Below are 54,295 nucleotides of genomic sequence, written 5' to 3'. Positions count from 1 at the left end.
CCGAGACCACGAGGCGTCCCGATGATCGCTGAACGGTCAATGTGCTTATGCCTGAGTGCTCGAGATGCTGCTTGAGCTGGCAGCACGACCGCCAAGGAGGCGCTCAGGCAAGCGCTGGTCAATCTCGAGGCGATCCCGGCGCCTGCCGGCACCTTCGATATCGTGCTGTCCAGCGGCTGGCCGGGCGTCATGCTGCACGAAGCCGTCGGCCATGGACTGGAAGGCGATTTCAACCGCAAGAAGACCTCGGCCTTCGCCGGCCTGCTGGGCCAGCAGGTCGCCGCCAAGGGGGTAACCGTCGTCGACGACGGCACCATGCCGGAGCGACGCGGCTCGCTCACCGTCGATGACGAAGGCACGCCTTCCGCCCGCAACGTGCTGATCGAGGATGGCAAACTGGTCGGCTACATGCAGGATCGCCAGAACGCCCGGCTGATGGGCATGAAGGCCACCGGCAACGGCCGGCGCGAAGGCTATGCGCACCAGCCGATGCCGCGCATGACCAATACCTTCATGACGGCGGGCGACATGGAGCCGGAGGAAATCATCGCCTCGGTCAAGAACGGCATCTATGCCGTGTCCTTCGGCGGCGGCCAGGTCGATATCACCTCGGGCAAATTCGTGTTCGGCTGCACCGAGGCCTACATGATCGAGAACGGCAAGGTGACGCAACCGATCAAGGGCGCGATGCTGATCGGCAACGGACCTGACGCCATGCACCGCGTTTCAATGGTCGGCAACGACATGAAGCTCGACACCGGCATCGGCATGTGCGGCAAGGCCGGACAGGGCGTGCCGGTCGGCGTCGGCCAACCGCATTTGCGCATGAACCAGATGACGGTGGGTGGCACCAGGGTTTGATTGATCGGCCGCGCCGGTTGTTGTGGTCGCGAAAGCGTCCCTTCAGCCGCCGCCGAGGTAATGCATACCAGTTCCAACCTTGTCATCCTCACCAGCGCCGGCATTTCGGCGGCGTCGGGCGTCGCGACGTTCCGTGACCTCGACCGGGCCTGGGCCAAAGCCGGCGTTTTCCAGCTGAAGCCTGTCGGCACCTTGAAGTGAACACAATCCACATTAGGAAAGCGCGACCTGGACAATGAAAGGCCATACCATCCTGACGGTGAAAACCGACAAGGGCGATCTTGTCCTGGACAATCTGGTCAATGAGATCAGACCTTGGAATGCGACGGACTATTACTTCCTCAAACGCCCGTCCCAGCAGAACCCAAACACATGGGTGTCGATCAACCAACGGGGCGGCACGTCGAAACGACTGTCGCCAAGCTAGCAGGAGCTACGGCTACCGCCGCCGTTTCGGCTTCTCCAGCAACGCCACCGCCTCGACATGCGGCGACCACAGGAACTGGTCGATCGGCGTCACGCTTTTCAGGATGTAGCCGCCGTCGAGCAGAATGCGCAGATCGCGGGCTAGCGTGACCGGGTTGCAGGACACGGCGGCCACCCACGGAACATCCGAGCGCGCGAGCTGCTTCGACTGGTCCTCGGCGCCGGCGCGTGGCGGGTCGAACACCAGGCCGTCGAAGCCATTCAATTCCTTGAACGTCAGCGGCCGGCGGAACAGGTCGCGGCGTTCGCCCGTCACCCGCTTCAGGCCGGTGGCGAAGCGTGAGCCCCGGTCGAGCGCCGAAAGTGCGGCCGCGTCGCCTTCGACCGCATGGACTTCCGACTTCACCGCCAGCCGCAAGGCAAAGCTGCCGCAGCCGGCGAAAAGATCGGCGACCTTCTTGGCACGCTTCAGATGCCCGCCGACGATATCGGCCATCGCCTGTTCGGCGGCCTCGGTCGCCTGTAGAAAAGCGCCCGGCGGCACGGCGACAGCGACGCCGCCGAACATGACCACAGGCTTCCTTGGCTCGATGATGATCTCGTCATCGATGGACAGTCTGGCGAAACCTTGCGCAATGACGAAATTGGCGGCGATGCGGCGCTGGTGTTCGCCGAGCTTGCCGGATTCGTGAACCGCGACATCAAGGCCCGAACCGGTCACGGTGACCGTCAGCCGGAACGATTTGGTGGTGGCGCAAACCAGTTCGGCGAGCCCCTTCAGCCGATCGAACGCGCTGACGATCTCGGGCAGCGAGATCGGGCATTCCGATATCGAGATGATTTCCGGCGACAGATGACGATTGAACCCAAGCAGCATGCCTGTATCGGTGCGCCGGGCGGCGAGCACGACACGGCGGCGCGTGTGCGGTGCGCAGGCGACCAGTTCGCCGATGTCGCAATCGATGCCCTTCAAGGCGTGCACCACCTTTTCGCGTTTCCATTGGCGATAGGCTTCGGCTTCGAAATGCTGGAGCGCACAACCGCCGCATTCGGTGAAATGGCGGCAGGCCGGATCGATGCGCAGCGGCGAAGCTTCCAGCACCGCCATCAGTGCGGCGCGATCCCTTTCGCGCGCGGCGGTGACGACCTCGCCGGGCAATGTGAAAGGGATGAACAGGTCGCCGTTCTCGGTCTCGGCGATGCCGTCGCCCTGGGCGCCAAGTTTCCTGATGCTGAAGCGCGCGCTCATCGATCCTTGATCCCACCGAGCAGGAATTCACGGTTGCCGTCGCCGCCTTCGATCGGCGACAGATGAAGTCCGAGCGAGCGCCAGCCTGGAACGGTGTCCAGCCAATCCTGCAGCACGCCGGCGACACGGGCGGCATCGTAGGGATCCTTCAACAGGCCGCCCTTGCCGATCGCTTCGCGGCCCGCCTCGAATTGCGGCTTGACCAGAAACATGGCGCCGGCGCCAGCCTTCGCAATGGCAAGCGCCGGCGGCAGCGCCAGTTTCAGCGAAATGAAGCTGACGTCGGAAACGATGAAATCCGGGATCCGGCCGCCAAGATCGGCGACCGTGAGATCGCGAGCGTTCAGGCCCTCGATGACAGTCACACGCGGGTCTCGGCCGACATCAGGATGCATCTGGCCATGCCCGACATCGATGGCGGTAACATGGGCCGCGCCGCGCTCGAGCAGGACCTGGGTGAAGCCGCCGGTCGAGGCGCCGATGTCGAGTGCTTCACGGCCGGCGGGATCGAGGCCGAAATGGTCGAGCCCGCCAATCAGCTTGAGCGCCGCGCGCGACACATAACCTTGCGCCGGATCATCGATGGCAATCAGGCACTGCGGCGAAACGTTCTGGCCGGGTTTGCGGGCAAGGACGCCGTCAACCTTCACCGTGCCACGTTCGACCGCGTCGCGGGCACGCGAGCGGCTCGCAAACAGTCCGCGCTGGACGAGCAGGTCGTCGAGCCGCTGGCGTGTGTTGGCAGGCAGAGGCGAGTTCATCGGCCTTCATGGCGAAAGCGCGTCGCGAAGGCAAGGATATTGGGGCGGGACCAGGAACATCGTCGAAAAGCGAGCGAACACACCAAGCCGCCGCACCGCTTGCGGGTATCGCATCAACCCGGCACAATGTTGAGGAGGGGCGCCGTTTATCCGAATGCGAGGGCCGGATGCTAACAGGAACCTGCCACTGTGGTGCAGCCCACTGGACCCTGGAGGGCGATCCCGGGCCGATCACCGCCTGCAGCTGCACGCTTTGCCGTCGCTATGGCGTGCTCTGGGCTTATGACTATGTCGACGAACGCATCCGCGTTGCGGGACCAGTGAAGCGCTATACCCGCGCTGGAAAAGATACGCCCTCGCTCGAGATTCTGTTCTGTCCTACATGCGCTTGCCTGCTCGCCTGGCGCGGCTTGAGCTCCGATGCCTCTGGCCGCACACGAATCGCCGTCAATGTAAGGCTTGCACCGCCGGATGCCGTCGCCGACTTGCCGATCGACCATTTCGATGGCCTGGACACCTACGACGACTTGCCGCGCGACGGCCGCTGTGTGCGCGACATGTGGTTTTAATCGCGACGCGCTTTAAGTCTCTGTCTTGTGCATGTCGTTGTCCCAAAACCACTGCGCACTTTTGGGCGACATGCACTAGAAAATGGTACGCGAAACCTGGCGATCGACGGCTGGAGCCAAACCGTCATCGCGATCTCCCGAAGCTTGCTCACGTGGATGCTCGGTCGCAACCGCAGGCGCCGGAACAGGATCCGGCAGGACGACCAGTTGCGGCACCTGCTTGTAGGAAAAGCCGCCGCGGATATCGCCCATCTTGCCGGCGATGATGCCCATGGCCGCCTTTTCAAGGCTGCGATCATAGCGCGTTTCGGCGACGGCCGGCGCGACGATGACCGCTGAAAGCGCCACGCCGCACAGAAGCGTTCTCATTGTTTGTCTCCCTGCCTGATCACCGATCTAGCAGGGCGCCGTTGAAAAACGGCCAAGAGACACGGTAAGCAAAGCGCCAAACGGCAGCGTTAACAATGCGTTAAGACGTCAAGCCGGCAAACTGATTGAAGCCCCTGAGACTTTGATTCAGGCGCGCTGGGCGCGGGCTGTATGGCCGAGGGCGACAAATACCGTGCGCACGATGCCGGCGGCATCCAGCCCGGCATCGGCATACATCTTTTCCGGCTTGGCGTGGTCGGTGAACGCGTCGGGCAGCACCAGCGGGCGCACCTTCAGGCCGCTTTCCAGCAAGCCCTCATGGGCGAGGAACTGCAGCACGTGGCTGGCGAAGCCGCCGACGGCGCCCTCCTCTACCGTCACCAGGACCTCGTGCGAGCGGGCCAGCCGGCGGATAAGATCCTCGTCGAGCGGCTTGGCGAAACGGGCATCGGCAACCGTGGTGGAAAGCCCGGCCGCGCCAAGCTCCTCGGCGGCGATCAGGCAATCCTGCAGCCGCGTGCCGAAGGACAGCAGTGCTACCTTGGTGCCTTCCCTGACGATGCGGCCCTTGCCGATTTCGAGGACCGCGCCGCGCTCCGGCATGTCGACACCAACGCCATTGCCACGCGGATAGCGGAAGGCGATCGGGCCGTCATCATAGCTTGCCGCGGTGCGCACCATGTGGCGCAGCTCCGCCTCGTCAGCCGCGGCCATGACGACGAACCCAGGCAAGGTCGCCAGGAAAGTGGTGTCGAAGGCGCCGCAATGGGTGGCGCCATCGGCGCCGACGAAGCCGGCGCGGTCGATCGGAAAACGCACCGGCAATTTCTGGATCGCGACGTCGTGGACGACCTGGTCGTAGGCGCGCTGCAGGAAGGTCGAATAAATCGCGGCGAACGGCTTGTAACCTTCGGTGGCGAGGCCGGCGGCGAAGGTCACCGCGTGCTGTTCTGCGATGCCGACATCGAAGGTCCGCGACGGAAACGCTTCGCCGAACAGGTCAAGGCCGGTGCCGCTAGGCATGGCGGCGGTGACGGCGACGATGCGGTCGTCCTCACGGCCTTCCTGGACCAAGCTTTCGGCGAACACCTTGGTGTAGGCCGGCGCATTGGCCGGCGCCTTGGCCTGCGCGCCGGTGATGACGTCGAACTTGTTGACGCCATGATATTTGTCGGCGGCGGCTTCCGCCGGCGCATAGCCCTTGCCCTTCTGGGTGACGACATGGATCAGAACCGGGCCTTCGCCATTGTCGCGGACATTTTTCAGGACCGGGATCAAATGCTCCAGATTGTGACCGTCGATCGGGCCGATATGATAGAAGCCGAGCTCCTCGAACAGCGTGCCGCCGGTGACGTAGCCGCGCGCATGCTCGACCGCCCGGGTGATCGCACGGTCGGCGCGCTTGCCGAGATAGGAGGTCAGTTTCTTGCCGAAGTCGCGCAGGCCGACATAGGTCTTGCCCGAGGCCAGTCGCGCCAGATAGGCGCTCATCGCACCGGTCGGCGGCGCGATCGACATGTCGTTGTCGTTGAGGATGACGATCAGCCGGGCATCGAGCGCGCCGGCATTGTTCATCGCCTCGTAGGCCATGCCGGCCGACATGGCGCCGTCGCCGATCACGGCGATGACATTGTTGCGGCCGCCGGAGAGGTCGCGAGCAGCGGCCATACCGAGGCCCGCCGATATCGATGTCGAGGAGTGGGCGGCGCCGAAGGGATCGTACTCGCTCTCGGCGCGACGGGTGAAGCCGGACAGGCCGCCCTCCTGGCGCAATGTGCGGATGCGGTCGCGGCGGCCGGTCAGGATCTTGTGCGGATAGGCCTGGTGGCCGACATCCCAGATCAGCCGGTCATCCGGGGTGTTGAAGACATAGTGCAGCGCCACCGTCAGCTCGACCACGCCAAGGCCGGCGCCAAGATGGCCGCCGGTGTGTGACACGGCGTCGATCAGCTCGGCACGAAGCTCGGATGCCAGTTGCGGCAATTCGCTCTCGGCAAGCGTGCGCAGGTCGGCCGGGATGCGGACCTTGTCGAGAAGCGGCGTATGCGGCGTTGAATTCACGGGTAGGCCTGCTCAGGCTTTCTGTTCATGGGCGGGATAGGCCGGCGGCCGGCGAAAGTAAATGCGTGTCAGTGACGCGGATCAGGCTTTAGGCCCCAAAACCGGGCCACTTTTGGGCGACTTGCATCAGCTTTCCGGCAGCGGGATGAATTCTTCCTCATCGCCAGGAACGATATCGAAGCGGCCCGTCTTCCATTCTTCCTTGGCCTGTTCGATGCGCTCCTTGGAGGACGAGACGAAATTCCACCAGATGTAGCGCTTGGAGCCGAGCGAGGCACCGCCGAACAGCATGAAATGCGCGCCGGTTTCCGACGATACGACGATCTCGTCACCGGGCCGGAACACCAACAAGCGTTCAGCAGGGAAAACGTCGCCTGAAATCGAGACCTCGCCTTCGAGCGTGTAGATGGCGCGCTCTTCCGCATCGGCCGGGATTTTCACACTTGCACCGGGTGCCAGACGCATATCGGCATACAGCGTCTCGGAGTCGGCCCTCACCGGCGACCGCAGTCCCTGGAAATCACCGATGACGACGCGGCCGCTGACGCCTTCGGCGTCGATCTCGGGGAGCCGCAGAGCAGCCGTGTTCTCGAACACCGGAGCCACTTCTTCCTTGCCGTCCGGCAATGCCAGCCATGTCTGCAGGCCGGAGACCGACATCGGCGCGCCGCGCAGTTCCTCCGGCGTGCGCTCGGAGTGGACGATGCCGCGACCGGCGGTCATCAGGTTCACGTCACCGGGCTGGATGACCATTTCGGTGCCGAGCGAATCGCGATGCCGGATCTTGCCGTCGAACAGATAGGTGACCGTCGACAGACCGATATGCGGATGCGGACGCACATCGAGCGCCTGGCCCGCGCGCAGGATCGCCGGGCCCATGCGGTCGAAGAAGATGAAAGGCCCGACCAGCCGCCTTTTGGCGGTCGGCAGAGCGCGGCGCACCTGGAAACCGCCAATGTCCTTGGCGTTCGGGATGACCATCAGCTCGATCTGGTCGCTGGCAAAGGCGTCGCCGACTTCAGGGTCTTTCCCGGGAAAGAAGCTCATGGACTCTCCTTGTCAGCGGTCGAGGACCGCTTCGGCCGCATCAGGCAAAGCGGATCGCCGCCTTCGCCCGCAGTTTGGCCGCCACCTCTTCGCGATTGCGAGGATGCTGATGGGTTTCGAGGGAATCGAGAAGCTCACGCGCCGATGCCGCGATGGCTTCGACCGCATGATCGAAGGCGTGCTGGTTCTGCCTTGAAGGCCGCGTCGTTCCGCTCAATTTGCGGACAAACTGAAGTGCGGCGTCGCGCACCTCGTCATTGGTTGCCGGCGGATCAAAATTGAACAGGGTCTTGATGTTTCTGCACATCGTTTCCGAACCTTCTCTTGTCCTGAAGCCGTTTCAATCGGGACGGCTGCTATCCTCGACCATGATCATGTCCAAAAGCCGGTGAGTCGAGACCATCGTGCGGATCGCGCCTCAGTCCGCGTCGAGCGGCTCTGTTCCAACCGGCTTGCCATCGCGCGACAGCCTGATCTTCTCGACCTTGTCCTCGGCGGCCTTCAGCAGCCGGTCGCAGTGTGCTTTCAGCGCCTCGCCGCGCTCATAGATCCTGATCGACTGGTCGAGCGGCACGTCACCGCGCTCCAGATCATCGACGATCTTCTCCAGCGCGTCGAGTGCCTGTTCGAAGCTCATCGCCTTGACGTCTTCGTTGGTCTCACCAGCCATCATTCATCCTTTCATCAGTCGCCCGACATGGGCGGCGACCGAAAATGCCAGTCCCTGCAGATCGTAGCCACCCTCGAGCAGGCTGACGAGCCGGTTGCCGCTGTGGCGCGTGGCGCGCTGCATCAGCTGGCCGGTCGCCCAGTCGAAATCATCCTCGGTCAGGTTGATCTCGGCCAGCGGATCGCGGTGATGCGCATCGAAACCGGCCGAAATGATGATCAGGTCGGGGGCGAAATTGTCGAGCGCCGGCAGCACACGCGACAGGAAAGCATCGCGAAAAACCTCGCTGCCGGTCTGTGGCGCCAAAGGTGCGTTGACGATGTTGCCGGCACCGGTCTCGTTCTTTGCCCCGGTGCCGGGGTAGAGCGGCATCTGGTGCGTCGAGCAATAGAGCACCGACGGATCGTCCCAGAAAATATCTTGCGTGCCGTTGCCGTGATGCACGTCCCAGTCGACGACGGCAACGCGCTCGACGCCATGTTTGTTCTGCGCATAGCGCGCCGCGATCGCCGCCGTGTTGAAGAGGCAGAAGCCCATCGCCGTGGTCTTTTCGGCATGATGGCCGGGCGGCCGCGCGGCGACGAAGACATTGTCGGCGCGGCCTGTGAAAACGTCATCCACGGCGGCGTTGGCGGCGCCGATCGCGGTTATCGCCGCCTGCCAGCTCTTCGGGCTGGCGGTGGTGTCGGCGTCGATGCGGGCGATACCGGTGTCGGGAATGGCGGCGCGGACGCGGGCGACGAAATCGGCGGGATGCGCGTAGAGGATGGTGGCGTCGTCGCCCTCCGGCGCCTCGACCCGATCGAGCGCGGCAAAAGCCTCGTCGTCAAGCACGCGTTCAATGGCGCGCAAGCGGTCGGGCCGCTCGGGATGGCCGGGCGGCGTGATGTGTTCGAGGAAGATCGGATGGTGTAGAGACGAGTGACCATTGTCCTAATCTAGGCATCTATGGGCGCAATGGCCATGCGCGCCGACGCAATGACTGGGGGAAAATCACGCCTGCGTCCTTTGGTGTCGCTGCGGGCATTGGCGTCCTCAGCACTTCGGCGTAAGGTCGCCGCCACTGCCTGGTGCCCGCGCAAGCGGGAGAATCGGGAACACGGTTGAATTCCGTGGCGTGCCCAACGCTGTGAGGGGGACCGCGCCGGTAAATGCCACTGTCGATGACGGGAAGGCACCGGACGCGGGTTGATCCCGAGCCAGAAGACCGGCCTGGCAGGCATCGTCATCCGCATGGTCAGGCGGATGAAATGGATTGCAATCGCAAGGGGACACGCGATGCCCGAACACATGACCGCCTCTATTGGCGACGGGTTTGACCAGAGTGCGCGCGATGCGGTCTATCGCGCCGTGTTCACGCGCCGCGATGTCCGCAGCCATTTCCTGCCCACCGCGCTTGACGACGACGTGCTGGCGCGGCTGCTGCTTGCGGCTCATCACGCACCATCGGTCGGCTTCATGCAGCCATGGAACTTCATTGTCATTCGCGACGCCGGACGACGGGAAAAAGTGCGCGACCTGTTCCTGGCGGCGCGCGAGCAGGAATTGCCGGCCATCGGAGAGGAGCGGCAGGCGCTCTACCGCAAACTCAAGCTTGAAGGCATCTGCGAAAGCGCGCTCAACATCTGCATCACTTGCGACCGCCAGCGCTCGAAGGGTTCGCCGCTGGGACGTTGGCACAATCCGGAGATGGACCTCTACAGCACGGTCTGCGCGGTGCAGAATTTCTGGCTGGCGGCGCGCGCCGAAGGCGTCGGTGTCGGCTGGGTCAGCATCATCGAGGCGCAGGCGTTGAAAAGCCTGCTGTCAATTCCCGAGCATGTGACGCCGGTCGCCTATCTCTGCGTCGGCCGCGTCTCAGAGTTCGCGCCGAAACCGGATCTCGAAGCACACGGCTGGGGACGCCGCTTGCCGCTGCCGGAGCTGATCATGAGCGAGACCTTTTCCGGGCAAGGCGAAGCGCCGCTCAAATCGACCGTGGCGCGCCTCAACGGCGCCGATGCCGCACCGGCGACCGCGGCTGGTCAGCCTGTCGCGCCGGCCGTGCCCCAGCGCGAGCCGCCGAAGGAGGCCAGCGCCTTGTCCTTGAGTTCCCTGAACTTCGACGACGCCTCGGCCAGCCGGGCGTCCCAGGCGGGATCGGGCACCTGGCCCTCGATGGTCCCGAAATAGACCTGCATCAGGCAGGCGATGGCGAAGGGTTCGATGAAGGCTGCCTTGAAGGCCCAGGCGAAGACGATGGCGAGCACGAAGGCCCAGCCGGCGAGCTGGCCGGGCATGAGGAAAAGAATGGCGCCGGCCGGAGCCAGCATCAACAGGAAGATGACGAAGGACACGCCCCACATGATGACCGCCAGCCAGACGGCATTCTTGACCATGGTCTTGCCGTTCTGGGCATAGAGCACGACGCCTTGCCGGGCCGTCTCGAACGGCGAGGCTGAATTGATGCGGATGTTGTAGCCGAGGATGATCTCGTCGACATAGGTCAGCGACAGGCGGATCACCGTGTTGATGAAGCTGACCAGGCCGCTCAGGCCCGGTATCGGCAGGAAGGCGGCGATGCCGCCGATCAGGCCGGTAATGGCGCGGATGGCGCCCTTGACCAGTTGGTCGACGACGAAAAGGATGTTGGCCTCGGCAAAACGCTGGGTCACGATGTCCCTGGCGTAGGCAATCTGGTTCTGGCCGTCGGGAATGTCGCGGCCGTCGATCAGATGGACCATGACGGCGATATGGCCGGCCTTGACGACGTAAAGGATGTATTCGCGGATCCAGTAGACGGCGATCGAGACGACGCCGAAGCCGACCACGCCGCCCCACAAGGCAAAGGACAGCGGCCCGTCGGGATCGGTGGAGATATGACCGACGCCGTAGCCAACCGAGGCGCCCGTCCCGGTCGCCACGATATAGGCCAGCGTGATGCCGAAATAGACGATCATGCGAAAGACAATGAAAGGCCAGGTCCGCATCATGATGGACACCGACCTGCCGATATCGAAATCCCACATGCCCCGAATCTCCCCCTAAGAGATGGCGGGAAAGGATGCGCTCAAACCGGCTATTGTCAATCGCGGGCAGTGGCTCCAGGTCGCCGGTGGGGACTTCAGTTCGGCTGCGGATCCGGCTTTTTGAGCAGACCCTCAAGCAGCTGCTTGAACGCCGTCACCACCTTCCTCGACGTCGCTTCGGGGTCATTCGAATTGGCGATCCGTTGCGCCGCCTGACTGCTCGCGCCGTTGATCAGCCGCGAGGCCGTCTCGGGGTCGAGGCTGGAGACGACCACTCCCTCCTCCTGCAGCGCCGTCAGATGACCGGTCATTGAAGCGATGCACGCATTGGCATTCGGCCATTGTGCCGGATCGCCCAGCATGGCCGGGCCATCCCGGAACATGATGCGCTGGATTTCCGGCTCCAACGCCATCTCGATATAGGTCGTGCATTCGTCGACGAAATACTGCCAGCGGGTCGGCGCTCTCGACGCGACCTCGGTCACCCGAGCAGCCATCTCGCCGTCGATTTCGGCGATGACCGCCTGCAGCAGTCCCTTCTTGTCGCCGAAATGATGATAGAGCGCGCCGCGCGTCAGCCCGGCCGACGCGGTGAAATCATCCATCGAGGCTTCGGCATAGCCGATCGTGCCGAAGGCATGGCGGGCCGCCGCGATCAGCTTGCCGCGCGTCTCGGCAATCATCTCCTTGCGAGGTTTGTGCATGGCTTCTGGCCTTATTAACATACGCCTCGTATGCCAATTGACATACGCGACGTATGATCTATTTAACAATCATACGCTTCGTATGTAATTGTCGAACCTGCCTTTGTCGAGGAACCGGACATGCAAAATCCCTATTCGGAAATCTTTCGCGCCCCCGGCGCCAAGGGCTTTGCAGCTGCGGGCTTCATGGCCCGCCTGCCGATCGCGATGGCGCCGATCGGTATCGTGGCAATGCTGTCGCAGACGCGTGGCGAATACTGGCTGGCCGGCGCGGTCTCCGCGACATTCGCGCTGGGCAATGCTTTCGTGGCACCGCAAATATCGAGGCTGGTCGACCGCCTTGGCCAGACACGGATCGTGGTGCCGACCACCATCATCTCCGTGCTCGCTTTCGCGGTCCTGATTGCGGCGGCCAATCAGGACTGGCCGGTATGGACGCTGTTCGTGTCGGCGCTGCTGGCCGCGGCGATGCCCAGCATCCCGGCAATGGTGCGCGCACGCTGGACCGAGATTTTTCGCGGGCGGCCGGAGATGAATACCGCATTCGCCTTCGAGTCGGCGGCGGACGAGCTGGTCTACATTGCCGGCGCATCGCTGTCGGTCGGCCTGAGTGCCGCCCTGTTCCCGGAAGCGGGAATGCTGGCAAGCACAGTGTTCCTCGCCTTCGGCTCGACGGCGTTCATCCTGCAGCGTTCGACCGAGCCGCAAGTGCGACCGGTGGAACATGGTTCGCGCGGCTCGGCAATTCGCCTGCGGCCGGTGCAGATCATCACCTTCGCCCTGATCTTCATCGGCGCGACCTTCGCGACGACGGAAGTGAGCACCGTGGCGATCACCAAGGAGCTTGGCCAACCCGGCGCCGCGAGCCTCGTCATCGGCGTCTACGCGCTGGGATCGTTCGTGCTCGGCATCATCGTCGGCGCGCTCAATCTGAAAGCACCGCTGCAACGCCAGCTGGCTATCGCGATCGCCATCATCGCGCTCAGCACATTGCTGCCGCTCTCCGCCGGCACGGTGCCTCTGCTGGCCTTGACCGTCTTCCTCAGCGGCGTGGCGATCTCGCCGACCTTCATCACGGCATTCGGCCTGATCGAGCGGCATGTGCCGGAAGCGATGCTGACCGAGGGCATCACCTGGGTGACTACCGGGATCGGCATCGGCATGGCGCTGGGCTCGTTCGCGGCCGGCTCGGTGGTCGACGCGTTCGGCGCGCAGAACGGGTTCTGGGTGTCGGTGGCTTCAGGCACAATCGCACTGGCCACGGTCCTGCTTGGCCAGCGCAGCCTTGCCACGCCTGAGTGCGACCTGGACGGGTGCGAAGCGGCCGCCGTTCCCGCGGAATGAACCCCGAAGCGCCTGGTTCGAACGGGCCAGGCGCTTCGCGGCACTTACCTCGTCAGAGAATCTCGGTCTTGGCGATGTGGATGCCAAAACCCTCGAGACCGACATAGTGGCGCTCGCGTGAAGCGATCAGGTTGATCGAGGAAATGCCGAGATCTTTCAGGATCTGCGCGCCGAGGCCGATTTCGCGCCATTCGTTTTCGCGGCGGCGCGCCTCTTCGTGATCCTCGCGGTCGGTCGAAGCCGGCCGCTTGCGTTCCTGGTGGGCAACGCCGACGGAGCCTTCGCGCAGATAGACGATGACACCACGCCTGCGCTCGCCCATTGCCTTCATGATGGCGTCGAGCCGGTGGCTGGTGCCGAACACGTCGGTCACCACATCCTCGGAATGCAGGCGCACCGGCACCTCCTCGCCGTCGCGGATGTCGCCGAAGACAATGGCGACGTGATGCATGGAGTCCCACGGCAGCGTGTAGGTGAAGACCTGCGCCTTGCCGCCAAGCGTGTCGATTTCGGAGCAAGCCACGCGCTCGACCAGCGTTTCCTTGCGTTGCCGGTAGGCGATGAGGTCGGCGACCGAAACCTGTTTGAGACCATGCTCCTCGGCAAAGGCCGAAACCTGCGGGCCGCGCTTGACGGTGCCGTCGTCATTGACCAGTTCCGAAATGACGCCGACCGGCGCCAGGCCGGCGAGCTTGCACAGGTCAACCGCGGCTTCGGTATGGCCCGAACGCATCAGCACGCCGCCCTCGCGCGCGATCAGCGGAAAGATGTGGCCGGGACGGACGAAATCCGAGCCGCCGACATTGCCGTTGGCGAGATTGCGCACGGTCAGCGTGCGGTCCTCGGCCGAAATGCCTGTCGTCGTGCCGTGCTTGAAATCGACGCTGACGGTGAAAGCGGTGGTGTGGGCGGAATCATTGTCGGCGACCATCGGCGACAGGTTGAGCCGCTTGGCCTCCTCGCGCGGCATCGGCGTGCAGACGATGCCGGAGGTGTGACGGATGATGAACGCCATCTTCTCCGGCGTGCAATGGACGGCGGCGACGATCAGGTCGCCCTCGTTCTCGCGCCCGTCATCGTCCATGACGACGACGATCTCGCCGCGTTCGAAAGCGCGCAGGGCTTCGACGATTTTCTTCTGGTCGTAAGGCATAAAAGCTCGCTTCGCTCGCAGGGAGTAGGGAATAGGACAGTAAGGGAGTAGGGAAAAGCAAAAAATGGCGGTATCTGTAAGCCCTAATGCCTACTGCCTATTCCCTGCCCTGTCTGTCCCCGATGACGCAGATAGTGATCGGCAATGGCGCAGGCAACCATCGCCTCGCCGATCGGCACGGCGCGGATGCCGACGCATGGATCGTGACGGCCCTTGGTCATGATCTCGACGTCGTGGCCGTCCTTGTCGATCGACTTGCGCGGCGTCAGGATCGACGAGGTCGGCTTGACGGCGAAACGGGCGACGATCGCCTGGCCGGTCGAGATGCCGCCGAGGATGCCGCCGGCATTGTTGGACAGGAACACCGGCCTGCCGTCATTGCCCATGCGCATCTCGTCGGCATTCTGTTCGCCGGTGATGCGGGCAGCCTCAAAACCATTGCCGATCTCGACGCCCTTGACGGCATTGATCGACATCAGGCCGGAGGCAATGTCCTGGTCGAGCTTGGCGTAGATCGGCGCGCCGAGGCCTGCCGGAACGCCGTCGGCGACGATCTCGATCACCGCGCCGATCGACGATCCCGCCTTGCGGATGCCGTCGAGATACTGCGTGAAGACGGGAACGGAAGCCGGATCGGGCGTGAAGAACGGATTTTCCGCGTCGCCAACAAAATTCCAGTTCCAGTTGGCGCGGTCGATGGACTTTTCGCCCATCGAGACCAGGGCGCCGCGCACCACCATGCCCGGCACCACCTTGCGTGCCAACGCTCCGGCCGCGACTCTTGCCGCCGTCTCGCGGGCCGAGGAGCGGCCACCGCCGCGATAGTCGCGTATGCCGTATTTGACGTCGTAGGTGTAATCGGCATGGCCCGGCCGGTACTGGCGGGCGATTTCGCCATAGTCCTTCGAGCGCTGGTCGACATTTTCGATCATCATCGACACCGGCGTGCCGGTGGTGATCATCGTCTCGCCGTCCTCATCGAGCACGAAGCCCGACAGCACCTTCACCTCGTCGGGTTCGCGGCGCTGGGTGACGAAGCGTGACTGGCCCGGCCGGCGCTTGTCGAGATCGGCCTGGATGTCCCGGAGGGTAAAGCGGATGCCGGGCGGACAGCCGTCGACCACGCAGCCGAGTGCGGCGCCGTGGCTTTCGCCCCAGGTGGTGACGCGGAAAAGGTGGCCGAACGTGTTGTGAGACATAAAATGACCCTGCCCGGCGTCGGAGCCGGCTTAGCGCATGACCCGAAAATCGAAGCGATTTTCGGAAAGGATCATGCGCAAATCAAAAAGTGCCACAGCGTCTCTTGCGCTCCAAGTTGACGCGCGGCGCTGCAGTCTGCCTTCTATTGGCGTTTTTCACAGGGGTCAAACTGTGATCTGGCGGATTTAGTTTTGACACATTCGGTTGGTTTCTGCTCTCTTCCATCAGTCAGCCATCGCCTGCCGCCGCCATGCCGGTGCAATGACAAAAGAGGAACGATTATGCGTACCCTGATTGGCGCCGTCGCCGCCACGCTGCTGCTTTCCACCGCCGCTTTCGCCGGCCAGACCGAAGGCCTGATCAAGAAGATCGACAAGGACACGGCGACGCTGACGCTGGATGACGGCAAGTCCTACAAGCTGAATGCCGAGACAGATCTCGACGCGCTGAAGCCGGGCATGGATGTCGTCCTCGCCTACGATGAGACCAATGGCGAGAACATCGTCACCGACATGGAATTGCCGGACACCGAATAAGAGCTTTCCAGCTCCGCACAGCCAGAGTCCGACAAGGCCGGAATCGGCCACCTTCTAAACAGCTTGGACGCGCCGGGCGAGGGCTGGCCCTTGCCAATGCCTTCCGTTGGTAGCAATGTCGGCTCGGGTGGATCTCGAACAATATCGGAGATCCGGGGCGGAGCCGAACAATGTGCAGCGACTGCGAGCGCGAAGGGGTCGACCGGAGGGGTTTCCTCAAGGTCGGCGCGGGGCTCCTTGCGATCGGGCTTGGCGGCGCTTCGTGGTCGGCGCGTGCGGCAGAGAGTGCTGCGCCGGCATTGTCCCCCGATGCAGCGCTCGCCGCGCTGAAATCCGGCAACGAACTCTATGTCAGCCACCCGGAACTGTGCTCGATCGACCTTGCCGCGCAGCGGAAGGCTGTCGCCGGGCATCAGGCGCCATGGGCCACGGTCATCAGTTGCGCCGACAGTCGCGTTCCGCCTGAGTTGATCTTCGGCGGCCAAGGCGTTGGAGAACTGTTCGTCGCGCGGAACGCTGGCAATCTCGTCGACACGGCGACGCTCGGCACGGTCGAATACGGCGCGGCGGTGCTCGGCTCGCCGTTGATCGTCGTCCTCGCGCACACGAGCTGCGGTGCCGTCAAGGCGGCTTGTGACGTGGTCACCAAGAACGCGACCTATCCGGGCGCGATCGGCCCGATGATCGAACCGATCCTGCCTGCGGCGATCGCGGTGCGGAGCGAGGCGGGCGATTTCGTAGACAACGCCGCCAAGGAGAGCGCGCGCAGGACTTTGAGGCGCCTGGCCGTTTCAAGCAAGCTCCTGGCCGATCTCACCGGGGCCGGGAAGCTGAAGATCGTCGCGGCAATCTACGATCTTGAAACGGGTGTGGTGACCTACATCGAATGAGACGTTCTTCCGGGACGGATGGGGTCGAGAATTGGGAACCTTCTAAACCAATCTCGGATGAATAACCTTTCCAGCTACAGCCACTCCAGGCGTTCACCCTGCAGCCTGAGCACGCGATCCTGCGGTATTTCCAGGTTTGCTGCCTCGTTCTCCGCCATCCCCTCCACGAAGCGAAACAGGGCCCGCATGACCCCGCCATGCGTTACGCAGATCGTCTGGCGCTGGATCGCCTCGAACCAGGGTTTCACCCGTTCGAGCAGCATCTGGTAACTCTCCGCGCCCTCGCCGGGCGGCTGGAAGTTCCATTTGTCCAGCGCGCGTGTCCGGCGCGCCCCTGGATACTGCGTCTTGAGCTCGGCATAGGTAAAACCCTGCCAATCGCCGAAATTGACTTCCACCAGGCGAGGATCGGTTCGATAGCCATCCGGATCGAGCTTCATCGCGGTGCGGATGCGCTGCATCGTTTCGCGCGTCCGCTTCATTGGGCTGGCGACGAAATCGAAATCCGCGGGATTTTGCACCAACTCGGCCAGCCGATGACCGTTTCCGGTCGCCTGCTCGCGGCCAAGCGCATTGAGGTCGGTGTCGGCCTGCCCCTGAAGCCGGGATTCGGCGTTCCACGCGGTCTGGCCGTGGCGCACGATATAAACCAGCGGGTACATCAGGTCTTCCGGTACGAGGTCTGGACGGACGACGGTTCGTGGGTGTCAGTCCTTGACCGTCGAAATGTCCGGGGCGTCGACCGCCTTCATGCCGACGACGTGGTAGCCTGAATCGACATGATGCACCTCACCGGTGACGCCGCGCGACAGATCGGACAGGAAATAGACGCCGGAATCGCCGACTTCCTCCTGCGTCACCGTCTGCTTCAGCGGCGAATTGTATTCGTTCCATTTCAGGATGTAGCGGAAATCGCCGATACCGGATGCGGCAAGCGTCTTGATCGGGCCGGCCGAGATGGCGTTGACGCGAATCTTCTTGGCGCCGAGGTCGACGGCCAGATAACGCACGCTGGCCTCGAGCGCCGCCTTGGCGACACCCATGACGTTGTAGTGCGGCATCACCTTTTCGGCGCCATAATAGGTCAGCGTCAGCAGCGAGCCACCATTGGTCATCAGCGCCTCGGCACGCTTGGCAATGGTGGTGAAGGAATAGACCGAAATGTCCATGGTGCGCAGGAAATTGTCGCGCGTCGTCTCGACGTAACGGCCGGTCAGCTCGTCCTTGTCGGAAAAGGCGATGGCGTGGACGAGGAAATCAAGCTTGCCCCAATGCCTGGCGACATTGGCGAAAACCTCGTCCAGGCTCGCCGGATCGGTGACGTCGCAATGGCCGGCGACAAAGGCGCCGAGTTCCGCCGCCAGCGGCTCGACACGCTTCTTGAACGCCTCGCCCTGATAGGTGAGCGCGATCTCGGCGCCATGGTCGACGCAGGCCTTGGCGATGCCATAGGCGATCGATCTGTTGTTGGCGACGCCAAGAATAAGGCCGCGCTTGCCGGCCATAAGGCCCTGTCCACCCGCCATGTCAGCGCTCTCCGCAAGATTTTCAGCTTTGTGGAGTGCCCTATCGCACAGGCACACTGCCCCTTCAAGCGTTCAAACCGGACAGTTCGGGGGACAAAAGCCGCCAATCAGCCTTTTTGACCGCGCAACAGCGCTTCGAGCGCGCTATCGCCGCCTTCCGGCAGCATGATCCGCACATGGGCATAGAGATCGCCATGGCCGCCGGCTTTCTCCGGCAGACCCCTGCCCTTCAACCGCAGGACCTTGTCCGAGCTCGACCAGGCGGGAACGTTGACCGCCAGCTTGCCGGTCGGCGTCTCGACGGGAACCTTGGCGCCGAGCACCGCATCCGCCAGCGTCACCGGCAGATCGGCATGCAGGTCGCGGCCCTCGATGCGGTAGCGCGGATGCCGGCGCAGATGAATCTTGACCAGCGCATCGCCCGGCTGGCCCGGCCCTTGCTCGCCTTGCCCCTTCAGCCGGATGGTCTGGCCGTCCTCGACATAGGCCGGCAGCTTGACCGCCACCTTGCGGCCGTCTGGAAACATCGCCGTCACCTTTTCGGCGGTCGCCGCTTCCTCGATGGTGACGTCGAGGGTCACGTTCAGATCGGCGGCGGTGGCCTGCTGGCGGCGGTCGCCCGTGCCGGGGCCGCGCGCGCCCGAAAAGGCGTCGCCGAAAATCTGGCTGAAGATATCGCTGTTGCCGTCGAACGGATCGCCGCCCGGACGGCCCGAGCGGAATTCGAATCGCGAACCGCCAGGCCCTTGCTGCCGGCGAAACCCGGCGAAGGGATCACCGCCACCGGCAGCGCCCTCAAAACCCTGGAAACGCGGCTTGCCGTCGGCGTCGATCTCGCCGCGATCGAACGCGGCGCGATTCTTCTCGTCGCCGACGATCTCGTAGGCCTGGTTGGCCGCGGCAAAACGGTCCTTCGCCTTGGGATCATTCGGATTCTGGTCCGGATGATGCTTCTTGGCAAGTTTCCGGTACGCCGATTTTATGTCCTTGGCCGATGCGTTCTTGGCAACGCCCAGCACCTCATAGGGGTCGCGCATGCGTCCTGCCTGCAAGAAGGGGTGAATCTACAGTTGCCTCTATATGCGCTCGCATAGGAAGAAATTCCAGTGGCGCATAGCCACATAGACGGCGAAATTGAAGCGAGCTTCTACTATCGCCTTAATCTCTTGCGCGCTCCAATTGTTCGCTTCCGAAACCTGGCGAATGTCGGCCATCGGGCGCGCCAAGCGTTCATTCCCAGCCAAATACCGTCAACGGCATGGCGGAATGGATACTGGCCGTCTAAGACCACCGATGTTAGGCTGAAGGCATGACGCGCGAGGCTGCGATAGCGCGATCGGAGGCCTACTTCGATTCAGGCGCTTTTCGGGAGGATTTGGCCCGTCGGATTGGCATGCCAACAGAAAGCCAGAACCCTGATCGCGAACATGTGCTGGTTGAATATATCGAGGCTGAGATAAAGCCGACATTCGAACTGCTTGGCTTTGCCTGCCGAACGCTTAGCCAGGACGGCTGGCCATTCTTTTTCGCCGAACGCACAGAGGACGCGACACGTCCGACGGTACTTGGCTATGGCCACGGCGACGCAATTCGCGGGTTGGATGACGAGTGGGACGAGGGACTTTCCCCGTGGCGTCTGACCGAACGTGACAACAAATGGTACGGACGCGGCGTCGCCGACAACAAGGGCCAGCATTCGATCAACGTCGGCGCTCTTCGAGCCGTGATCGAGACGCGCGGAAGGCTCGGCTTCAATGCCAAGTATCTGATCGAAATGGGGGAAGAACGGGTCTCGCCTGGCCTGCGGGAACTGGCCAAGACCCACAAGGAATTATTCCGATCGGACGTGCTGATCGCCTCGGATGGTCCCCGCCTCTCCGCCGAAAGGCCGACCGTTTTTTGGGCTCACGCGGCTCTATCTCCTTCGACATCTGGATCGACGCGCGGAAGGGCAGCCATCATTCGGGAAACTGGGGCGGTCTCCTCTCGGATCCCGCCATTCAACTTGCCCATGCCATTGCGAGCATCACCGAACCGACTGGAAAAATTCGGATTCCGGAGTGGCTTCCGACAAGCATTCCCGACGATGTGCGACGCGTGCTTGCGGACTGTGAGGTGGAGAACGGCACGGAGGAGCCCAAGATCGATCTCGATTGGGGCGAGCCTGGCCTGACCTCTGCGGAGAAGGTTTTTGCGTGGTGCTCATTTTCGGTTCTGGCTCTCGAGGCGGGGAACCCAAGGACGCCTGTTGGCGCCATCCCATCCCGAGCCTGGGCGCGTTGCCAGCTTCGCTTCGTCATCGGCGTGGACGTGCAGAAAATCCTCCCTGCCTTGCGCCGTCATCTGGACCGCAACGGATTTTCGACCGTGCAGATTGCGAAAGCACGCGACGAAGTTTTTCACGCGACGCGGCTCGATCCGAAGCACCCATGGGTCAGTTGGGTGGTAGATTCGATTGCCCGTACGACGGGAAAGAAACCGCTATTCTGCCAAGCCTCGGTGGGTCACTCCCGAACGACGTCTTTTCCGAAATTCTTGAAATGGCGACCATTTGGGTTCCGCATTCTTATCCGGGGTGTTCGCAGCACGCGCCCAATGAGCATCTGCCGGTTGCCATTGTCCGAGAAGGCTTGGGGCTGATGGCAGGACTTTACTGGGATTTGGGCGAGCCGAATGGACAGCCAATGACTCGCTCAGGCCTTCGGAAAGCAGACATTGATGTCGATGCCACTTGAGGTCGGCTCTTGGCGCATAATCGCCTATCGATGTGGGCCAAACATGTGGTCTGGAACACTTAAAGCGCCTTGAAGTCCTGCATGTGCCAGCTACCGGCACTGGCCAGGCAGAGTTCGCCTTCGAACATGGCAACGCCATCAAAGCTTTCGCGCGAGGCCATGAAACGGCGGCATGTCTGGCCCTTGTCCTTCAATTCGGCCAGCCCGGTGATAGAGCCGCGTGACCCGGTACCGGCATTCGCCCACGGCACGGCCTGACCGCCGAGTTGCTCGATGTCGGCCGAGGACACCGCATTGCCGATCGTCGTCTGGTCGGAGTCGCGATCCGAACTGGCCGGCGCGGATGGGGCGGAGGTGCTGCTGGTCAGAATCGACCGATCAACTTCTGCTTTTTGCAGGCTGAAGCCACCCGCGCCGCAGGCGGCAAGCGGCAGGACGATCATCACGATCGCGGCTTTGGCGCTGGCTGAAGCAATTAGGCTGCTTTGCCTGCTGTCAAAAGCTTGCGCGATACGCGACAATCGGCAACCTCCCCTTGCTCCATAAGAATCTTTGGCTTCGCAACAATTTGAGAAAAACTATGAGTGACACAGAGTTAACAAGCCGTGACTTTACCGAGGCGGCGGAGCCGTTTCGCCTTTTTGCTGCATGGCTGGAGGACGCCACCAAAAGCGAAATGAACGACCCCAACGGCGTGGCGCTGGCGACCGTCGATGCCGACGGCATGCCGGATGTACGGATGGTACTGCTCAAGGGGTTCGATGAAGGCGGTTTTGTGTTCTATACGAATTTCGAGAGCGCCAAGGGCCAGCAAATTCTTGGCAGCATGAAGGCGGCGATGTGTTTCCATTGGAAATCGCTGCGCCGCCAGGTGCGTGTGCGCGGTCCGGTGGAGATCGTCAGCGACGCCGAAGCCGACGCCTACTACGCGACGCGACCGCGCGGCAGCCGCATCGGCGCCTGGGCTTCGAAACAGTCGCGGCCGCTAGAAAGCCGCTTTGCACTGGAAAAGGCGGTGGCCGAATACACGGCACGCTATCCGATCGGCGAAATTCCACGGCCAAAGCATTGGTCGGGTTTCCGCATCGTGCCCACGACCATCGAGTTCTGGCACGACCGACCGTTCCGGCTGCATGACCGTGTGGTCTTTTCGCGCGATACGAAAGGCGGCTGGGGCAAGACGAGGCTTTACCCCTAAAGCTCAGGCTTTCTTCCTGGTCATGAACGCCGTGAGCGCGGCGCGCGCTTCATCCGATTTCAGCCGCGCGCGGAAATGCTCGCTTTCCTCGCCGATGCGGGCGACGAGGTCGTCGCGCGAGCCGCGCATCAGGTCACGCGCGATCTTCAGCGCCTGCGGCGGCTTGGCCGCGATCTGGCCGGCCGCCGCCAGCACCGAGGCCTCCAGCGCGTCTTCCTCGACCACATCGTAGATCAGGCCGGCGGCCTTCGCCCGTTCGGCCGAAAAGCCCTCGCCAAGGCCGAGCAGCGCGAAAGCACCCTGCTGCCCCAGGATGCGCGGCGCCAAAAGGCTCGATCCTGCTTCGGGCACCAGTCCGAGATCGACGAAAGGCGTCCTGAACACAGTGCGCGGCGTGGCGAAGGTCAGGTCGCAATGCAGGTTGAGCGTCGTGCCGATGCCGACCGCGATGCCGTCGACGCCGGAGACCATGGGCTTTTCGATCCTGGCCAGCGCCATCAGGAAGTCCCAGACCTCGGTGCCGCCGTCGCCGCCGGTGGCGACGACCATGAAATCGGCCAGGTCGTTGCCGGAGGAGAAGGCGCCTGGCACGCCGAGGAACACATGGACACGGATTGCCTGGTCGGCGTCGCCCTCGGCCAGGGCTTTTGACATTTTCGCATACATGGCGCGCGTCAGCGCGTTCTTCTTGTCCGGCCGGTTCATGCGGATGATCTGGATGGCGCCCTGGCGCTCGACGAGGATATGATCTGTCACGGTTTTTCCTTGTGAACGTCAGGCAGAGATGAGCGCCTTGCCGGCAGCGGCAAGGCTTTCGGCGCCGCCGGTGACGCGCTCCTTCAAGGCGCGCGTTTCGCCAAGCAGATTCTCGGCGAAGAAGCGGCAAAGCGGGACGCGGCTATGATCGGCGAGCCCGCCTTGCGCCAGATAGGCACCACCGGCGGCGAGCGAGATCAGCCTGAGATAGGGCGTGGCGCCCGCCTGGGCCGCATCCAAATGGCCATCGGCCATCAGCTTCTGCAGGAAGCGCGTCGCTTCGGTGAGGTCGTCGAGTGCCTGGTCGAGCGCATCGGCGGTGCGGCCAAAGCCTTCGACGTTGGAGATCCGCACCGCATCGGCGACCGCCTTCAGTTCGGCAATGTATCTATGCACATGCTCGCCGCCGCCCAGCGGCAGCTTGCGCGCCACAAGGTCAATGGCCTGGATGCCATTGGTGCCCTCGTAGATCGGGGCGATTCTGGCATCGCGATAGAGCGCCGCCGCGCCCGTCTCCTCGATGAAGCCCATGCCGCCATGCACCTGGACACCCAGCGAGGCGACCTCGACGCCAACATCGGTCGAGAAGGCTTTTGCCAAAGGTGTCAGCAGGTTGGCGCGGTCGCGCCAGTTGGCGGCGGCCTCGCCTCCGGCGACGCGGGCGCGGTCAATGGCGTGGGCGCAGGAATAGCTGATGGCGCGCGCGATCTGGGTCAGCGCCTGCATGGTGAGCAGATTGCGCTGTACGTCGGGGTGATGGACGATCGGCGCCATACCGGCGCCGCCGTAGCCTGCGGCCTTACCCTGACGACGCTCATTGGCATAGGCGATCGCCTTCTGGGTAGCGGTCTCGGCCACCGCCACGCCCTGCATGCCGACGGCGAGACGCGCATTGTTCATCATGGTGAACATGCAGGCGAGGCCCTTGTTCTCCTCGCCGATCAGCCAGCCGATGGCGCCGGGCGCAGCGCCCCCAAAACCATCGCCATAGATCATGGTGCAGGTCGGCGAGGCATGGATGCCGAGCTTATGCTCCAGGCCGGAGCAGAAGACGTCGTTGCGCGCGCCCAGCGATCCATCGTCGCCGACCAGGAATTTCGGCACCAGGAACAGCGATATGCCGCGCGTGCCGGCCGGCGCATCGGGCAGCCGCGCCAGAACCAGATGGATGATGTTGTCGGTGAAGTCGTGCTCGCCATAGGTGATGAAGATCTTCTGGCCGAAGATGCGGTAGGTGCCATCGCCCACCGGCTCGGCGCGGGCGCGCAAGGCATTGAGGTCCGAGCCGGCCTGCGGCTCGGTCAGGTTCATCGTGCCCATCCACTCGCCGGAGACGAGCTTTGCCAGATATTTGGCCTTGAGCGCCTCGGAGGCATGCTTGTCGAGCGCCTCGACCGCGCCCATGGTCAGCGTCGGGCCGATGCCGAAGGCCATAGCGGCGGAGTTCCACATTTCGAGCGCGGCAACGGCAAGCATGGTGGGCAGGCCCTGGCCGCCAAACTCCTCCGGTCCTGAAAGTGCGTTCCAGCCGCCGTCGATCCAGCGCCGGTAAAGCTCCTTCCAGCCGGGTGGCGTGGTGACGGCCGCGTCCTTCAGCACCGCGCCATGCTCGTCGCCGATCTTGTAGAGTGGCGCGACTTCGTCGGTGGCGAAGCGGCCGCCTCGGCCAGGATGGCATCGACCAGATCCTCGCCGAGATCGCCGAAGGTGCCGGCATCAAGGGCCGGCTTGAGACCAGCCACGCGCTTGAGCGTGAAAGCGATATCCTCGACCGCTGCCCGATACATGCCGCTCCCATCCTCCTGAACCATCGGCTGACTGATCCTAGGACCCGCACTGCCGCAAACCATCCGCCTTTGGGCGGCGGTCTCCCATCTTCTCAACAAGAAACACGAACAACCTCAACAGTGGAGACAATCAACATGAAAATGATGCAATGGGGGGCTGCGGCCCTGGCCCTGGGGCTCGTGCATTTCGCAGTGCCGGCCGAGGCCGCCGGCGGCAAGACGCTCGAAACCGTCAAGGCGCGCGGCGTGCTCAACTGCACCGGCCATGACGGCTCCTATCTCGGCTTTGCCGAGGTGGACGACAAGGGCAACTGGAAGGGCATGGACATCGACCTTTGCCGGGCTGTGGCCACCGCCGTGTTCGGCGATCCGGCGAAATTGAAGATCGTGCCGATCAGCTGGGCGCAGCGCTGGCCGTCGCTGCAGTCGGGCGATATCGACATCGTCATCAAGGCCTCGGGCGGCACGCTGAGCCGCGACACGGAACTGGGGCTCCAGTTCTCGATGTCGTACTACCTCGGCACGACCAAGGTGATGGCGCACAAGGAGCTCAACCTGAAGTCGCTCAAGGACGCACAGGGCGGCACGATCTGCATCCCTGCGGGCACAACCATCGAACAGCAGGTCGCTGCCTACAGCCCAGAAGATCGGAATCAAGCTTGAGCCGGTCGTCATCGAAAAGACGGAAGAGCTCGAACAGGCCTACTTCTCCGGCCGTTGCGACCTCTATGCGCAATGGGGTCCGGTCCTCGCCATCGCGCGTGTGGCCAAGGGCAAGGTCGAAGACCATGTGATCCTGCCTGACGTGATCGCGGTCGAGCCGAGGTCATGATCGTGCGGCAGGGCGACGACAATTGGGTCGACGTCGCCAACTGGACGCTCAGCGCCCTGCTCTTCGCCGAACAGGAAGGCATCACCTCCAAGAATGTCGACGAGATCAAGGCCAAGCCGACATCGGCCGGCGGTCGCCAAGTTCCTGGGTGCGGCACCGGGCATGGGCAAGGGTCTCGGCCTGCCCGACGACTGGGCCTACAACGTCATCAAGAAGGTCGGAAACTATTCGGAGATCTTCGATCGCGATCTCGGCAAGGACTCGCCCTACAAGATGGATCGTGACCTGACCAACCTCTGGAACAATGGCGGCGTCCTGTTCCCGCTGGTGATCGACTGATCCGTTCTTAACGCATCCCACCCTCGCCCCGCCCGGCACGAGCCGGGCGGGGCGAGGGTGGGATGCGTTAAGAACGGATCAGTCGATCACCAGCGGGAACAGGACGCCGCCATTGTTCCAGAGGTTGGTCAGGTCACGATCCATCTTGTAGGGCGAGTCCTTGCCGAGATCGCGATCGAAGATCTCCGAATAGTTTCCGACCTTCTTGATGACGTTGTAGGCCCAGTCGTCGGGCAGGCCGAGACCCTTGCCCATGCCCGGTGCCGCACCCAGGAACTTGGCGACCGCCGGCGATGTCGGCTTGGCCTTGATCTCGTCGACATTCTTGGAGGTGATGCCTTCCTGTTCGGCGAAGAGCAGGGCGCTGAGCGTCCAGTTGGCGACGTCGACCCAATTGTCGTCGCCCTGCCGCACGATCATGACCTCCGGCTCGACCGCGATCACGTCAGGCAGGATCACATGGTCTTCGACCTTGCCTTGGCCACACGCGCGATGGCGAGGACCGGACCCCATTGCGCATAGAGGTCGCAACGGCCGGAGAAGTAGGCCTGTTTCGAGCTCTTCCGTCTTTTCGATGACGACCGGCTCAAGCTTGATTCCGATCTTCTGGCTGTAGGCAGCGACCTGCTGTTCGATGGTTGTTGCCCGCAGGGATGCAGATCGTGCCGCCCTGTGCGTCCTTGAGCGACTTCAGGTTGAGCTCCTTGTGCGCCATCACCTTGGTCGTGCCGAGGTAGTACGACATCGAGAACTGGAGCCCCAGTTCCGTGTCGCGGCTCAGCGTGCCGCCCGAGGCCTTGATGACGATGTCGATATCGCCCGACTGCAGCGACGGCCAGCGCTGCGCCCAGCTGATCGGCACGATCTTCAATTTCGCCGGATCGCCGAACACGCGGTGGCCACAGCCCGGCAAAGGTCGATGTCCATGCCCTTCCAGTTGCCCTTGTCGTCCACCTCGGCAAAGCCGAGATAGGAGCCGTCATGGCCGGTGCAGTTGAGCACGCCGCGCGCCTTGACGGTTCGAGCGTCTTGCCGCCGGCGGCCTCGGCCGGCACTGCGAAATGCACGAGCCCCCAGGGCCAGGGCCGCAGCCCCCCATTGCATCATTTTCATGTTGATTGTCTCCACTGTTGAGGTTGTTCGGTTTCTTGTTGAGAAGATGGGAGACCGCCGCCCAAAGGCGGATGGTTTTGCGGCAGTGCGGGTCCTAGGATCAGTCAGCCGATGGTTCAGGAGGAGGGAGCGGCATGTATCGGGCAGCGGTCGAGGATATCGCTTTCACGCTCAAGCGCGTGGCTGGTCTCAAGCCGGCCCTTGATGCCGGCACCTTCGGCGATCTCGGCGAGGATCTGGTCGATGCCATCCTGGCCGAGGCCGGCCGCTTCGCCACCGACGAAGTCGCGCCACTCTACAAGATCGGCGACGAGCATGGCGCGGTGCTGAAGGACGCGGCCGTCACCACGCCACCCGGCTGGAAGGAGCTTTACCGGCGCTGGATCGACGGCGGCTGGAACGCACTTTCAGGACCGGAGGAGTTTGGGCGGCCAGGGCCTGCCCACCATGCTTGCCGTTGCCGCGCTCGAAATGTGGAACTCCGCCGCTATGGCCTTCGGCATCGGCCCGACGCTGACCATGGGCGCGGTCGAGGCGCTCGACAAGCATGCCTCCGAGGCGCTCAAGGCCAAATATCTGGCAAAGCTCGTCTCCGGCGAGTGGATGGGCACGATGAACCTGACCGAGCCGCAGGCCGGCTCGGACCTCAATGCCTTGCGCGCCCGCGCCGAGCCGGTGGGCGATGGCACCTACCGCATCTTCGGCCAGAAGATCTTCATCACCTATGGCGAGCACGACTTCACCGACAACATCATCCATCTGGTTCTGGCGCGGCTGCCCGATGCGCCGGCCGGCACGCGCGGCATATCGCTGTTCCTGGTGCCGAAATTCCTGGTCGGCGACGATGGATCGCTGGGCGCGCGCAACGACGTCTTCTGCTCCGGCCTGGAGCATAAGCTCGGCATCCATGCCTCGCCGACCTGCACCATGATCTATGGCGATGGTTTTGGGGGCGCTGCGCCCGGCGCCATCGGCTGGCTGATCGGCGAGGAGAACAAGGGCCTCGCCTGCATGTTCACCATGATGAACAATGCGCGTCTCGCCGTCGGCATGCAGGGCGTGGCGGTGGCCGAGACCGCTACCCAGAAGGCGATCGCCTATGCCAATGAGCGTCGTCAGGGTAAGGCCGCAGGCTACGGCGGCGCCGGTATGGCGCCGATCGTCCATCACCCCGACGTACAGCGCAATCTGCTCACCATGCAGGCGCTGACCCAGATCGCGCGCGCCATCAGCTATTCCTGCGCCCACGCCATTGACCGCGCCCGCGTCGCCGGAGGCGAGGCCGCCGCCAACTGGCGCGACCGCGCCAACCTGCTGACACCTTTGGCAAAAGCCTTCTCGACCGATGTTGGCGTCGAGGTCGCCTCGCTGGGTGTCCAGGTGCATGGCGGCATGGGCTTCATCGAGGAGACGGGCGCGGCGGCGCTCTATCGCGATGCCAGAATCGCCCCGATCTACGAGGGCACCAATGGCATCCAGGCCATTGACCTTGTGGCGCGCAAGCTGCCGCTGGGCGGCGGCGAGCATGTGCATAGATACATTGCCGAACTGAAGGCGGTCGCCGATGCGGTGCGGATCTCCAACGTCGAAGGCTTTGGCCGCACCGCCGATGCGCTCGACCAGGCACTCGACGACCTCACCGAAGCGACGCGCTTCCTGCAGAAGCTGATGGCCGATGGCCATTTGGATGCGGCCCAGGCGGGCGCCACGCCCTATCTCAGGCTGATCTCGCTCGCCGCCGGTGGTGCCTATCTGGCGCAAGGCGGGCTCGCCGATCATAGCCGCGTCCCGCTTTGCCGCTTCTTCGCCGAGAATCTGCTTGGCGAAACGCGCGCCTTGAAGGAGCGCGTCACCGGCGGCGCCGAAAGCCTTGCCGCTGCCGGCAAGGCGCTCATCTCTGCCTGACGTTCACAAGGAAAAACCGTGACAGATCATATCCTCGTCGAGCGCCAGGGCGCCATCCAGATCATCCGCATGAACCGGCCGGACAAGAAGAACGCGCTGACGCGCGCCATGTATGCGAAAATGTCAAAAGCCCTGGCCGAGGGCGACGCCGACCAGGCAATCCGTGTCCATGTGTTCCTCGGCGTGCCAGGCGCCTTCTCCTCCGGCAACGACCTGGCCGATTTCATGGTCGTCGCCACCGGCGGCGACGGCGGCACCGAGGTCTGGGACTTCCTGATGGCGCTGGCCAGGATCGAAAAGCCCATGGTCTCCGGCGTCGACGGCATCGCGGTCGGCATCGGCACGACGCTCAACCTGCATTGCGACCTGACCTTCGCCACGCCGCGCACTGTGTTCAGGACGCCTTTCGTCGATCTCGGACTGGTGCCCGAAGCAGGATCGAGCCTTTTGGCGCCGCGCATCCTGGGGCAGCAGGGTGCTTTCGCGCTGCTCGGCCTTGGCGAGGGCTTTTCGGCCGAACGGGCGAAGGCCGCCGGCCTGATCTACGATGTGGTCGAGGAAGACGCGCTGGAGGCCTCGGTGCTGGCGGCGGCCGGCCAGATCGCGGCCAAGCCGCCGCAGGCGCTGAAGATCGCGCGTGACCTGATGCGCGGCTCGCGCGACGACCTCGTCGCCCGCATCGGCGAGGAAAGCGAGCATTTCCGCGCGCGGCTGAAATCGGATGAAGCGCGCGCCGCGCTCACGGCGTTCATGACCAGGAAGAAAGCCTGAGCTTTAGGGGTAAAGCCTCGTCTTGCCCCAGCCGCCTTTCGTATCGCGCGAAAAGACCACACGGTCATGCAGCCGGAACGGTCGGTCGTGCCAGAACTCGATGGTCGTGGGCACGATGCGGAAACCCGACCAATGCTTTGGCCGTGGAATTTCGCCGATCGGATAGCGTGCCGTGTATTCGGCCACCGCCTTTTCCAGTGCAAAGCGGCTTTCTAGCGGCCGCGACTGTTTCGAAGCCCAGGCGCCGATGCGGCTGCCGCGCGGTCGCGTCGCGTAGTAGGCGTCGGCTTCGGCGTCGCTGACGATCTCCACCGGACCGCGCACACGCACCTGGCGGCGCAGCGATTTCCAATGGAAACACATCGCCGCCTTCATGCTGCCAAGAATTTGCTGGCCCTTGGCGCTCTCGAAATTCGTATAGAACACAAAACCGCCTTCATCGAACCCCTTGAGCAGTACCATCCGTACATCCGGCATGCCGTCGGCATCGACGGTCGCCAGCGCCACGCCGTTGGGGTCGTTCATTTCGCTTTTGGTGGCGTCCTCCAGCCATGCAGCAAAAAGGCGAAACGGCTCCGCCGCCTCGGTAAAGTCACGGCTTGTTAACTCTGTGTCACTCATAGTTTTTCTCAAATTGTTGCGAAGCCAAAGATTCTTATGGAGCAAGGGGAGGTTGCCGATTGTCGCGTATCGCGCAAGCTTTTGACAGCAGGCAAAGCAGCCTAATTGCTTCAGCCAGCGCCAAAGCCGCGATCGTGATGATCGTCCTGCCGCTTGCCGCCTGCGGCGCGGGTGGCTTCAGCCTGCAAAAAGCAGAAGTTGATCGGTCGATTCTGACCAGCAGCACCTCCGCCCCATCCGCGCCGGCCAGTTCGGATCGCGACTCCGACCAGACGACGATCGGCAATGCGGTGTCCTCGGCCGACATCGAGCAACTCGGCGGTCAGGCCGTGCCGTGGGCGAATGCCGGTACCGGGTCACGCGGCTCTATCACCGGGCTGGCCGAATTGAAGGACAAGGGCCAGACATGCCGCCGTTTCATGGCCTCGCGCGAAAGCTTTGATGGCGTTGCCATGTTCGAAGGCGAACTCTGCCTGGCCAGTGCCGGTAGCTGGCACATGCAGGACTTCAAGGCGCTTTAAGTGTTCCAGACCACATGTTTGGCCCACATCGATAGGCGATTATGCGCCAAGAGCCGACCTCAAGTGGCATCGACATCAATGTCTGCTTTCCGAAGGCCTGAGCGAGTCATTGGCTGTCCATTCGGCTCGCCCAAATCCCAGTAAAGTCCTGCCATCAGCCCCAAGCCTTCTCGGACAATGGCAACCGGCAGATGCTCATTGGGCGCGTGCTGCGAACACCCCGGATAAGAATGCGGAACCCAAATGGTCGCCATTTCAAGAATTTCGGAAAAGACGTCGTTCGGGAGTGACCCACCGAGGCTTGGCAGAATAGCGGTTTCTTTCCCGTCGTACGGGCAATCGAATCTACCACCCAACTGACCCATGGGTGCTTCGGATCGAGCCGCGTCGCGTGAAAAACTTCGTCGCGTGCTTTCGCAATCTGCACGGTCGAAAATCCGTTGCGGTCCAGATGACGGCGCAAGGCAGGGAGGATTTTCTGCACGTCCACGCCGATGACGAAGCGAAGCTGGCAACGCGCCCAGGCTCGGGATGGGATGGCGCCAACAGGCGTCCTTGGGTTCCCCGCCTCGAGAGCCAGAACCGAAAATGAGCACCACGCAAAAACCTTCTCCGCAGAGGTCAGGCCAGGCTCGCCCCAATCGAGATCGATCTTGGGCTCCTCCGTGCCGTTCTCCACCTCACAGTCCGCAAGCACGCGTCGCACATCGTCGGGAATGCTTGTCGGAAGCCACTCCGGAATCCGAATTTTTCCAGTCGGTTCGGTGATGCTCGCAATGGCATGGGCAAGTTGAATGGCGGGATCCGAGAGGAGACCGCCCCAGTTTCCCGAATGATGGCTGCCCTTCCGCGCGTCGATCCAGATGTCGAAGGAGATAGAGCCGCGTGAGCCCAAAAAACGGTCGGCCTTTCGGCGGAGAGGCGGGGACCATCCGAGGCGATCAGCACGTCCGATCGGAATAATTCCTTGTGGGTCTTGGCCAGTTCCCGCAGGCCAGGCGAGACCCGTTCTTCCCCCATTTCGATCAGATACTTGGCATTGAAGCCGAGCCTTCCGCGCGTCTCGATCACGGCTCGAAGAGCGCCGACGTTGATCGAATGCTGGCCCTTGTTGTCGGCGACGCCGCGTCCGTACCATTTGTTGTCACGTTCGGTCAGACGCCACGGGGAAAGTCCCTCGTCCCACTCGTCATCCAACCCGCGAATTGCGTCGCCGTGGCCATAGCCAAGTACCGTCGGACGTGTCGCGTCCTCTGTGCGTTCGGCGAAAAAGAATGGCCAGCCGTCCTGGCTAAGCGTTCGGCAGGCAAAGCCAAGCAGTTCGAATGTCGGCTTTATCTCAGCCTCGATATATTCAACCAGCACATGTTCGCGATCAGGGTTCTGGCTTTCTGTTGGCATGCCAATCCGACGGGCCAAATCCTCCCGAAAAGCGCCTGAATCGAAGTAGGCCTCCGATCGCGCTATCGCAGCCTCGCGCGTCATGCCTTCAGCCTAACATCGGTGGTCTTAGACGGCCAGTATCCATTCCGCCATGCCGTTGACGGTATTTGGCTGGGAATGAACGCTTGGCGCGCCCGATGGCCGACATTCGCCAGGTTTCGGAAGCGAACAATTGGAGCGCGCAAGAGATTAAGGCGATAGTAGAAGCTCGCTTCAATTTCGCCGTCTATGTGGCTATGCGCCACTGGAATTTCTTCCTATGCGAGCGCATATAGAGGCAACTGTAGATTCACCCCTTCTTGCAGGCAGGACGCATGCGCGACCCCTATGAGGTGCTGGGCGTTGCCAAGAACGCATCGGCCAAGGACATAAAATCGGCGTACCGGAAACTTGCCAAGAAGCATCATCCGGACCAGAATCCGAATGATCCCAAGGCGAAGGACCGTTTTGCCGCGGCCAACCAGGCCTACGAGATCGTCGGCGACGAGAAGAATCGCGCCGCGTTCGATCGCGGCGAGATCGACGCCGACGGCAAGCCGCGTTTCCAGGGTTTTGAGGGCGCTGCCGGTGGCGGTGATCCCTTCGCCGGGTTTCGCCGGCAGCAAGGGCCTGGCGGTTCGCGATTCGAATTCCGCTCGGGCCGTCCGGGCGGCGATCCGTTCGACGGCAACAGCGATATCTTCAGCCAGATTTTCGGCGACGCCTTTTCGGGCGCGCGCGGCCCCGGCACGGGCGACCGCCGCCAGCAGGCCACCGCCGCCGATCTGAACGTGACCCTCGACGTCACCATCGAGGAAGCGGCGACCGCCGAAAAGGTGACGGCGATGTTTCCAGACGGCCGCAAGGTGGCGGTCAAGCTGCCGGCCTATGTCGAGGACGGCCAGACCATCCGGCTGAAGGGGCAAGGCGAGCAAGGGCCGGGCCAGCCGGGCGATGCGCTGGTCAAGATTCATCTGCGCCGGCATCCGCGCTACCGCATCGAGGGCCGCGACCTGCATGCCGATCTGCCGGTGACGCTGGCGGATGCGGTGCTCGGCGCCAAGGTTCCCGTCGAGACGCCGACCGGCAAGCTGGCGGTCAACGTTCCCGCCTGGTCGAGCTCGGACAAGGTCCTGCGGTTGAAGGGCAGGGGTCTGCCGGAGAAAGCCGGCGGCCATGGCGATCTCTATGCCCATGTGCGGATCATGCTGCCGGAAGGCGGCGATAGCGCGCTCGAAGCGCTGTTGCGCGGTCAAAAAGGCTGATTGGCGGCTTTTGTCCCCCGAACTGTCCGGTTTTGAACGCTTGAAGGGGCAGTGTGCCTGTGCGATAGGGCACTCCACAAAGCTGAAAATCTTGCGGAGAGCGCTGACATGGCGGGTGGACAGGGCCTTATGGCCGGCAAGCGCGGCCTTATTCTTGGCGTCGCCAACAACAGATCGATCGCCTATGGCATCGCCAAGGCCTGCGTCGACCATGGCGCCGAGATCGCGCTCACCTATCAGGGCGAGGCGTTCAAGAAGCGTGTCGAGCCGCTGGCGGCGGAACTCGGCGCCTTTGTCGCCGGCCATTGCGACGTCACCGATCCGGCGAGCCTGGACGAGGTTTTCGCCAATGTCGCCAGGCATTGGGGCAAGCTTGATTTCCTCGTCCACGCCATCGCCTTTTCCGACAAGGACGAGCTGACCGGCCGTTACGTCGAGACGACGCGCGACAATTTCCTGCGCACCATGGACATTTCGGTCTATTCCTTCACCACCATTGCCAAGCGTGCCGAGGCGCTGATGACCAATGGTGGCTCGCTGCTGACGCTGACCTATTATGGCGCCGAAAAGGTGATGCCGCACTACAACGTCATGGGTGTCGCCAAGGCGGCGCTCGAGGCCAGCGTGCGTTATCTGGCCGTCGACCTCGGCGCCAAGAAGATTCGCGTCAACGCCATCTCGGCCGGCCCGATCAAGACGCTTGCCGCATCCGGTATCGGCGATTTCCGCTACATCCTGAAATGGAACGAATACAATTCGCCGCTGAAGCAGACGGTGACGCAGGAGGAAGTCGGCGATTCCGGCGTCTATTTCCTGTCCGATCTGTCGCGCGGCGTCACCGGTGAGGTGCATCATGTCGATTCAGGCTACCACGTCGTCGGCATGAAGGCGGTCGACGCCCCGGACATTTCGACGGTCAAGGACTGACACCCACGAACCGTCGTCCGTCCAGACCTCGTACCGGAAGACCTGATGTACCCGCTGGTTTATATCGTGCGCCACGGCCAGACCGCGTGGAACGCCGAATCCCGGCTTCAGGGGCAGGCCGACACCGACCTCAATGCGCTTGGCCGCGAGCAGGCGACCGGAAACGGTCATCGGCTGGCCGAGTTGGTGCAAAATCCCGCGGATTTCGATTTCGTCGCCAGCCCAATGAAGCGGACGCGCGAAACGATGCAGCGCATCCGCACCGCGATGAAGCTCGATCCGGATGGCTATCGAACCGATCCTCGCCTGGTGGAAGTCAATTTCGGCGATTGGCAGGGTTTTACCTATGCCGAGCTCAAGACGCAGTATCCAGGGGCGCGCCGGACACGCGCGCTGGACAAATGGAACTTCCAGCCGCCCGGCGAGGGCGCGGAGAGTTACCAGATGCTGCTCGAACGGGTGAAACCCTGGTTCGAGGCGATCCAGCGCCAGACGATCTGCGTAACGCATGGCGGGGTCATGCGGGCCCTGTTTCGCTTCGTGGAGGGGATGGCGGAGAACGAGGCAGCAAACCTGGAAATACCGCAGGATCGCGTGCTCAGGCTGCAGGGTGAACGCCTGGAGTGGCTGTAGCTGGAAAGGTTATTCATCCGAGATTGGTTTAGAAGGTTCCCAATTCTCGACCCCATCCGTCCCGGAAGAACGTCTCATTCGATGTAGGTCACCACACCCGTTTCAAGATCGTAGATTGCCGCGACGATCTTCAGCTTCCCGGCCCCGGTGAGATCGGCCAGGAGCTTGCTTGAAACGGCCAGGCGCCTCAAAGTCCTGCGCGCGCTCTCCTTGGCGGCGTTGTCTACGAAATCGCCCGCCTCGCTCCGCACCGCGATCGCCGCAGGCAGGATCGGTTCGATCATCGGGCCGATCGCGCCCGGATAGGTCGCGTTCTTGGTGACCACGTCACAAGCCGCCTTGACGGCACCGCAGCTCGTGTGCGCGAGGACGACGATCAACGGCGAGCCGAGCACCGCCGCGCCGTATTCGACCGTGCCGAGCGTCGCCGTGTCGACGAGATTGCCAGCGTTCCGCGCGACGAACAGTTCTCCAACGCCTTGGCCGCCGAAGATCAACTCAGGCGGAACGCGACTGTCGGCGCAACTGATGACCGTGGCCCATGGCGCCTGATGCCCGGCGACAGCCTTCCGCTGCGCGGCAAGGTCGATCGAGCACAGTTCCGGGTGGCTGACATAGAGTTCGTTGCCGGATTTCAGCGCGGCGAGCGCTGCATCGGGGGACAATGCCGGCGCAGCACTCTCTGCCGCACGCGCCGACCACGAAGCGCCGCCAAGCCCGATCGCAAGGAGCCCCGCGCCGACCTTGAGGAAACCCCTCCGGTCGACCCCTTCGCGCTCGCAGTCGCTGCACATTGTTCGGCTCCGCCCCGGATCTCCGATATTGTTCGAGATCCACCCGAGCCGACATTGCTACCAACGGAAGGCATTGGCAAGGGCCAGCCCTCGCCCGGCGCGTCCAAGCTGTTTAGAAGGTGGCCGATTCCGGCCTTGTCGGACTCTGGCTGTGCGGAGCTGGAAAGCTCTTATTCGGTGTCCGGCAATTCCATGTCGGTGACGATGTTCTCGCCATTGGTCTCATCGTAGGCGAGGACGACATCCATGCCCGGCTTCAGCGCGTCGAGATCTGTCTCGGCATTCAGCTTGTAGGACTTGCCGTCATCCAGCGTCAGCGTCGCCGTGTCCTTGTCGATCTTCTTGATCAGGCCTTCGGTCTGGCCGGCGAAAGCGGCGGTGGAAAGCAGCAGCGTGGCGGCGACGGCGCCAATCAGGGTACGCATAATCGTTCCTCTTTTGTCATTGCACCGGCATGGCGGCGGCAGGCGATGGCTGACTGATGGAAGAGAGCAGAAACCAACCGAATGTGTCAAAACTAAATCCGCCAGATCACAGTTTGACCCCTGTGAAAAACGCCAATAGAAGGCAGACTGCAGCGCCGCGCGTCAACTTGGAGCGCAAGAGACGCTGTGGCACTTTTTGATTTGCGCATGATCCTTTCCGAAAATCGCTTCGATTTTCGGGTCATGCGCTAAGCCGGCTCCGACGCCGGGCAGGGTCATTTTATGTCTCACAACACGTTCGGCCACCTTTTCCGCGTCACCACCTGGGGCGAAAGCCACGGCGCCGCACTCGGCTGCGTGGTCGACGGCTGTCCGCCCGGCATCCGCTTTACCCTCCGGGACATCCAGGCCGATCTCGACAAGCGCCGGCCGGGCCAGTCACGCTTCGTCACCCAGCGCCGCGAACCCGACGAGGTGAAGGTGCTGTCGGGCTTCGTGCTCGATGAGGACGGCGAGACGATGATCACCACCGGCACGCCGGTGTCGATGATGATCGAAAATGTCGACCAGCGCTCGAAGGACTATGGCGAAATCGCCCGCCAGTACCGGCCGGGCCATGCCGATTACACCTACGACGTCAAATACGGCATACGCGACTATCGCGGCGGTGGCCGCTCCTCGGCCCGCGAGACGGCGGCAAGAGTCGCGGCCGGAGCGTTGGCACGCAAGGTGGTGCCGGGCATGGTGGTGCGCGGCGCCCTGGTCTCGATGGGCGAAAAGTCCATCGACCGCGCCAACTGGAACTGGAATTTTGTTGGCGACGCGGAAAATCCGTTCTTCACGCCCGATCCGGCTTCCGTTCCCGTCTTCACGCAGTATCTCGACGGCATCCGCAAGGCGGGATCGTCGATCGGCGCGGTGATCGAGATCGTCGCCGACGGCGTTCCGGCAGGCCTCGGCGCGCCGATCTACGCCAAGCTCGACCAGGACATTGCCTCCGGCCTGATGTCGATCAATGCCGTCAAGGGCGTCGAGATCGGCAATGGTTTTGAGGCTGCCCGCATCACCGGCGAACAGAATGCCGACGAGATGCGCATGGGCAATGACGGCAGGCCGGTGTTCCTGTCCAACAATGCCGGCGGCATCCTCGGCGGCATCTCGACCGGCCAGGCGATCGTCGCCCGTTTCGCCGTCAAGCCGACCTCGTCGATCCTGACGCCGCGCAAGTCGATCGACAAGGACGGCCACGACGTCGAGATCATGACCAAGGGCCGTCACGATCCATGCGTCGGCATCCGCGCCGTGCCGATCGGCGAGGCGATGGTTGCCTGCGCCATTGCCGATCACTATCTGCGTCATCGGGGACAGACAGGGCAGGGAATAGGCAGTAGGCATTAGGGCTTACAGATACCGCCATTTTTTGCTTTTCCCTACTCCCTTACTGTCCTATTCCCTACTCCCTGCGAGCGAAGCGAGCTTTTATGCCTTACGACCAGAAGAAAATCGTCGAAGCCCTGCGCGCTTTCGAACGCGGCGAGATCGTCGTCGTCATGGACGATGACGGGCGCGAGAACGAGGGCGACCTGATCGTCGCCGCCGTCCATTGCACGCCGGAGAAGATGGCGTTCATCATCCGTCACACCTCCGGCATCGTCTGCACGCCGATGCCGCGCGAGGAGGCCAAGCGGCTCAACCTGTCGCCGATGGTCGCCGACAATGATTCCGCCCACACCACCGCTTTCACCGTCAGCGTCGATTTCAAGCACGGCACGACGACAGGCATTTCGGCCGAGGACCGCACGCTGACCGTGCGCAATCTCGCCAACGGCAATGTCGGCGGCTCGGATTTCGTCCGTCCCGGCCACATCTTTCCGCTGATCGCGCGCGAGGGCGGCGTGCTGATGCGTTCGGGCCATACCGAAGCCGCGGTTGACCTGTGCAAGCTCGCCGGCCTGGCGCCGGTCGGCGTCATTTCGGAACTGGTCAATGACGACGGCACCGTCAAGCGCGGCCCGCAGGTTTCGGCCTTTGCCGAGGAGCATGGTCTCAAACAGGTTTCGGTCGCCGACCTCATCGCCTACCGGCAACGCAAGGAAACGCTGGTCGAGCGCGTGGCTTGCTCCGAAATCGACACGCTTGGCGGCAAGGCGCAGGTCTTCACCTACACGCTGCCGTGGGACTCCATGCATCACGTCGCCATTGTCTTCGGCGACATCCGCGACGGCGAGGAGGTGCCGGTGCGCCTGCATTCCGAGGATGTGGTGACCGACGTGTTCGGCACCAGCCACCGGCTCGACGCCATCATGAAGGCAATGGGCGAGCGCAGGCGTGGTGTCATCGTCTATCTGCGCGAAGGCTCCGTCGGCGTTGCCCACCAGGAACGCAAGCGGCCGGCTTCGACCGACCGCGAGGATCACGAAGAGGCGCGCCGCCGCGAAAACGAATGGCGCGAAATCGGCCTCGGCGCGCAGATCCTGAAAGATCTCGGCATTTCCTCGATCAACCTGATCGCTTCACGCGAGCGCCACTATGTCGGTCTCGAGGGTTTTGGCATCCACATCGCCAAGACCGAGATTCTCTGACGAGGTAAGTGCCGCGAAGCGCCTGGCCCGTTCGAACCAGGCGCTTCGGGGTTCATTCCGCGCGGAACGGCGGCCGCTTCGCACCCGTCCAGGTCGCACTCAGGCGTGGCAAGGCTGCGCTGGCCAAGCAGGACCGTGGCCAGTGCGATTGTGCCTGAAGCCACCGACACCCAGAACCCGTTCTGCGCGCCGAACGCGTCGACCACCGAGCCGGCCGCGAACGAGCCCAGCGCCATGCCGATGCCGATCCCGGTAGTCACCCAGGTGATGCCCTCGGTCAGCATCGCTTCCGGCACATGCCGCTCGATCAGGCCGAATGCCGTGATGAAGGTCGGCGAGATCGCCACGCCGCTGAGGAAGACGGTCAAGGCCAGCAGAGGCACCGTGCCGGCGGAGAGCGGCAGCAATGTGCTGAGCGCGATGATGGCGATCGCGATAGCCAGCTGGCGTTGCAGCGGTGCTTTCAGATTGAGCGCGCCGACGATGATGCCGAGCACGAACGATCCCAGCGCGTAGACGCCGATGACGAGGCTCGCGGCGCCGGGTTGGCCAAGCTCCTTGGTGATCGCCACGGTGCTCACTTCCGTCGTCGCGAAGGTCGCGCCGATGAAGATCAGGGCGAAGGTGATGATCTGCACCGGCCGCAGGCGAATTGCCGAGCCGCGCGAACCATGTTCCACCGGTCGCACTGCGGCTCGGTCGAACGCTGCAGGATGAACGCCGTCGAGCCGAAGGCGAGGAACACTGTGCTTGCCAGCATTCCCGCTTCCGGGAACAGGGCGGCACTCAGGCCGACCGACAGCGATGCGCCGGCAATGTAGACCAGCTCGTCCGCCGCCGACTCGAAGGCGAATGCGGTATCATCTCCGGCCGCCCGCGAAAAATCTCGGTCCAGCGTGCGCGCACCATTGCCGGGATGCTGGGCATCGCCGCGGCCAGCAGCGCCGACACGAACAGCGTCCATACCGCCAGTCCTGATTGGCCGCCGCAATCAGGACCGCGAAAGCGAGCACGGAGATGATGGTGGTCGGCACCACGATCCGTGTCTGGCCAAGGCGGTCGACCAGCCTCGATATTTGCGGTGCCACGAAAGCATTGCCCAGCGCGAATGTCGCGGAGACCGCGCCGGCCAGCCAGTATTCGCCACGCGTCTGCGACAGCATTGCCACGATACCGATCGGCGCCATCGCGATCGGCAGGCGGGCCATGAAGCCCGCAGCTGCAAAGCCCTTGGCGCCGGGGCGCGAAAGATTTCCGAATAGGGATTTTGCATGTCCGGTTCCTCGACAAAGGCAGGTTCGACAATTACATACGAAGCGTATGATTGTTAAATAGATCATACGTCGCGTATGTCAATTGGCATACGAGGCGTATGTTAATAAGGCCAGAAGCCATGCACAAACCTCGCAAGGAGATGATTGCCGAGACGCGCGGCAAGCTGATCGCGGCGGCCCGCCATGCCTTCGGCACGATCGGCTATGCCGAAGCCTCGATGGATGATTTCACCGCGTCGGCCGGGCTGACGCGCGGCGCGCTCTATCATCATTTCGGCGACAAGAAGGGACTGCTGCAGGCGGTCATCGCCGAAATCGACGGCGAGATGGCTGCTCGGGTGACCGAGGTCGCGTCGAGAGCGCCGACCCGCTGGCAGTATTTCGTCGACGAATGCACGACCTATATCGAGATGGCGTTGGAGCCGGAAATCCAGCGCATCATGTTCCGGGATGGCCCGGCCATGCTGGGCGATCCGGCACAATGGCCGAATGCCAATGCGTGCATCGCTTCAATGACCGGTCATCTGACGGCGCTGCAGGAGGAGGGAGTGGTCGTCTCCAGCCTCGACCCCGAGACGGCCTCGCGGCTGATCAACGGCGCGAGCAGTCAGGCGGCGCAACGGATCGCCAATTCGAATGACCCCGAAGCGACGTCGAGGAAGGTGGTGACGGCGTTCAAGCAGCTGCTTGAGGGTCTGCTCAAAAAGCCGGATCCGCAGCCGAACTGAAGTCCCCACCGGCGACCTGGAGCCACTGCCCGCGATTGACAATAGCCGGTTTGAGCGCATCCTTTCCCGCCATCTCTTAGGGGGAGATTCGGGGCATGTGGGATTCGATATCGGCAGGTCGGTGTCCATCATGATGCGGACCTGGCCTTTCATTGTCTTTCGCATGATCGTCTATTTCGGCATCACGCTGGCCTATATCGTGGCGACCGGGACGGGCGCCTCGGTTGGCTACGGCGTCGGTCATATCTCCACCGATCCCGACGGGCCGCTGTCCCTTTGCCTTGTGGGGCGGCGTGGTCGCTTCGGCGTCGTCTCGATCGCCGTCTACTGGATCCGCGAATACATCCTTTACGTCGTCAAGGCCGGCCATATCGCCGTCATGGTCCATCTGATCGACGGCCGCGACATTCCCGACGGCCAGAACCAGATTGCCTACGCCAGGGACATCGTGACCCAGCGTTTTGCCGAGGCCAACATCCTTTTCGTCGTCGACCAACTGGTCAAGGGCGCCATCCGCGCCATTACCGGCCTGATCGGCGGCATCGCCGCCTTCCTGCCGATACCGGGCCTGAGCGGCCTGGTCAGCTTCATCAACACGGTGATCCGCCTGTCGCTGACCTATGTCGACGAGATCATCCTCGGCTACAACATCCGCATCAATTCAGCCTCGCCGTTCGAGACGGCCCGGCAAGGCGTCGTGCTCTATGCCCAGAACGGCAAGACCATGGTCAAGAATGCCGTCTGGCTGGCGGTCATCATGTGGGGCGTGTCCTTCGTCATCTTCCTGTTGATGCTGGCTCCGGCCGGCGCCATTCTTTTCCTCATGCCCGGCCAGCTCGCCGGCTGGGCCTTCGTGCTCGCCATCGTCTTCGCCTGGGCCTTCAAGGCAGCCTTCATCGAACCCTTCGCCATCGCCTGCCTGATGCAGGTCTATTTCGGGACCATCGAGGGCCAGGTGCCCGATCCCGCCTGGGACGCCCGGCTGGCCGAGGCGTCGTCGAAGTTCAGGGAACTCAAGGACAAGGCGCTGGCCTCCTTCGGCGGCTCGCGCTGGGGCACGGCCGGCGCGACAGGCTGACCAGCCGCGGTCGCCGGTGCGGCATCGGCGCCGTTGAGGCGCGCCACGGTCGATTTGAGCGGCGCTTCGCCTTGCCCGGAAAAGGTCTCGCTCATGATCAGCTCCGGCAGCGGCAAGCGGCGTCCCCAGCCGTGTGCTTCGAGATCCGGTTTCGGCGCGAACTCTGAGACGCGGCCGACGCAGAGATAGGCGACCGGCGTCACATGCTCGGGAATTGACAGCAGGCTTTTCAACGCCTGCGCCTCGATGATGCTGACCCAGCCGACACCGACGCCTTCGGCGCGCGCCGCCAGCCAGAAATTCTGCACCGCGCAGACCGTGCTGTAGAGGTCCATCTCCGGATTGTGCCAACGTCCCAGCGGCGAACCCTTCGAGCGCTGGCGGTCGCAAGTGATGCAGATGTTGAGCGCGCTTTCGCAGATGCCTTCAAGCTTGAGTTTGCGGTAGAGCGCCTGCCGCTCCTCTCCGATGGCCGGCAATTCCTGCTCGCGCGCCGCCAGGAACAGGTCGCGCACTTTTTCCCGTCGTCCGGCGTCGCGAATGACAATGAAGTTCCATGGCTGCATGAAGCCGACCGATGGTGCGTGATGAGCCGCAAGCAGCAGCCGCGCCAGCACGTCGTCGTCAAGCGCGGTGGGCAGGAAATGGCTGCGGACATCGCGGCGCGTGAACACGGCGCGATAGACCGCATCGCGCGCACTCTGGTCAAACCCGTCGCCAATAGAGGCGGTCATGTGTTCGGGCATCGCGTGTCCCCTTGCGATTGCAATCCATTTCATCCGCCTGACCATGCGGATGACGATGCCTGCCAGGCCGGTCTTCTGGCTCGGGATCAACCCGCGTCCGGTGCCTTCCCGTCATCGACAGTGGCATTTACCGGCGCGGTCCCCCTCACAGCGTTGGGCACGCCACGGAATTCAACCGTGTTCCCGATTCTCCCGCTTGCGCGGGGCACCAGGCAGTGGCGGCGACCTTACGCCGAAGTGCTGAGGACGCCAATGCCCGCAGCGACACCAAAGGACGCAGGCGTGATTTTCCCCAGTCATTGCGTCGGCGCGCATGGCCATTGCGCCCATAGATGCCTAGATTAGGACAATGGTCACTCGTCTCTACACCCATCCGATCTTCCTCGAACACATCACGCCGCCGCCATCCCGAGCGGCCCGACCGCTTGCGCGCCATTGAACGCGTGCTTGACGACGAGGCTTTTGCCGCGCTCGATCGGGTCGAGGCGCCGGAGGGCGACGACGCCACCATCCTCTACGCGCATCCCGCCGATTTCGTCGCCCGCGTCCGCGCCGCCATTCCCGACACCGGTATCGCCCGCATCGACGCCGACACCACCGCCAGCCCGAAGAGCTGGCAGGCGGCGATAACCGCGATCGGCGCCGCCAACGCCGCCGTGGATGACGTTTTCACAGGCCGCGCCGACAATGTCTTCGTCGCCGCGCGGCCGCCCGGCCATCATGCCGAAAAGACCACGGCGATGGGCTTCTGCCTCTTCAACACGGCGGCGATCGCGGCGCGCTATGCGCAGAACAAACATGGCGTCGAGCGCGTTGCCGTCGTCGACTGGGACGTGCATCACGGCAACGGCACGCAAGATATTTTCTGGGACGATCCGTCGGTGCTCTATTGCTCGACGCACCAGATGCCGCTCTACCCCGGCACCGGGGCAAAGAACGAGACCGGTGCCGGCAACATCGTCAACGCACCTTTGGCGCCACAGACCGGCAGCGAGGTTTTTCGCGATGCTTTCCTGTCGCGTGTGCTGCCGGCGCTCGACAATTTCGCCCCCGACCTGATCATCATTTCGGCCGGTTTCGATGCGCATCACCGCGATCCGCTGGCCGAGATCAACCTGACCGAGGATGATTTCGACTGGGCGACCGGCCAGCTGATGCAGCGCGCCACGCGCCACAGCGGCAACCGGCTCGTCAGCCTGCTCGAGGGTGGCTACGATCTGCAGGGACTGGCATTTTCGGTCGCCGCCCATGTCGGGCGACTGATGAAAGGATGAATGATGGCTGGTGAGACCAACGAAGACGTCAAGGCGATGAGCTTCGAACAGGCACTCGACGCGCTGGAGAAGATCGTCGATGATCTGGAGCGCGGTGACGTGCCGCTCGACCAGTCGATCAGGATCTATGAGCGCGGCGAGGCGCTGAAAGCACACTGCGACCGGCTGCTGAAGGCCGCCGAGGACAAGGTCGAGAAGATCAGGCTGTCGCGCGATGGCAAGCCGGTTGGAACAGAGCCGCTCGACGCGGACTGAGGCGCGATCCGCACGATGGTCTCGACTCACCGGCTTTTGGACATGATCATGGTCGAGGATAGCAGCCGTCCCGATTGAAACGGCTTCAGGACAAGAGAAGGTTCGGAAACGATGTGCAGAAACATCAAGACCCTGTTCAATTTTGATCCGCCGGCAACCAATGACGAGGTGCGCGACGCCGCACTTCAGTTTGTCCGCAAATTGAGCGGAACGACGCGGCCTTCAAGGCAGAACCAGCACGCCTTCGATCATGCGGTCGAAGCCATCGCGGCATCGGCGCGTGAGCTTCTCGATTCCCTCGAAACCCATCAGCATCCTCGCAATCGCGAAGAGGTGGCGGCCAAACTGCGGGCGAAGGCGGCGATCCGCTTTGCCTGATGCGGCCGAAGCGGTCCTCGACCGCTGACAAGGAGAGTCCATGAGCTTCTTTCCCGGGAAAGACCCTGAAGTCGGCGACGCCTTTGCCAGCGACCAGATCGAGCTGATGGTCATCCCGAACGCCAAGGACATTGGCGGTTTCCAGGTGCGCCGCGCTCTGCCGACCGCCAAAAGGCGGCTGGTCGGGCCTTTCATCTTCTTCGACCGCATGGGCCCGGCGATCCTGCGCGCGGGCCAGGCGCTCGATGTGCGTCCGCATCCGCATATCGGTCTGTCGACGGTCACCTATCTGTTCGACGGCAAGATCCGGCATCGCGATTCGCTCGGCACCGAAATGGTCATCCAGCCCGGTGACGTGAACCTGATGACCGCCGGTCGCGGCATCGTCCACTCCGAGCGCACGCCGGAGGAACTGCGCGGCGCGCCGATGTCGGTCTCCGGCCTGCAGACATGGCTGGCATTGCCGGACGGCAAGGAAGAAGTGGCTCCGGTGTTCGAGAACACGGCTGCTCTGCGGCTCCCCGAGATCGACGCCGAAGGCGTCAGCGGCCGCGTCGTCATCGGTGATTTCCAGGGACTGCGGTCGCCGGTGAGGGCCGACTCCGAGACGCTGTATGCCGATATGCGTCTGGCACCCGGTGCAAGTGTGAAAATCCCGGCCGATGCGGAAGAGCGCGCCATCTACACGCTCGAAGGCGAGGTCTCGATTTCAGGCGACGTTTTCCCTGCTGAACGCTTGTTGGTGTTCCGGCCCGGTGACGAGATCGTCGTATCGTCGGAAACCGGCGCGCATTTCATGCTGTTCGGCGGTGCCTCGCTCGGCTCCAAGCGCTACATCTGGTGGAATTTCGTCTCGTCCTCCAAGGAGCGCATCGAACAGGCCAAGGAAGAATGGAAGACGGGCCGCTTCGATATCGTTCCTGGCGATGAGGAAGAATTCATCCCGCTGCCGGAAAGCTGATGCAAGTCGCCCAAAAGTGGCCCGGTTTTGGGGCCTAAAGCCTGATCCGCGTCACTGACACGCATTTACTTTCGCCGGCCGCCGGCCTATCCCGCCCATGAACAGAAAGCCTGAGCAGGCCTACCCGTGAATTCAACGCCGCATACGCCGCTTCTCGACAAGGTCCGCATCCCGGCCGACCTGCGCACGCTTGCCGAGAGCGAATTGCCGCAACTGGCATCCGAGCTTCGTGCCGAGCTGATCGACGCCGTGTCACACACCGGCGGCCATCTTGGCGCCGGCCTTGGCGTGGTCGAGCTGACGGTGGCGCTGCACTATGTCTTCAACACCCCGGATGACCGGCTGATCTGGGATGTCGGCCACCAGGCCTATCCGCACAAGATCCTGACCGGCCGCCGCGACCGCATCCGCACATTGCGCCAGGAGGGCGGCCTGTCCGGCTTCACCCGTCGCGCCGAGAGCGAGTACGATCCCTTCGGCGCCGCCCACTCCTCGACATCGATATCGGCGGGCCTCGGTATGGCCGCTGCTCGCGACCTCTCCGGCGGCCGCAACAATGTCATCGCCGTGATCGGCGACGGCGCCATGTCGGCCGGCATGGCCTACGAGGCGATGAACAATGCCGGCGCGCTCGATGCCCGGCTGATCGTCATCCTCAACGACAACGACATGTCGATCGCGCCGCCGACCGGTGCGATGAGCGCCTATCTGGCGCGACTGGCCTCGGGCAAGACCTATGTCGGCCTGCGCGACTTCGGCAAGAAACTGACCTCCTATCTCGGCAAGCGCGCCGACCGTGCGATCACCCGGGCGGTCGAGCATGCGCGCGGCTACGTCACCGGCGGCACGCTGTTCGAGGAGCTCGGCTTCTATCATATCGGCCCGATCGACGGTCACAATCTGGAGCATTTGATCCCGGTCCTGAAAAATGTCCGCGACAATGGCGAAGGCCCGGTTCTGATCCATGTCGTCACCCAGAAGGGCAAGGGCTATGCGCCGGCGGAAGCCGCCGCCGACAAATATCATGGCGTCAACAAGTTCGACGTCATCACCGGCGCGCAGGCCAAGGCGCCGGCCAATGCGCCGGCCTACACCAAGGTGTTCGCCGAAAGCTTGGTCCAGGAAGGCCGTGAGGACGACCGCATCGTCGCCGTCACCGCCGCCATGCCTAGCGGCACCGGCCTTGACCTGTTCGGCGAAGCGTTTCCGTCGCGGACCTTCGATGTCGGCATCGCAGAACAGCACGCGGTGACCTTCGCCGCCGGCCTCGCCACCGAAGGTTACAAGCCGTTCGCCGCGATTTATTCGACCTTCCTGCAGCGCGCCTACGACCAGGTCGTCCACGACGTCGCGATCCAGAAATTGCCGGTGCGTTTTCCGATCGACCGCGCCGGCTTCGTCGGCGCCGATGGCGCCACCCATTGCGGCGCCTTCGACACCACTTTCCTGGCGACCTTGCCTGGGTTCGTCGTCATGGCCGCGGCTGACGAGGCGGAGCTGCGCCACATGGTGCGCACCGCGGCAAGCTATGATGACGGCCCGATCGCCTTCCGCTATCCGCGTGGCAATGGCGTTGGTGTCGACATGCCGGAGCGCGGCGCGGTCCTCGAAATCGGCAAGGGCCGCATCGTCAGGGAAGGCACCAAGGTAGCACTGCTGTCCTTCGGCACGCGGCTGCAGGATTGCCTGATCGCCGCCGAGGAGCTTGGCGCGGCCGGGCTTTCCACCACGGTTGCCGATGCCCGTTTCGCCAAGCCGCTCGACGAGGATCTTATCCGCCGGCTGGCCCGCTCGCACGAGGTCCTGGTGACGGTAGAGGAGGGCGCCGTCGGCGGCTTCGCCAGCCACGTGCTGCAGTTCCTCGCCCATGAGGGCTTGCTGGAAAGCGGCCTGAAGGTGCGCCCGCTGGTGCTGCCCGACGCGTTCACCGACCACGCCAAGCCGGAAAAGATGTATGCCGATGCCGGGCTGGATGCCGCCGGCATCGTGCGCACGGTATTTGTCGCCCTCGGCCATACAGCCCGCGCCCAGCGCGCCTGAATCAAAGTCTCAGGGGCTTCAATCAGTTTGCCGGCTTGACGTCTTAACGCATTGTTAACGCTGCCGTTTGGCGCTTTGCTTACCGTGTCTCTTGGCCGTTTTTCAACGGCGCCCTGCTAGATCGGTGATCAGGCAGGGAGACAAACAATGAGAACGCTTCTGTGCGGCGTGGCGCTTTCAGCGGTCATCGTCGCGCCGGCCGTCGCCGAAACGCGCTATGATCGCAGCCTTGAAAAGGCGGCCATGGGCATCATCGCCGGCAAGATGGGCGATATCCGCGGCGGCTTTTCCTACAAGCAGGTGCCGCAACTGGTCGTCCTGCCGGATCCTGTTCCGGCGCCTGCGGTTGCGACCGAGCATCCACGTGAGCAAGCTTCGGGAGATCGCGATGACGGTTTGGCTCCAGCCGTCGATCGCCAGGTTTCGCGTACCATTTTCTAGTGCATGTCGCCCAAAAGTGCGCAGTGGTTTTGGGACAACGACATGCACAAGACAGAGACTTAAAGCGCGTCGCGATTAAAACCACATGTCGCGCACACAGCGGCCGTCGCGCGGCAAGTCGTCGTAGGTGTCCAGGCCATCGAAATGGTCGATCGGCAAGTCGGCGACGGCATCCGGCGGTGCAAGCCTTACATTGACGGCGATTCGTGTGCGGCCAGAGGCATCGGAGCTCAAGCCGCGCCAGGCGAGCAGGCAAGCGCATGTAGGACAGAACAGAATCTCGAGCGAGGGCGTATCTTTTCCAGCGCGGGTATAGCGCTTCACTGGTCCCGCAACGCGGATGCGTTCGTCGACATAGTCATAAGCCCAGAGCACGCCATAGCGACGGCAAAGCGTGCAGCTGCAGGCGGTGATCGGCCCGGGATCGCCCTCCAGGGTCCAGTGGGCTGCACCACAGTGGCAGGTTCCTGTTAGCATCCGGCCCTCGCATTCGGATAAACGGCGCCCCTCCTCAACATTGTGCCGGGTTGATGCGATACCCGCAAGCGGTGCGGCGGCTTGGTGTGTTCGCTCGCTTTTCGACGATGTTCCTGGTCCCGCCCCAATATCCTTGCCTTCGCGACGCGCTTTCGCCATGAAGGCCGATGAACTCGCCTCTGCCTGCCAACACACGCCAGCGGCTCGACGACCTGCTCGTCCAGCGCGGACTGTTTGCGAGCCGCTCGCGTGCCCGCGACGCGGTCGAACGTGGCACGGTGAAGGTTGACGGCGTCCTTGCCCGCAAACCCGGCCAGAACGTTTCGCCGCAGTGCCTGATTGCCATCGATGATCCGGCGCAAGGTTATGTGTCGCGCGCGGCGCTCAAGCTGATTGGCGGGCTCGACCATTTCGGCCTCGATCCCGCCGGCCGTGAAGCACTCGACATCGGCGCCTCGACCGGCGGCTTCACCCAGGTCCTGCTCGAGCGCGGCGCGGCCCATGTTACCGCCATCGATGTCGGGCATGGCCAGATGCATCCTGATGTCGGCCGAGACCCGCGTGTGACTGTCATCGAGGGCCCTGAACGCTCGCGATCTCACGGTCGCCGATCTTGGCGGCCGGATCCCGGATTTCATCGTTTCCGACGTCAGCTTCATTTCGCTGAAACTGGCGCTGCCGCCGGCGCTTGCCATTGCGAAGGCTGGCGCCGGCGCCATGTTTCTGGTCAAGCCGCAATTCGAGGCGGGCCGCGAAGCGATCGGCAAGGGCGGCCTGTTGAAGGATCCCTACGATGCCGCCCGTGTCGCCGGCGTGCTGCAGGATTGGCTGGACACCGTTCCAGGCTGGCGCTCGCTCGGACTTCATCTGTCGCCGATCGAAGGCGGCGACGGCAACCGTGAATTCCTGCTCGGTGGGATCAAGGATCGATGAGCGCGCGCTTCAGCATCAGGAAACTTGGCGCCCAGGGCGACGGCATCGCCGAGACCGAGAACGGCGACCTGTTCATCCCTTTCACATTGCCCGGCGAGGTCGTCACCGCCGCGCGCGAAAGGGATCGCGCCGCACTGATGGCGGTGCTGGAAGCTTCGCCGCTGCGCATCGATCCGGCCTGCCGCCATTTCACCGAATGCGGCGGTTGTGCGCTCCAGCATTTCGAAGCCGAAGCCTATCGCCAATGGAAACGCGAAAAGGTGGTGCACGCCTTGAAGGGCATCGATTGCGACATCGGCGAACTGGTCGCCTGCGCACCGCACACGCGCCGCCGTGTCGTGCTCGCCGCCCGGCGCACCGATACAGGCATGCTGCTTGGGTTCAATCGTCATCTGTCGCCGGAAATCATCTCGATATCGGAATGCCCGATCTCGCTGCCCGAGATCGTCAGCGCGTTCGATCGGCTGAAGGGGCTCGCCGAACTGGTTTGCGCCACCACCAAATCGTTCCGGCTGACGGTCACCGTGACCGGTTCGGGCCTTGATGTCGCGGTTCACGAATCCGGCAAGCTCGGCGAACACCAGCGCCGCATCGCCGCCAATTTCGTCATTGCGCAAGGTTTCGCCAGACTGTCCATCGATGACGAGATCATCATCGAGCCAAGGAAGCCTGTGGTCATGTTCGGCGGCGTCGCTGTCGCCGTGCCGCCGGGCGCTTTTCTACAGGCGACCGAGGCCGCCGAACAGGCGATGGCCGATATCGTCGGCGGGCATCTGAAGCGTGCCAAGAAGGTCGCCGATCTTTTCGCCGGCTGCGGCAGCTTTGCCTTGCGGCTGGCGGTGAAGTCGGAAGTCCATGCGGTCGAAGGCGACGCGGCCGCACTTTCGGCGCTCGACCGGGGCTCACGCTTCGCCACCGGCCTGAAGCGGGTGACGGGCGAACGCCGCGACCTGTTCCGCCGGCCGCTGACGTTCAAGGAATTGAATGGCTTCGACGGCCTGGTGTTCGACCCGCCACGCGCCGGCGCCGAGGACCAGTCGAAGCAGCTCGCGCGCTCGGATGTTCCGTGGGTGGCCGCCGTGTCCTGCAACCCGGTCACGCTAGCCCGCGATCTGCGCATTCTGCTCGACGGCGGCTACATCCTGAAAAGCGTGACGCCGATCGACCAGTTCCTGTGGTCGCCGCATGTCGAGGCGGTGGCGTTGCTGGAGAAGCCGAAACGGCGGCGGTAGCCGTAGCTCCTGCTAGCTTGGCGACAGTCGTTTCGACGTGCCGCCCCGTTGGTTGATCGACACCCATGTGTTTGGGTTCTGCTGGGACGGGCGTTTGAGGAAGTAATAGTCCGTCGCATTCCAAGGTCTGATCTCATTGACCAGATTGTCCAGGACAAGATCGCCCTTGTCGGTTTTCACCGTCAGGATGGTATGGCCTTTCATTGTCCAGGTCGCGCTTTCCTAATGTGGATTGTGTTCACTTCAAGGTGCCGACAGGCTTCAGCTGGAAAACGCCGGCTTTGGCCCAGGCCCGGTCGAGGTCACGGAACGTCGCGACGCCCGACGCCGCCGAAATGCCGGCGCTGGTGAGGATGACAAGGTTGGAACTGGTATGCATTACCTCGGCGGCGGCTGAAGGGACGCTTTCGCGACCACAACAACCGGCGCGGCCGATCAATCAAACCCTGGTGCCACCCACCGTCATCTGGTTCATGCGCAAATGCGGTTGGCCGACGCCGACCGGCACGCCCTGTCCGGCCTTGCCGCACATGCCGATGCCGGTGTCGAGCTTCATGTCGTTGCCGACCATTGAAACGCGGTGCATGGCGTCAGGTCCGTTGCCGATCAGCATCGCGCCCTTGATCGGTTGCGTCACCTTGCCGTTCTCGATCATGTAGGCCTCGGTGCAGCCGAACACGAATTTGCCCGAGGTGATATCGACCTGGCCGCCGCCGAAGGACACGGCATAGATGCCGTTCTTGACCGAGGCGATGATTTCCTCCGGCTCCATGTCGCCCGCCGTCATGAAGGTATTGGTCATGCGCGGCATCGGCTGGTGCGCATAGCCTTCGCGCCGGCCGTTGCCGGTGGCCTTCATGCCCATCAGCCGGGCGTTCTGGCGATCCTGCATGTAGCCGACCAGTTTGCCATCCTCGATCAGCACGTTGCGGGCGGAAGGCGTGCCTTCGTCATCGACGGTGAGCGAGCCGCGTCGCTCCGCATGGTGCCGTCGTCGACGACGGTTACCCCCTTGGCGGCGACCTGCTGGCCCAGCAGGCCGGCGAAGGCCGAGGTCTTCTTGCGGTTGAAATCGCCTTCCAGTCCATGGCCGACGGCTTCGTGCAGCATGACGCCCGGCAGCCGCTGGACAGCACGATATCGAAGGTGCCGGCAGGCGCCGGGATCGCCTCGAGATTGACCAGCGCTTGCCTGAGCGCCTCCTTGGCGGCGTGCTGCCAGCTCAAGCAGCATCTCGAGCACTCAGGCATAAGCACATTGACCGTTCAGCGATCATCGGGACGCCTCGTGGTCTCGGGGATGATCCGAATGACAAGAGTGGCGTCTGGACTGAAACGCATCCTGTTTCGACCAGGCGTTTCGGCGCGCACCACTTGCCCTCGTCTCCAACGTCATGACGGCAACGCGGAGCTGGCTCCGCGCCTGACGCTGCAGCATCTGGTACGGCGAGCGCCTTACGTCATCGCGGCCGTCGGTGCACGCTACCACGAAGTGCCTTCACGAATGACGGCTGGACGATAAAGCATATCGGCGAGACGGACTTGTCCTGACCAAGGCGGCGCCACGGTCGCGCTGAAATATCCGTGAGCCGCCGGCTTGAAGGGCCGCGGTTTCGACACGGCAAGGTCGACGGCCGCGAGGTCCGACAGGCCGAAGGCGTACGCGGTCAATCGATCAACCGGCGACGGATGAATGGCGCGACAAGGCCGCAAACCGTGCTCAGGGACGAAGTCCGCCACTGGTACGGAAAGCCAGACACCGCGGAATTCCAGCCCTCTGCGGGTGCGGCCGGGAATCGCTCGACGAGATCCTCAGCAATTCGTCATGCCCGGCATTCCCGAGCCAGCCATCCTGCGTCGCGTCCGTGCCAATTCTCCAGCATTCATAACGAACCTGTCCCTGACCTTGAGGGTGGCGAGCAACTCAAGACACTCGCCAGAACGCTGATGGAGGATGAGTATAGAGCGCCATGCGATCTGCTTGGTCGCATGCAGGAAGGGATCGAAATCTGACCGACCCGCATGACACGGTGCATCTGCTGCACGTCCTGGGCTATCTCTACGGGTGTCACGGGCAGGCAAAGCGGGGCGCGCGTACCTGCTTATCGCCACACAGCTCTCGCCGGACGCAGGCGTCCTCAGGACATTGGCTCATCTGCTCATACTCGATGGCGAGGCGGAAAAGGCCCTTGCCACGATTGCCAGGCTGGAGACGTTGGAAGGCATGGATCACCCGGCGCTTGCATTGCTGAAGACCGCGCCTTGCTCGTGGCCGGCGCAAGACCGAGGCGCGCAGTGCCTTGCTGAGCTTCCTGTCGCAACGAGGTGTTGAATGACCATTCGGAGCGACTCTCAATCCTGGCCAGGCTGTCACGCCGCAGCGATCTGGTCATTGCCTCCTGTTGCTCGTCGCCGTGGTGATGATGCTCATTCCATTGCGACATTCCTCGTCGACATGTCCATCACCGCGAATATCGCCATCAGCGTGCTGATCCTGCTGGCTTCGTTTTACGTTTCTCATCCCGCTCCAGTTCTCGTCGCTGCCGTCGGTCATCCTCATCGCCACCTTGTTCCGGCTGGCCATCACGATCACGACCACGCGACTGATCCTGCTCCAGGCCGACGCGGGCGACATCATTACCGCCTTTGGCACCTTGTCGTCGGCGGCAGTATTGCGGTGGGCCTGGTCATCTTCCTGGATCATCACCGTCGCTCAGTTCATCGTGGTTAGCGCGGGGTGCCGAACGCGTCGCCGAGGTCGCCGCGCGCTTCACGCTCGATGCGCTGCCGCAAGCAGATGAGTATCGATGCCGAGCTGCGCAACGCGACATCGATCATGCGGAGGCACGCCGTCTGCGCCAGCAGCTGGAGCGTGAAAGCCAGTTGTTCGGCGCGATGGACGGCGCCATGAAGTTCGTCAAGGGCGACGTCATCGCCGGAATCGTGATCATTCTGGTCAACCTTGTCGGTGGTTTCGCCGTCGGAACGCTGCAGCACGATATGTCCCTGGGGGACGCGGCTGCACCTACTCGCTGCTGACCGTGGGTGACGGGCTGGTGGCGCAGATACCGGCACTGCTCGTCGCGTGGCTGCCGGTGCGATGGTGACGCGCGTCGGCAGCGCCGACGGAACGGAGACCTTGACAGCAGATAACCAGTCAGCTGCTGCGGACGCCCGAGCGCTGGCGCTTGCTGCGTGATCATGGTCGGCCTTGCCATGGTGCCGGCTTCCACGCCATCGTGTTCCTCATCCTTGGCGCCTGCTTCGGAGCGGGCGCCTACGCATCATCGCCGCACGGCCCAGGAATCCGAACCCAAGGATCGGCAGATCGCGACGCCCGAACCAGGGAATTCCACCTCGCTTCAGCAATCCCACCGGACACACTGCCTCCTTCCTATCGCGTCGTCGTACGCTTCGGAATCGAGCTCGGACGCTCGATCCCGAGCCCGAATTCGCCGCGCTCGCCGACGACGTGCGCC

General features: G+C 63.3%; 52 protein-coding genes, 11 pseudogenes and 2 riboswitches. Of the genes and pseudogenes, 31 read left to right on the top strand and 32 right to left on the bottom strand.

Annotated elements, in window-relative coordinates; all coding sequences use genetic code 11:
- Positions 1 to 74 precede the first annotated feature (74 nt).
- The 3 genes and pseudogenes from ACFSQT_RS03015 to ACFSQT_RS03005 form a co-directional block, all read left to right on the top strand.
- Positions 75 to 861, top strand: a pseudogene (locus tag ACFSQT_RS03015) (metallopeptidase TldD-related protein); the annotation flags it as partial.
- 60 nt (positions 862 to 921) lie between these two features.
- Entirely contained in the window at positions 922 to 1,062 is a 141-nt protein-coding gene (locus ACFSQT_RS03010) for a hypothetical protein (protein ID WP_379016898.1), read from the top strand.
- Positions 1,063 to 1,096: 34 nt separating this feature from the next.
- Positions 1,097 to 1,288: a transglutaminase-like cysteine peptidase gene (locus tag ACFSQT_RS03005; RefSeq protein ID WP_379016900.1), complete on the top strand. Its 192-nt coding sequence runs from the start codon at positions 1,097 to 1,099 to the stop codon at positions 1,286 to 1,288.
- A gap of 12 nt (positions 1,289 to 1,300) precedes the next feature.
- On the opposite strand, the gene ACFSQT_RS03000 is transcribed toward ACFSQT_RS03005, so the two are convergent.
- The gene (locus ACFSQT_RS03000) at positions 1,301 to 2,536 is read right to left on the bottom strand and encodes a class I SAM-dependent RNA methyltransferase (RefSeq protein WP_379016902.1); all 1,236 of its coding nucleotides are present in this window, start codon (positions 2,534 to 2,536) and stop codon (positions 1,301 to 1,303) included.
- Positions 2,533 to 3,297, bottom strand: a complete 765-nt coding sequence (locus ACFSQT_RS02995; RefSeq protein WP_379016932.1) for a TlyA family RNA methyltransferase — start codon at positions 3,295 to 3,297, stop codon at positions 2,533 to 2,535. Before ACFSQT_RS02995 ends, ACFSQT_RS03000 begins: the two co-directional genes overlap by 4 nt.
- 167 nt (positions 3,298 to 3,464) lie before the next feature.
- Here ACFSQT_RS02995 and ACFSQT_RS02990 point away from each other — a divergent pair, with 167 nt between their 5' ends.
- On the top strand, positions 3,465 to 3,866 hold the full coding sequence (locus ACFSQT_RS02990; protein WP_379016903.1) for a GFA family protein: 402 nt from the start codon (positions 3,465 to 3,467) through the stop codon (positions 3,864 to 3,866).
- Positions 3,867 to 3,941: 75 nt separating this feature from the next.
- Here the strand turns inward: ACFSQT_RS02990 and ACFSQT_RS02985 are convergent, their stop codons facing one another.
- From ACFSQT_RS02985 to ACFSQT_RS02960, 6 genes and pseudogenes are all read right to left on the bottom strand, one after another.
- Positions 3,942 to 4,235 carry a hypothetical protein gene (locus ACFSQT_RS02985; RefSeq protein ID WP_379016904.1) on the bottom strand — a complete coding sequence of 98 codons (294 nt, stop codon included), beginning with the start codon at positions 4,233 to 4,235 and terminating at the stop codon, positions 3,942 to 3,944.
- A gap of 147 nt (positions 4,236 to 4,382) precedes the next feature.
- Entirely contained in the window at positions 4,383 to 6,296 is a 1,914-nt protein-coding gene (gene dxs, locus ACFSQT_RS02980) for a 1-deoxy-D-xylulose-5-phosphate synthase (RefSeq protein WP_379016906.1), read from the bottom strand.
- A 126-nt stretch (positions 6,297 to 6,422) separates the two neighbouring features.
- On the bottom strand, positions 6,423 to 7,343 hold the full coding sequence (locus tag ACFSQT_RS02975; RefSeq protein ID WP_379016908.1) for a pirin family protein: 921 nt from the start codon (positions 7,341 to 7,343) through the stop codon (positions 6,423 to 6,425).
- A gap of 40 nt (positions 7,344 to 7,383) precedes the next feature.
- A complete protein-coding gene (locus ACFSQT_RS02970; RefSeq protein ID WP_379016910.1) occupies positions 7,384 to 7,650 on the bottom strand; it encodes a DUF2277 domain-containing protein in 267 nt (88 codons plus the stop codon).
- A gap of 111 nt (positions 7,651 to 7,761) precedes the next feature.
- On the bottom strand, positions 7,762 to 8,013 hold the full coding sequence (locus ACFSQT_RS02965; RefSeq protein WP_013532792.1) for an exodeoxyribonuclease VII small subunit: 252 nt from the start codon (positions 8,011 to 8,013) through the stop codon (positions 7,762 to 7,764).
- A 3-nt stretch (positions 8,014 to 8,016) separates the two neighbouring features.
- A pseudogene (locus ACFSQT_RS02960) lies at positions 8,017 to 8,942 on the bottom strand (histone deacetylase family protein).
- 122 nt (positions 8,943 to 9,064) lie between these two features.
- Positions 9,065 to 9,243, top strand: a riboswitch (cobalamin riboswitch).
- Positions 9,244 to 9,246: 3 nt separating this feature from the next.
- Here ACFSQT_RS02960 and bluB (ACFSQT_RS02955) point away from each other — a divergent pair.
- Positions 9,247 to 9,921 (top strand): annotated as a pseudogene (bluB, locus tag ACFSQT_RS02955) (5,6-dimethylbenzimidazole synthase); the annotation flags it as partial.
- A gap of 116 nt (positions 9,922 to 10,037) precedes the next feature.
- Here bluB (ACFSQT_RS02955) and ACFSQT_RS02950 read toward each other — a convergent pair.
- Both ACFSQT_RS02950 and ACFSQT_RS02945 read right to left on the bottom strand, forming a co-directional pair.
- On the bottom strand, positions 10,038 to 11,021 hold the full coding sequence (locus ACFSQT_RS02950; protein ID WP_379016931.1) for a hypothetical protein: 984 nt from the start codon (positions 11,019 to 11,021) through the stop codon (positions 10,038 to 10,040).
- Between the two features lie 95 nt (positions 11,022 to 11,116).
- On the bottom strand, positions 11,117 to 11,725 hold the full coding sequence (locus ACFSQT_RS02945; RefSeq protein ID WP_379016914.1) for a TetR/AcrR family transcriptional regulator: 609 nt from the start codon (positions 11,723 to 11,725) through the stop codon (positions 11,117 to 11,119).
- A 120-nt stretch (positions 11,726 to 11,845) separates the two neighbouring features.
- Here ACFSQT_RS02945 and ACFSQT_RS02940 point away from each other — a divergent pair, with 120 nt between their 5' ends.
- A complete protein-coding gene (locus ACFSQT_RS02940; RefSeq protein ID WP_379016930.1) occupies positions 11,846 to 13,069 on the top strand; it encodes an MFS transporter in 1,224 nt (407 codons plus the stop codon).
- A 52-nt stretch (positions 13,070 to 13,121) separates the two neighbouring features.
- On the opposite strand, the gene ribB (ACFSQT_RS02935) is transcribed toward ACFSQT_RS02940, so the two are convergent.
- The gene (gene ribB, locus ACFSQT_RS02935) at positions 13,122 to 14,222 is read right to left on the bottom strand and encodes a 3,4-dihydroxy-2-butanone-4-phosphate synthase (protein ID WP_379016915.1); all 1,101 of its coding nucleotides are present in this window, start codon (positions 14,220 to 14,222) and stop codon (positions 13,122 to 13,124) included.
- Between the two features lie 83 nt (positions 14,223 to 14,305).
- On the bottom strand, positions 14,306 to 15,421 hold the full coding sequence (gene aroC / locus ACFSQT_RS02930) for a chorismate synthase (RefSeq protein WP_379016916.1): 1,116 nt from the start codon (positions 15,419 to 15,421) through the stop codon (positions 14,306 to 14,308).
- Positions 15,422 to 15,703: 282 nt separating this feature from the next.
- Between aroC (ACFSQT_RS02930) and ACFSQT_RS02925 the strand changes: the two genes are divergently transcribed.
- Both ACFSQT_RS02925 and ACFSQT_RS02920 read left to right on the top strand, forming a co-directional pair.
- Entirely contained in the window at positions 15,704 to 15,958 is a 255-nt protein-coding gene (locus ACFSQT_RS02925; protein WP_379016917.1) for a DUF1344 domain-containing protein, read from the top strand.
- A 170-nt stretch (positions 15,959 to 16,128) separates the two neighbouring features.
- Positions 16,129 to 16,848, top strand: a complete 720-nt coding sequence (locus tag ACFSQT_RS02920; protein WP_379016918.1) for a carbonic anhydrase — start codon at positions 16,129 to 16,131, stop codon at positions 16,846 to 16,848.
- Positions 16,849 to 16,922: 74 nt separating this feature from the next.
- Here ACFSQT_RS02920 and ACFSQT_RS02915 read toward each other — a convergent pair whose 3' ends face one another.
- The 3 genes from ACFSQT_RS02915 to ACFSQT_RS02905 all read right to left on the bottom strand — a co-directional run bounded on the left by ACFSQT_RS02915 (position 16,923) and on the right by ACFSQT_RS02905 (position 19,411).
- Positions 16,923 to 17,510 carry a histidine phosphatase family protein gene (locus ACFSQT_RS02915; RefSeq protein WP_379016919.1) on the bottom strand — a complete coding sequence of 196 codons (588 nt, stop codon included), beginning with the start codon at positions 17,508 to 17,510 and terminating at the stop codon, positions 16,923 to 16,925.
- A 45-nt stretch (positions 17,511 to 17,555) separates the two neighbouring features.
- Entirely contained in the window at positions 17,556 to 18,374 is an 819-nt protein-coding gene (fabI, locus tag ACFSQT_RS02910) for an enoyl-ACP reductase FabI (protein WP_352600354.1), read from the bottom strand.
- A gap of 107 nt (positions 18,375 to 18,481) precedes the next feature.
- Positions 18,482 to 19,411, bottom strand: coding sequence for a DnaJ C-terminal domain-containing protein (locus ACFSQT_RS02905; RefSeq protein ID WP_379016921.1), 930 nt, complete (start codon positions 19,409 to 19,411; stop codon positions 18,482 to 18,484).
- 272 nt (positions 19,412 to 19,683) lie between these two features.
- Between ACFSQT_RS02905 and ACFSQT_RS02900 the strand changes: the two are divergent.
- Positions 19,684 to 21,109: pseudogene (locus ACFSQT_RS02900) on the top strand (M20 family metallopeptidase).
- A 59-nt stretch (positions 21,110 to 21,168) separates the two neighbouring features.
- Here ACFSQT_RS02900 and ACFSQT_RS02895 read toward each other — a convergent pair.
- The gene (locus tag ACFSQT_RS02895; protein WP_379016922.1) at positions 21,169 to 21,630 is read right to left on the bottom strand and encodes an RT0821/Lpp0805 family surface protein; all 462 of its coding nucleotides are present in this window, start codon (positions 21,628 to 21,630) and stop codon (positions 21,169 to 21,171) included.
- Between the two features lie 59 nt (positions 21,631 to 21,689).
- On the opposite strand from ACFSQT_RS02895, the gene pdxH (ACFSQT_RS02890) reads away from it, so the two are divergent.
- Positions 21,690 to 22,307: a pyridoxamine 5'-phosphate oxidase gene (pdxH, locus tag ACFSQT_RS02890; RefSeq protein WP_379016923.1), complete on the top strand. Its 618-nt coding sequence runs from the start codon at positions 21,690 to 21,692 to the stop codon at positions 22,305 to 22,307.
- A 3-nt stretch (positions 22,308 to 22,310) separates the two neighbouring features.
- Here the strand turns inward: pdxH (ACFSQT_RS02890) and ACFSQT_RS02885 are convergent, their stop codons facing one another.
- Positions 22,311 to 23,063 carry a crotonase/enoyl-CoA hydratase family protein gene (locus ACFSQT_RS02885; protein WP_379016924.1) on the bottom strand — a complete coding sequence of 251 codons (753 nt, stop codon included), beginning with the start codon at positions 23,061 to 23,063 and terminating at the stop codon, positions 22,311 to 22,313.
- An 18-nt stretch (positions 23,064 to 23,081) separates the two neighbouring features.
- Positions 23,082 to 24,850 (bottom strand): annotated as a pseudogene (locus ACFSQT_RS02880) (acyl-CoA dehydrogenase).
- A gap of 135 nt (positions 24,851 to 24,985) precedes the next feature.
- On the opposite strand from ACFSQT_RS02880, the gene ACFSQT_RS02875 reads away from it, so the two are divergent.
- Positions 24,986 to 25,513, top strand: a complete 528-nt coding sequence (locus ACFSQT_RS02875; protein WP_379016929.1) for a transporter substrate-binding domain-containing protein — start codon at positions 24,986 to 24,988, stop codon at positions 25,511 to 25,513.
- A 262-nt stretch (positions 25,514 to 25,775) separates the two neighbouring features.
- Positions 25,776 to 26,021 carry a hypothetical protein gene (locus ACFSQT_RS02870; RefSeq protein WP_379016928.1) on the top strand — a complete coding sequence of 82 codons (246 nt, stop codon included), beginning with the start codon at positions 25,776 to 25,778 and terminating at the stop codon, positions 26,019 to 26,021.
- 78 nt (positions 26,022 to 26,099) lie between these two features.
- Here the strand turns inward: ACFSQT_RS02870 and ACFSQT_RS02865 are convergent, their stop codons facing one another.
- The 3 genes from ACFSQT_RS02865 to ACFSQT_RS02855 all read right to left on the bottom strand — a co-directional run bounded on the left by ACFSQT_RS02865 (position 26,100) and on the right by ACFSQT_RS02855 (position 27,134).
- Positions 26,100 to 26,480: a type 2 periplasmic-binding domain-containing protein gene (locus tag ACFSQT_RS02865; protein WP_379016927.1), complete on the bottom strand. Its 381-nt coding sequence runs from the start codon at positions 26,478 to 26,480 to the stop codon at positions 26,100 to 26,102.
- Positions 26,481 to 26,607: 127 nt separating this feature from the next.
- The gene (locus ACFSQT_RS02860; protein ID WP_379016926.1) at positions 26,608 to 26,913 is read right to left on the bottom strand and encodes a transporter substrate-binding domain-containing protein; all 306 of its coding nucleotides are present in this window, start codon (positions 26,911 to 26,913) and stop codon (positions 26,608 to 26,610) included.
- Entirely contained in the window at positions 26,889 to 27,134 is a 246-nt protein-coding gene (locus tag ACFSQT_RS02855) for a hypothetical protein (protein ID WP_379016925.1), read from the bottom strand. Before ACFSQT_RS02855 ends, ACFSQT_RS02860 begins: the two co-directional genes overlap by 25 nt.
- A 134-nt stretch (positions 27,135 to 27,268) precedes the next feature.
- On the opposite strand from ACFSQT_RS02855, the pseudogene ACFSQT_RS02850 reads away from it, so the two are divergent.
- Positions 27,269 to 29,039: pseudogene (locus ACFSQT_RS02850) on the top strand (acyl-CoA dehydrogenase).
- 18 nt (positions 29,040 to 29,057) lie between these two features.
- The gene (locus ACFSQT_RS02845) at positions 29,058 to 29,810 is read left to right on the top strand and encodes a crotonase/enoyl-CoA hydratase family protein (protein ID WP_379016924.1); all 753 of its coding nucleotides are present in this window, start codon (positions 29,058 to 29,060) and stop codon (positions 29,808 to 29,810) included.
- Positions 29,811 to 29,813: 3 nt separating this feature from the next.
- Here ACFSQT_RS02845 and pdxH (ACFSQT_RS02840) read toward each other — a convergent pair whose 3' ends face one another.
- A complete protein-coding gene (gene pdxH, locus ACFSQT_RS02840; RefSeq protein WP_379016923.1) occupies positions 29,814 to 30,431 on the bottom strand; it encodes a pyridoxamine 5'-phosphate oxidase in 618 nt (205 codons plus the stop codon).
- A 59-nt stretch (positions 30,432 to 30,490) separates the two neighbouring features.
- Between pdxH (ACFSQT_RS02840) and ACFSQT_RS02835 the strand changes: the two genes are divergently transcribed.
- Positions 30,491 to 30,952: an RT0821/Lpp0805 family surface protein gene (locus ACFSQT_RS02835; protein WP_379016922.1), complete on the top strand. Its 462-nt coding sequence runs from the start codon at positions 30,491 to 30,493 to the stop codon at positions 30,950 to 30,952.
- Positions 30,953 to 31,011: 59 nt separating this feature from the next.
- On the opposite strand, the pseudogene ACFSQT_RS02830 reads toward ACFSQT_RS02835, so the two are convergent.
- Positions 31,012 to 32,437 (bottom strand): annotated as a pseudogene (locus ACFSQT_RS02830) (M20 family metallopeptidase).
- 272 nt (positions 32,438 to 32,709) lie between these two features.
- Between ACFSQT_RS02830 and ACFSQT_RS02825 the strand changes: the two are divergent.
- From ACFSQT_RS02825 to ACFSQT_RS02815, 3 genes are all read left to right on the top strand, one after another.
- A complete protein-coding gene (locus ACFSQT_RS02825; RefSeq protein WP_379016921.1) occupies positions 32,710 to 33,639 on the top strand; it encodes a DnaJ C-terminal domain-containing protein in 930 nt (309 codons plus the stop codon).
- Between the two features lie 108 nt (positions 33,640 to 33,747).
- Entirely contained in the window at positions 33,748 to 34,566 is an 819-nt protein-coding gene (gene fabI / locus ACFSQT_RS02820) for an enoyl-ACP reductase FabI (RefSeq protein WP_352600354.1), read from the top strand.
- Between the two features lie 45 nt (positions 34,567 to 34,611).
- Entirely contained in the window at positions 34,612 to 35,199 is a 588-nt protein-coding gene (locus ACFSQT_RS02815; RefSeq protein WP_379016919.1) for a histidine phosphatase family protein, read from the top strand.
- 74 nt (positions 35,200 to 35,273) lie between these two features.
- Here ACFSQT_RS02815 and ACFSQT_RS02810 read toward each other — a convergent pair whose 3' ends face one another.
- The gene (locus ACFSQT_RS02810) at positions 35,274 to 35,993 is read right to left on the bottom strand and encodes a carbonic anhydrase (RefSeq protein WP_379016918.1); all 720 of its coding nucleotides are present in this window, start codon (positions 35,991 to 35,993) and stop codon (positions 35,274 to 35,276) included.
- Between the two features lie 170 nt (positions 35,994 to 36,163).
- Complete coding sequence (locus ACFSQT_RS02805; RefSeq protein WP_379016917.1) at positions 36,164 to 36,418, bottom strand: DUF1344 domain-containing protein; 255 nt, start codon at positions 36,416 to 36,418, stop codon at positions 36,164 to 36,166.
- Between the two features lie 282 nt (positions 36,419 to 36,700).
- Between ACFSQT_RS02805 and aroC (ACFSQT_RS02800) the strand changes: the two genes are divergently transcribed.
- Entirely contained in the window at positions 36,701 to 37,816 is a 1,116-nt protein-coding gene (gene aroC / locus ACFSQT_RS02800) for a chorismate synthase (RefSeq protein ID WP_379016916.1), read from the top strand.
- Positions 37,817 to 37,899: 83 nt separating this feature from the next.
- Positions 37,900 to 39,000 (top strand): 3,4-dihydroxy-2-butanone-4-phosphate synthase, encoded by a 1,101-nt coding sequence (gene ribB, locus ACFSQT_RS02795; protein ID WP_379016915.1) that lies wholly within the window; start codon positions 37,900 to 37,902, stop codon positions 38,998 to 39,000.
- Positions 39,001 to 39,080: 80 nt separating this feature from the next.
- On the opposite strand, the pseudogene ACFSQT_RS02790 reads toward ribB (ACFSQT_RS02795), so the two are convergent.
- A pseudogene (locus tag ACFSQT_RS02790) lies at positions 39,081 to 40,273 on the bottom strand (MFS transporter); the annotation flags it as partial.
- Between the two features lie 120 nt (positions 40,274 to 40,393).
- Between ACFSQT_RS02790 and ACFSQT_RS02785 the strand changes: the two are divergent.
- Positions 40,394 to 41,002: a TetR/AcrR family transcriptional regulator gene (locus tag ACFSQT_RS02785; RefSeq protein ID WP_379016914.1), complete on the top strand. Its 609-nt coding sequence runs from the start codon at positions 40,394 to 40,396 to the stop codon at positions 41,000 to 41,002.
- 930 nt (positions 41,003 to 41,932) lie between these two features.
- On the opposite strand, the gene bluB (ACFSQT_RS02780) is transcribed toward ACFSQT_RS02785, so the two are convergent.
- The gene (gene bluB / locus ACFSQT_RS02780; RefSeq protein ID WP_379016912.1) at positions 41,933 to 42,916 is read right to left on the bottom strand and encodes a 5,6-dimethylbenzimidazole synthase; all 984 of its coding nucleotides are present in this window, start codon (positions 42,914 to 42,916) and stop codon (positions 41,933 to 41,935) included.
- Positions 42,875 to 43,054: riboswitch (cobalamin riboswitch) on the bottom strand. (Overlaps the previous gene by 42 nt.)
- A gap of 121 nt (positions 43,055 to 43,175) precedes the next feature.
- Here bluB (ACFSQT_RS02780) and ACFSQT_RS02775 point away from each other — a divergent pair.
- The 6 genes and pseudogenes from ACFSQT_RS02775 (at position 43,176) to ACFSQT_RS02750 (ending at position 48,175) form a co-directional block, all read left to right on the top strand.
- Positions 43,176 to 44,100: pseudogene (locus tag ACFSQT_RS02775) on the top strand (histone deacetylase family protein).
- Between the two features lie 3 nt (positions 44,101 to 44,103).
- Positions 44,104 to 44,355, top strand: coding sequence for an exodeoxyribonuclease VII small subunit (locus tag ACFSQT_RS02770; RefSeq protein WP_013532792.1), 252 nt, complete (start codon positions 44,104 to 44,106; stop codon positions 44,353 to 44,355).
- Positions 44,356 to 44,466: 111 nt separating this feature from the next.
- On the top strand, positions 44,467 to 44,733 hold the full coding sequence (locus ACFSQT_RS02765) for a DUF2277 domain-containing protein (protein ID WP_379016910.1): 267 nt from the start codon (positions 44,467 to 44,469) through the stop codon (positions 44,731 to 44,733).
- A 40-nt stretch (positions 44,734 to 44,773) separates the two neighbouring features.
- Positions 44,774 to 45,694 (top strand): pirin family protein, encoded by a 921-nt coding sequence (locus ACFSQT_RS02760; RefSeq protein ID WP_379016908.1) that lies wholly within the window; start codon positions 44,774 to 44,776, stop codon positions 45,692 to 45,694.
- A gap of 126 nt (positions 45,695 to 45,820) precedes the next feature.
- Complete coding sequence (gene dxs / locus ACFSQT_RS02755; protein ID WP_379016906.1) at positions 45,821 to 47,734, top strand: 1-deoxy-D-xylulose-5-phosphate synthase; 1,914 nt, start codon at positions 45,821 to 45,823, stop codon at positions 47,732 to 47,734.
- A 147-nt stretch (positions 47,735 to 47,881) separates the two neighbouring features.
- Complete coding sequence (locus tag ACFSQT_RS02750) at positions 47,882 to 48,175, top strand: hypothetical protein (protein WP_379016904.1); 294 nt, start codon at positions 47,882 to 47,884, stop codon at positions 48,173 to 48,175.
- A 75-nt stretch (positions 48,176 to 48,250) separates the two neighbouring features.
- Here the strand turns inward: ACFSQT_RS02750 and ACFSQT_RS02745 are convergent, their stop codons facing one another.
- Positions 48,251 to 48,652 carry a GFA family protein gene (locus ACFSQT_RS02745; RefSeq protein ID WP_379016903.1) on the bottom strand — a complete coding sequence of 134 codons (402 nt, stop codon included), beginning with the start codon at positions 48,650 to 48,652 and terminating at the stop codon, positions 48,251 to 48,253.
- A gap of 167 nt (positions 48,653 to 48,819) precedes the next feature.
- On the opposite strand from ACFSQT_RS02745, the pseudogene ACFSQT_RS02740 reads away from it, so the two are divergent.
- Both ACFSQT_RS02740 and ACFSQT_RS02735 read left to right on the top strand, forming a co-directional pair.
- Positions 48,820 to 49,585 (top strand): annotated as a pseudogene (locus tag ACFSQT_RS02740) (TlyA family RNA methyltransferase).
- Positions 49,582 to 50,817 (top strand): class I SAM-dependent RNA methyltransferase, encoded by a 1,236-nt coding sequence (locus ACFSQT_RS02735; protein WP_379016902.1) that lies wholly within the window; start codon positions 49,582 to 49,584, stop codon positions 50,815 to 50,817. Before ACFSQT_RS02740 ends, ACFSQT_RS02735 begins: the two are co-directional and overlap by 4 nt.
- 12 nt (positions 50,818 to 50,829) lie before the next feature.
- Here the strand turns inward: ACFSQT_RS02735 and ACFSQT_RS02730 are convergent, their stop codons facing one another.
- The 4 genes and pseudogenes from ACFSQT_RS02730 to ACFSQT_RS02715 all read right to left on the bottom strand — a co-directional run bounded on the left by ACFSQT_RS02730 (position 50,830) and on the right by ACFSQT_RS02715 (position 53,370).
- Positions 50,830 to 51,021, bottom strand: a complete 192-nt coding sequence (locus ACFSQT_RS02730) for a transglutaminase-like cysteine peptidase (protein WP_379016900.1) — start codon at positions 51,019 to 51,021, stop codon at positions 50,830 to 50,832.
- A 34-nt stretch (positions 51,022 to 51,055) separates the two neighbouring features.
- Positions 51,056 to 51,196, bottom strand: a complete 141-nt coding sequence (locus ACFSQT_RS02725) for a hypothetical protein (RefSeq protein ID WP_379016898.1) — start codon at positions 51,194 to 51,196, stop codon at positions 51,056 to 51,058.
- Positions 51,197 to 51,256: 60 nt separating this feature from the next.
- Positions 51,257 to 52,040, bottom strand: a pseudogene (locus tag ACFSQT_RS02720) (metallopeptidase TldD-related protein); the annotation flags it as partial.
- 1,165 nt (positions 52,041 to 53,205) lie between these two features.
- Positions 53,206 to 53,370 carry a hypothetical protein gene (locus ACFSQT_RS02715; RefSeq protein WP_379016896.1) on the bottom strand — a complete coding sequence of 55 codons (165 nt, stop codon included), beginning with the start codon at positions 53,368 to 53,370 and terminating at the stop codon, positions 53,206 to 53,208.
- 13 nt (positions 53,371 to 53,383) lie between these two features.
- Between ACFSQT_RS02715 and ACFSQT_RS02710 the strand changes: the two genes are divergently transcribed.
- Entirely contained in the window at positions 53,384 to 53,617 is a 234-nt protein-coding gene (locus tag ACFSQT_RS02710; protein WP_379016895.1) for an FHIPEP family type III secretion protein, read from the top strand.
- Positions 53,601 to 53,855, top strand: a complete 255-nt coding sequence (locus tag ACFSQT_RS02705; protein ID WP_379016938.1) for an FHIPEP family type III secretion protein — start codon at positions 53,601 to 53,603, stop codon at positions 53,853 to 53,855. The genes ACFSQT_RS02710 and ACFSQT_RS02705 overlap by 17 nt, the downstream gene beginning before the upstream one ends.
- Positions 53,856 to 54,295: the final 440 nt, after the last annotated feature.

It is taken from the genome of Mesorhizobium calcicola (assembly GCF_042682105.1).
GTDB classification, from domain to species: Bacteria; Pseudomonadota; Alphaproteobacteria; order Rhizobiales; family Rhizobiaceae; genus Mesorhizobium; species Mesorhizobium calcicola.
Note: the sequence above shows the minus strand (reverse complement) of the source record. Positions and strands in the feature narration are given on the sequence as shown.

Coding starts and splice junctions, on each gene's coding strand:
- ACFSQT_RS03010 (WP_379016898.1), top strand. CDS start 922: ATGCATACCAGTTCCAACCTTGTCATCCTCACCAGCGCCGGCATTTCG.
- ACFSQT_RS03005 (WP_379016900.1), top strand. CDS start 1,097: ATGAAAGGCCATACCATCCTGACGGTGAAAACCGACAAGGGCGATCTT.
- ACFSQT_RS03000 (WP_379016902.1), bottom strand. CDS start 2,536: ATGAGCGCGCGCTTCAGCATCAGGAAACTTGGCGCCCAGGGCGACGGC.
- ACFSQT_RS02995 (WP_379016932.1), bottom strand. CDS start 3,297: ATGAACTCGCCTCTGCCTGCCAACACACGCCAGCGGCTCGACGACCTG.
- ACFSQT_RS02990 (WP_379016903.1), top strand. CDS start 3,465: ATGCTAACAGGAACCTGCCACTGTGGTGCAGCCCACTGGACCCTGGAG.
- ACFSQT_RS02985 (WP_379016904.1), bottom strand. CDS start 4,235: ATGAGAACGCTTCTGTGCGGCGTGGCGCTTTCAGCGGTCATCGTCGCG.
- ACFSQT_RS02975 (WP_379016908.1), bottom strand. CDS start 7,343: ATGAGCTTCTTTCCCGGGAAAGACCCTGAAGTCGGCGACGCCTTTGCC.
- ACFSQT_RS02970 (WP_379016910.1), bottom strand. CDS start 7,650: ATGTGCAGAAACATCAAGACCCTGTTCAATTTTGATCCGCCGGCAACC.
- ACFSQT_RS02965 (WP_013532792.1), bottom strand. CDS start 8,013: ATGGCTGGTGAGACCAACGAAGACGTCAAGGCGATGAGCTTCGAACAG.
- ACFSQT_RS02950 (WP_379016931.1), bottom strand. CDS start 11,021: ATGTGGGATTTCGATATCGGCAGGTCGGTGTCCATCATGATGCGGACC.
- ACFSQT_RS02945 (WP_379016914.1), bottom strand. CDS start 11,725: ATGCACAAACCTCGCAAGGAGATGATTGCCGAGACGCGCGGCAAGCTG.
- ACFSQT_RS02940 (WP_379016930.1), top strand. CDS start 11,846: ATGCAAAATCCCTATTCGGAAATCTTTCGCGCCCCCGGCGCCAAGGGC.
- ribB (WP_379016915.1), bottom strand. CDS start 14,222: ATGCCTTACGACCAGAAGAAAATCGTCGAAGCCCTGCGCGCTTTCGAA.
- aroC (WP_379016916.1), bottom strand. CDS start 15,421: ATGTCTCACAACACGTTCGGCCACCTTTTCCGCGTCACCACCTGGGGC.
- ACFSQT_RS02925 (WP_379016917.1), top strand. CDS start 15,704: ATGCGTACCCTGATTGGCGCCGTCGCCGCCACGCTGCTGCTTTCCACC.
- ACFSQT_RS02920 (WP_379016918.1), top strand. CDS start 16,129: ATGTGCAGCGACTGCGAGCGCGAAGGGGTCGACCGGAGGGGTTTCCTC.
- ACFSQT_RS02915 (WP_379016919.1), bottom strand. CDS start 17,510: ATGTACCCGCTGGTTTATATCGTGCGCCACGGCCAGACCGCGTGGAAC.
- fabI (WP_352600354.1), bottom strand. CDS start 18,374: ATGGCGGGTGGACAGGGCCTTATGGCCGGCAAGCGCGGCCTTATTCTT.
- ACFSQT_RS02905 (WP_379016921.1), bottom strand. CDS start 19,411: ATGCGCGACCCCTATGAGGTGCTGGGCGTTGCCAAGAACGCATCGGCC.
- pdxH (WP_379016923.1), top strand. CDS start 21,690: ATGAGTGACACAGAGTTAACAAGCCGTGACTTTACCGAGGCGGCGGAG.
- ACFSQT_RS02875 (WP_379016929.1), top strand. CDS start 24,986: ATGAAAATGATGCAATGGGGGGCTGCGGCCCTGGCCCTGGGGCTCGTG.
- ACFSQT_RS02870 (WP_379016928.1), top strand. CDS start 25,776: ATGTCGACGAGATCAAGGCCAAGCCGACATCGGCCGGCGGTCGCCAAG.
- ACFSQT_RS02855 (WP_379016925.1), bottom strand. CDS start 27,134: ATGAAAATGATGCAATGGGGGGCTGCGGCCCTGGCCCTGGGGGCTCGT.
- pdxH (WP_379016923.1), bottom strand. CDS start 30,431: ATGAGTGACACAGAGTTAACAAGCCGTGACTTTACCGAGGCGGCGGAG.
- ACFSQT_RS02825 (WP_379016921.1), top strand. CDS start 32,710: ATGCGCGACCCCTATGAGGTGCTGGGCGTTGCCAAGAACGCATCGGCC.
- fabI (WP_352600354.1), top strand. CDS start 33,748: ATGGCGGGTGGACAGGGCCTTATGGCCGGCAAGCGCGGCCTTATTCTT.
- ACFSQT_RS02815 (WP_379016919.1), top strand. CDS start 34,612: ATGTACCCGCTGGTTTATATCGTGCGCCACGGCCAGACCGCGTGGAAC.
- ACFSQT_RS02810 (WP_379016918.1), bottom strand. CDS start 35,993: ATGTGCAGCGACTGCGAGCGCGAAGGGGTCGACCGGAGGGGTTTCCTC.
- ACFSQT_RS02805 (WP_379016917.1), bottom strand. CDS start 36,418: ATGCGTACCCTGATTGGCGCCGTCGCCGCCACGCTGCTGCTTTCCACC.
- aroC (WP_379016916.1), top strand. CDS start 36,701: ATGTCTCACAACACGTTCGGCCACCTTTTCCGCGTCACCACCTGGGGC.
- ribB (WP_379016915.1), top strand. CDS start 37,900: ATGCCTTACGACCAGAAGAAAATCGTCGAAGCCCTGCGCGCTTTCGAA.
- ACFSQT_RS02785 (WP_379016914.1), top strand. CDS start 40,394: ATGCACAAACCTCGCAAGGAGATGATTGCCGAGACGCGCGGCAAGCTG.
- ACFSQT_RS02770 (WP_013532792.1), top strand. CDS start 44,104: ATGGCTGGTGAGACCAACGAAGACGTCAAGGCGATGAGCTTCGAACAG.
- ACFSQT_RS02765 (WP_379016910.1), top strand. CDS start 44,467: ATGTGCAGAAACATCAAGACCCTGTTCAATTTTGATCCGCCGGCAACC.
- ACFSQT_RS02760 (WP_379016908.1), top strand. CDS start 44,774: ATGAGCTTCTTTCCCGGGAAAGACCCTGAAGTCGGCGACGCCTTTGCC.
- ACFSQT_RS02750 (WP_379016904.1), top strand. CDS start 47,882: ATGAGAACGCTTCTGTGCGGCGTGGCGCTTTCAGCGGTCATCGTCGCG.
- ACFSQT_RS02745 (WP_379016903.1), bottom strand. CDS start 48,652: ATGCTAACAGGAACCTGCCACTGTGGTGCAGCCCACTGGACCCTGGAG.
- ACFSQT_RS02735 (WP_379016902.1), top strand. CDS start 49,582: ATGAGCGCGCGCTTCAGCATCAGGAAACTTGGCGCCCAGGGCGACGGC.
- ACFSQT_RS02730 (WP_379016900.1), bottom strand. CDS start 51,021: ATGAAAGGCCATACCATCCTGACGGTGAAAACCGACAAGGGCGATCTT.
- ACFSQT_RS02725 (WP_379016898.1), bottom strand. CDS start 51,196: ATGCATACCAGTTCCAACCTTGTCATCCTCACCAGCGCCGGCATTTCG.
- ACFSQT_RS02715 (WP_379016896.1), bottom strand. CDS start 53,370: ATGACCGACGGCAGCGACGAGAACTGGAGCGGGATGAGAAACGTAAAA.